49 protein-coding genes, 1 tRNA gene and 2 pseudogenes (2 of these 52 cut by a window edge) are annotated in these 57,671 nt (G+C 59.3%); 21 read left to right on the top strand and 31 right to left on the bottom strand.

Annotated features, from left to right (window positions below; translation table 11 throughout):
- Both ACOYXG_RS08605 and cobA read left to right on the top strand, forming a co-directional pair.
- Positions 1–1,190: the 3' end of a nitrate reductase gene (locus ACOYXG_RS08605; RefSeq protein WP_460357021.1), read on the top strand. The gene continues 1,522 nt to the left of window position 1, outside the view; the window shows 1,190 of its 2,712 coding nt (coding positions 1,523–2,712); its start codon lies beyond the left edge, outside the window; it ends in the stop codon at positions 1,188–1,190.
- 13 nt (positions 1,191–1,203) lie between these two features.
- Complete coding sequence (gene cobA / locus ACOYXG_RS08600) at positions 1,204–1,968, top strand: uroporphyrinogen-III C-methyltransferase (RefSeq protein ID WP_115990332.1); 765 nt, start codon at positions 1,204–1,206, stop codon at positions 1,966–1,968.
- 62 nt (positions 1,969–2,030) lie between these two features.
- Here cobA and ACOYXG_RS08595 read toward each other — a convergent pair whose 3' ends face one another.
- The 8 genes from ACOYXG_RS08595 to ppsA all read right to left on the bottom strand — a co-directional run bounded on the left by ACOYXG_RS08595 (position 2,031) and on the right by ppsA (position 10,293).
- Complete coding sequence (locus ACOYXG_RS08595) at positions 2,031–3,080, bottom strand: OmpA family protein (protein WP_027613290.1); 1,050 nt, start codon at positions 3,078–3,080, stop codon at positions 2,031–2,033.
- Between the two features lie 107 nt (positions 3,081–3,187).
- The gene (gene sigX / locus ACOYXG_RS08590; protein WP_011333251.1) at positions 3,188–3,778 is read right to left on the bottom strand and encodes an RNA polymerase sigma factor SigX; all 591 of its coding nucleotides are present in this window, start codon (positions 3,776–3,778) and stop codon (positions 3,188–3,190) included.
- Between the two features lie 87 nt (positions 3,779–3,865).
- A complete protein-coding gene (locus ACOYXG_RS08585) occupies positions 3,866–4,690 on the bottom strand; it encodes a mechanosensitive ion channel family protein (RefSeq protein ID WP_007916401.1) in 825 nt (274 codons plus the stop codon).
- A 2-nt stretch (positions 4,691–4,692) separates the two neighbouring features.
- Positions 4,693–4,941 carry a hypothetical protein gene (locus ACOYXG_RS08580; RefSeq protein WP_003223293.1) on the bottom strand — a complete coding sequence of 83 codons (249 nt, stop codon included), beginning with the start codon at positions 4,939–4,941 and terminating at the stop codon, positions 4,693–4,695.
- 63 nt (positions 4,942–5,004) lie between these two features.
- Complete coding sequence (locus tag ACOYXG_RS08575) at positions 5,005–6,000, bottom strand: zinc transporter ZntB (RefSeq protein WP_103369344.1); 996 nt, start codon at positions 5,998–6,000, stop codon at positions 5,005–5,007.
- 22 nt (positions 6,001–6,022) lie between these two features.
- Positions 6,023–6,514 carry a ribonuclease E activity regulator RraA gene (gene rraA, locus ACOYXG_RS08570; RefSeq protein ID WP_041067666.1) on the bottom strand — a complete coding sequence of 164 codons (492 nt, stop codon included), beginning with the start codon at positions 6,512–6,514 and terminating at the stop codon, positions 6,023–6,025.
- Positions 6,515–6,740: 226 nt separating this feature from the next.
- Positions 6,741–7,730 (bottom strand): alpha/beta fold hydrolase, encoded by a 990-nt coding sequence (locus ACOYXG_RS08565; protein WP_460357015.1) that lies wholly within the window; start codon positions 7,728–7,730, stop codon positions 6,741–6,743.
- 187 nt (positions 7,731–7,917) lie between these two features.
- Positions 7,918–10,293: a phosphoenolpyruvate synthase gene (gene ppsA, locus ACOYXG_RS08560; RefSeq protein WP_460357013.1), complete on the bottom strand. Its 2,376-nt coding sequence runs from the start codon at positions 10,291–10,293 to the stop codon at positions 7,918–7,920.
- Positions 10,294–10,467: 174 nt separating this feature from the next.
- Here ppsA and ppsR point away from each other — a divergent pair, with 174 nt between their 5' ends.
- Entirely contained in the window at positions 10,468–11,286 is an 819-nt protein-coding gene (gene ppsR / locus ACOYXG_RS08555; protein ID WP_007960912.1) for a posphoenolpyruvate synthetase regulatory kinase/phosphorylase PpsR, read from the top strand.
- 188 nt (positions 11,287–11,474) lie between these two features.
- On the opposite strand, the gene prpD is transcribed toward ppsR, so the two are convergent.
- From prpD to ACOYXG_RS08525, 6 genes are all read right to left on the bottom strand, one after another.
- The gene (prpD, locus tag ACOYXG_RS08550) at positions 11,475–12,959 is read right to left on the bottom strand and encodes a 2-methylcitrate dehydratase (protein ID WP_150369794.1); all 1,485 of its coding nucleotides are present in this window, start codon (positions 12,957–12,959) and stop codon (positions 11,475–11,477) included.
- Between the two features lie 186 nt (positions 12,960–13,145).
- Entirely contained in the window at positions 13,146–14,348 is a 1,203-nt protein-coding gene (gene prpF, locus ACOYXG_RS08545; protein ID WP_460357008.1) for a 2-methylaconitate cis-trans isomerase PrpF, read from the bottom strand.
- A 54-nt stretch (positions 14,349–14,402) separates the two neighbouring features.
- Complete coding sequence (gene acnD / locus ACOYXG_RS08540; RefSeq protein WP_460357005.1) at positions 14,403–16,997, bottom strand: Fe/S-dependent 2-methylisocitrate dehydratase AcnD; 2,595 nt, start codon at positions 16,995–16,997, stop codon at positions 14,403–14,405.
- A 201-nt stretch (positions 16,998–17,198) separates the two neighbouring features.
- Entirely contained in the window at positions 17,199–18,326 is a 1,128-nt protein-coding gene (gene prpC / locus ACOYXG_RS08535) for a bifunctional 2-methylcitrate synthase/citrate synthase (RefSeq protein WP_027613297.1), read from the bottom strand.
- 137 nt (positions 18,327–18,463) lie between these two features.
- On the bottom strand, positions 18,464–19,357 hold the full coding sequence (gene prpB / locus ACOYXG_RS08530; RefSeq protein WP_003223269.1) for a methylisocitrate lyase: 894 nt from the start codon (positions 19,355–19,357) through the stop codon (positions 18,464–18,466).
- Positions 19,354–20,076 (bottom strand): GntR family transcriptional regulator, encoded by a 723-nt coding sequence (locus tag ACOYXG_RS08525; RefSeq protein WP_169432611.1) that lies wholly within the window; start codon positions 20,074–20,076, stop codon positions 19,354–19,356. Before ACOYXG_RS08525 ends, prpB begins: the two co-directional genes overlap by 4 nt.
- Before the next feature lie 404 nt (positions 20,077–20,480).
- Here ACOYXG_RS08525 and rloA point away from each other — a divergent pair, with 404 nt between their 5' ends.
- From rloA to pabB, 4 genes are all read left to right on the top strand, one after another.
- A complete protein-coding gene (gene rloA, locus ACOYXG_RS08520) occupies positions 20,481–21,017 on the top strand; it encodes a retropepsin-like aspartic peptidase RloA (RefSeq protein ID WP_025110318.1) in 537 nt (178 codons plus the stop codon).
- Positions 21,018–21,022: 5 nt separating this feature from the next.
- Entirely contained in the window at positions 21,023–22,558 is a 1,536-nt protein-coding gene (gene rloB / locus ACOYXG_RS08515) for an osmotic stress tolerance membrane protein RloB (RefSeq protein WP_007960894.1), read from the top strand.
- Positions 22,558–23,544: an alpha-L-glutamate ligase-like protein gene (locus ACOYXG_RS08510; RefSeq protein WP_115990341.1), complete on the top strand. Its 987-nt coding sequence runs from the start codon at positions 22,558–22,560 to the stop codon at positions 23,542–23,544. The genes rloB and ACOYXG_RS08510 overlap by 1 nt, the downstream gene beginning before the upstream one ends.
- Positions 23,545–23,759: 215 nt before the next feature.
- Positions 23,760–25,103 (top strand): aminodeoxychorismate synthase component I, encoded by a 1,344-nt coding sequence (gene pabB, locus ACOYXG_RS08505; RefSeq protein WP_460357000.1) that lies wholly within the window; start codon positions 23,760–23,762, stop codon positions 25,101–25,103.
- 102 nt (positions 25,104–25,205) lie between these two features.
- On the opposite strand, the gene thrH is transcribed toward pabB, so the two are convergent.
- Positions 25,206–25,823 (bottom strand): bifunctional phosphoserine phosphatase/homoserine phosphotransferase ThrH, encoded by a 618-nt coding sequence (gene thrH, locus ACOYXG_RS08500; protein WP_096797103.1) that lies wholly within the window; start codon positions 25,821–25,823, stop codon positions 25,206–25,208.
- 163 nt (positions 25,824–25,986) lie between these two features.
- On the opposite strand from thrH, the gene ACOYXG_RS08495 reads away from it, so the two are divergent.
- From ACOYXG_RS08495 to ACOYXG_RS08485, 3 genes are all read left to right on the top strand, one after another.
- Positions 25,987–26,721: a phosphoadenylyl-sulfate reductase gene (locus tag ACOYXG_RS08495; RefSeq protein ID WP_003223260.1), complete on the top strand. Its 735-nt coding sequence runs from the start codon at positions 25,987–25,989 to the stop codon at positions 26,719–26,721.
- Between the two features lie 578 nt (positions 26,722–27,299).
- Positions 27,300–28,838, top strand: a complete 1,539-nt coding sequence (locus ACOYXG_RS08490; protein WP_285374700.1) for an NCS1 family nucleobase:cation symporter-1 — start codon at positions 27,300–27,302, stop codon at positions 28,836–28,838.
- Between the two features lie 53 nt (positions 28,839–28,891).
- On the top strand, positions 28,892–29,620 hold the full coding sequence (locus tag ACOYXG_RS08485) for an aspartate/glutamate racemase family protein (RefSeq protein ID WP_027613303.1): 729 nt from the start codon (positions 28,892–28,894) through the stop codon (positions 29,618–29,620).
- A 131-nt stretch (positions 29,621–29,751) separates the two neighbouring features.
- Here the strand turns inward: ACOYXG_RS08485 and ACOYXG_RS08480 are convergent, their stop codons facing one another.
- Positions 29,752–30,678 carry a LysR family transcriptional regulator gene (locus ACOYXG_RS08480; protein WP_346650951.1) on the bottom strand — a complete coding sequence of 309 codons (927 nt, stop codon included), beginning with the start codon at positions 30,676–30,678 and terminating at the stop codon, positions 29,752–29,754.
- 126 nt (positions 30,679–30,804) lie between these two features.
- On the opposite strand from ACOYXG_RS08480, the gene ACOYXG_RS08475 reads away from it, so the two are divergent.
- Positions 30,805–31,551, top strand: coding sequence for a 3-oxoacyl-ACP reductase family protein (locus tag ACOYXG_RS08475; RefSeq protein ID WP_096797790.1), 747 nt, complete (start codon positions 30,805–30,807; stop codon positions 31,549–31,551).
- Positions 31,552–31,630: 79 nt separating this feature from the next.
- Here ACOYXG_RS08475 and ACOYXG_RS08470 read toward each other — a convergent pair whose 3' ends face one another.
- Positions 31,631–32,326 carry an HAD-IA family hydrolase gene (locus ACOYXG_RS08470; protein WP_027613306.1) on the bottom strand — a complete coding sequence of 232 codons (696 nt, stop codon included), beginning with the start codon at positions 32,324–32,326 and terminating at the stop codon, positions 31,631–31,633.
- Positions 32,327–32,572: 246 nt separating this feature from the next.
- On the opposite strand from ACOYXG_RS08470, the gene ACOYXG_RS08465 reads away from it, so the two are divergent.
- On the top strand, positions 32,573–37,351 hold the full coding sequence (locus ACOYXG_RS08465) for an RHS repeat-associated core domain-containing protein (protein ID WP_460356995.1): 4,779 nt from the start codon (positions 32,573–32,575) through the stop codon (positions 37,349–37,351).
- Positions 37,348–37,779, top strand: a complete 432-nt coding sequence (locus tag ACOYXG_RS08460; protein WP_027613307.1) for a DUF6896 domain-containing protein — start codon at positions 37,348–37,350, stop codon at positions 37,777–37,779. The genes ACOYXG_RS08465 and ACOYXG_RS08460 overlap by 4 nt, the downstream gene beginning before the upstream one ends.
- Before the next feature lie 150 nt (positions 37,780–37,929).
- Here ACOYXG_RS08460 and ACOYXG_RS08455 read toward each other — a convergent pair whose 3' ends face one another.
- The 4 genes from ACOYXG_RS08455 to ACOYXG_RS08440 all read right to left on the bottom strand — a co-directional run bounded on the left by ACOYXG_RS08455 (position 37,930) and on the right by ACOYXG_RS08440 (position 39,666).
- Positions 37,930–38,100 (bottom strand): hypothetical protein, encoded by a 171-nt coding sequence (locus tag ACOYXG_RS08455; protein ID WP_169844085.1) that lies wholly within the window; start codon positions 38,098–38,100, stop codon positions 37,930–37,932.
- 123 nt (positions 38,101–38,223) lie between these two features.
- Entirely contained in the window at positions 38,224–38,649 is a 426-nt protein-coding gene (locus tag ACOYXG_RS08450) for a YMGG-like glycine zipper-containing protein (RefSeq protein WP_027613308.1), read from the bottom strand.
- A gap of 134 nt (positions 38,650–38,783) precedes the next feature.
- Positions 38,784–39,152 (bottom strand): glycine zipper domain-containing protein, encoded by a 369-nt coding sequence (locus ACOYXG_RS08445; RefSeq protein ID WP_097087586.1) that lies wholly within the window; start codon positions 39,150–39,152, stop codon positions 38,784–38,786.
- A gap of 325 nt (positions 39,153–39,477) precedes the next feature.
- Positions 39,478–39,666 (bottom strand): hypothetical protein, encoded by a 189-nt coding sequence (locus tag ACOYXG_RS08440; protein ID WP_007960727.1) that lies wholly within the window; start codon positions 39,664–39,666, stop codon positions 39,478–39,480.
- A 239-nt stretch (positions 39,667–39,905) separates the two neighbouring features.
- On the opposite strand from ACOYXG_RS08440, the gene ACOYXG_RS08435 reads away from it, so the two are divergent.
- Complete coding sequence (locus ACOYXG_RS08435) at positions 39,906–40,184, top strand: hypothetical protein (RefSeq protein WP_097087585.1); 279 nt, start codon at positions 39,906–39,908, stop codon at positions 40,182–40,184.
- Between the two features lie 66 nt (positions 40,185–40,250).
- Here ACOYXG_RS08435 and ACOYXG_RS08430 read toward each other — a convergent pair whose 3' ends face one another.
- On the bottom strand, positions 40,251–40,571 hold the full coding sequence (locus tag ACOYXG_RS08430) for a YbjQ family protein (RefSeq protein WP_027613311.1): 321 nt from the start codon (positions 40,569–40,571) through the stop codon (positions 40,251–40,253).
- Positions 40,572–41,697: 1,126 nt separating this feature from the next.
- Here ACOYXG_RS08430 and ACOYXG_RS08425 point away from each other — a divergent pair.
- From ACOYXG_RS08425 to ACOYXG_RS08415, 3 genes and pseudogenes are all read left to right on the top strand, one after another.
- A pseudogene (locus ACOYXG_RS08425) lies at positions 41,698–42,719 on the top strand (tyrosine-type recombinase/integrase); the annotation flags it as partial.
- A gap of 231 nt (positions 42,720–42,950) precedes the next feature.
- Positions 42,951–43,889 (top strand): hypothetical protein, encoded by a 939-nt coding sequence (locus ACOYXG_RS08420; protein ID WP_247269679.1) that lies wholly within the window; start codon positions 42,951–42,953, stop codon positions 43,887–43,889.
- 53 nt (positions 43,890–43,942) lie between these two features.
- Positions 43,943–44,275: pseudogene (locus tag ACOYXG_RS08415) on the top strand (site-specific integrase); the annotation flags it as partial.
- A gap of 133 nt (positions 44,276–44,408) precedes the next feature.
- On the opposite strand, the gene ACOYXG_RS08410 reads toward ACOYXG_RS08415, so the two are convergent.
- A tRNA-Ser gene (locus ACOYXG_RS08410) sits at positions 44,409–44,498 on the bottom strand.
- 295 nt (positions 44,499–44,793) lie between these two features.
- Between ACOYXG_RS08410 and ACOYXG_RS08405 the strand changes: the two genes are divergently transcribed.
- The 3 genes from ACOYXG_RS08405 to ACOYXG_RS08395 all read left to right on the top strand — a co-directional run bounded on the left by ACOYXG_RS08405 (position 44,794) and on the right by ACOYXG_RS08395 (position 47,525).
- Entirely contained in the window at positions 44,794–45,483 is a 690-nt protein-coding gene (locus ACOYXG_RS08405) for a crotonase/enoyl-CoA hydratase family protein (RefSeq protein ID WP_064586733.1), read from the top strand.
- A gap of 216 nt (positions 45,484–45,699) precedes the next feature.
- On the top strand, positions 45,700–46,422 hold the full coding sequence (locus tag ACOYXG_RS08400; protein ID WP_047292972.1) for a 1-acylglycerol-3-phosphate O-acyltransferase: 723 nt from the start codon (positions 45,700–45,702) through the stop codon (positions 46,420–46,422).
- Between the two features lie 131 nt (positions 46,423–46,553).
- The gene (locus tag ACOYXG_RS08395; protein WP_460356988.1) at positions 46,554–47,525 is read left to right on the top strand and encodes a magnesium and cobalt transport protein CorA; all 972 of its coding nucleotides are present in this window, start codon (positions 46,554–46,556) and stop codon (positions 47,523–47,525) included.
- A 98-nt stretch (positions 47,526–47,623) separates the two neighbouring features.
- Here ACOYXG_RS08395 and ACOYXG_RS08390 read toward each other — a convergent pair whose 3' ends face one another.
- From ACOYXG_RS08390 to ACOYXG_RS08380, 3 genes are all read right to left on the bottom strand, one after another.
- Positions 47,624–48,346: an amidotransferase gene (locus ACOYXG_RS08390; RefSeq protein ID WP_460356985.1), complete on the bottom strand. Its 723-nt coding sequence runs from the start codon at positions 48,344–48,346 to the stop codon at positions 47,624–47,626.
- Between the two features lie 95 nt (positions 48,347–48,441).
- Positions 48,442–50,586, bottom strand: a complete 2,145-nt coding sequence (locus ACOYXG_RS08385) for a 3-hydroxyacyl-CoA dehydrogenase NAD-binding domain-containing protein (RefSeq protein WP_460356982.1) — start codon at positions 50,584–50,586, stop codon at positions 48,442–48,444.
- A gap of 25 nt (positions 50,587–50,611) precedes the next feature.
- Positions 50,612–51,817, bottom strand: a complete 1,206-nt coding sequence (locus ACOYXG_RS08380) for an acetyl-CoA C-acetyltransferase (protein WP_027613317.1) — start codon at positions 51,815–51,817, stop codon at positions 50,612–50,614.
- A 639-nt stretch (positions 51,818–52,456) separates the two neighbouring features.
- Between ACOYXG_RS08380 and ACOYXG_RS08375 the strand changes: the two genes are divergently transcribed.
- A complete protein-coding gene (locus ACOYXG_RS08375) occupies positions 52,457–53,224 on the top strand; it encodes a c-type cytochrome (protein WP_460358416.1) in 768 nt (255 codons plus the stop codon).
- A 120-nt stretch (positions 53,225–53,344) separates the two neighbouring features.
- On the opposite strand, the gene ACOYXG_RS08370 is transcribed toward ACOYXG_RS08375, so the two are convergent.
- The 5 genes from ACOYXG_RS08370 to ACOYXG_RS08350 all read right to left on the bottom strand — a co-directional run.
- Positions 53,345–54,148, bottom strand: a complete 804-nt coding sequence (locus tag ACOYXG_RS08370) for a transglutaminase family protein (RefSeq protein ID WP_027613320.1) — start codon at positions 54,146–54,148, stop codon at positions 53,345–53,347.
- Positions 54,145–55,095, bottom strand: coding sequence for an alpha-E domain-containing protein (locus tag ACOYXG_RS08365; protein WP_027613321.1), 951 nt, complete (start codon positions 55,093–55,095; stop codon positions 54,145–54,147). The genes ACOYXG_RS08370 and ACOYXG_RS08365 overlap by 4 nt, the downstream gene beginning before the upstream one ends.
- A gap of 12 nt (positions 55,096–55,107) precedes the next feature.
- Positions 55,108–56,517 (bottom strand): circularly permuted type 2 ATP-grasp protein, encoded by a 1,410-nt coding sequence (locus tag ACOYXG_RS08360; protein ID WP_027613322.1) that lies wholly within the window; start codon positions 56,515–56,517, stop codon positions 55,108–55,110.
- A gap of 474 nt (positions 56,518–56,991) precedes the next feature.
- Positions 56,992–57,339, bottom strand: coding sequence for a ribonuclease E inhibitor RraB (locus tag ACOYXG_RS08355; RefSeq protein ID WP_007960698.1), 348 nt, complete (start codon positions 57,337–57,339; stop codon positions 56,992–56,994).
- A 212-nt stretch (positions 57,340–57,551) separates the two neighbouring features.
- A protein-coding gene (locus tag ACOYXG_RS08350) for a hypothetical protein (protein ID WP_027613323.1) crosses the window boundary here: on the bottom strand, positions 57,552–57,671 show its 3' portion. It continues 114 nt past the right edge of the window; only the last 120 of its 234 coding nucleotides appear in the window; its start codon lies beyond the right edge, outside the window; its stop codon occupies positions 57,552–57,554.

Raw genomic sequence — 57,671 nt, 5'->3', positions numbered from 1 at the left:
CGCAGTTGTTCGACGAATACAAACAACTGACCCGTGGACGCGATCTGGACCTGTCGGGCATCAGCCACCAATTGATCGATGAACTGGGACCGCAGCAGTGGCCCTTCCCCACCGGCGCCCGACAAGGCACCGCGCGTTTGTATGGCGACGGGATTTTTCCCACGGCCAACGGTCGTGCGCAATTCGTTGCCGATCCTTATCGCGCGGCCAAAGAACAACGCGATGCACGGTTTCCGCTGACCCTGATCACCGGCCGTCTGCGCGATCAATGGCACGGCATGAGCCGCACCGGCACCGCAGCGCAATTGTTCGGGCATGTCAGCGAAGCGCTGTTGAGCCTGCATCCGGACGAAATGCGCCGTCATCGTTTGCAGCCGGGAGATCTGGTCAATCTGAAGAGTCGACGCGGTGCGGTGATTGTGGCTGTCGGCAGCGACGACGGCGTGCGTCCGGGTCAGGCTTTTTTGCCGATGCACTGGGGCGAGCGCTTTCTCAAGGGCGGGGTTAACAGGCTGACCTTGCCGGCTTTCGATCCTTTGTCAAAGCAGCCCGAACTCAAGCACAGCGGCGTGCGTCTGGAACCGGTGAATCTGCCATGGCACTTGTTTGCACTCATCGAGGGCGATGTTCAACGGCATTTCGAGACACTACGACCCCTGTGTGAGGCGTTTTCCTACGTCAGCCTCAGCCTTGCCGGACGTGAACGGCCCGCGCTGCTGATACGCGCTGCCAACGCCACGGCGCCGGAGCCGCAACTGCTGCGCGATATCGATCAGTGTCTGGCGCTGCTCGACGGGCCGGTACTGGCCTACGACGACGCGCGTCGTGCCATCGGCAAACGGGTACGCATCGAAAACGGCCGCATCACCGCGATCCGCCTGGCCGGCGAAACCCTGGCCCGGCATTGGCTGCAGGGGCTATGGCTGGAGGGCCGCGCCGATGAACAACTGCGACGCTGGCTGCTGGCGCCGATGAGTGCGCCGCCGGGCAGTGCCGGTTTGCAGGCCAATCCGGGGAAAACCCTATGCAACTGCCAAAACGTCAGCCACCGCGCGGTGTGTGCCGGGATTCGCCAGGGTCTCGATCTGCAAGGCCTCAAACAACAACTGGGATGCGGCACGCAATGCGGTTCGTGCGTCCCGGAAATCAAACGATTGCTGGCGGCCGATCTGCAGCCGGTATCCAGCTGATAAGGAAAACACCATGAATGCAAAAGTCTGGCTGGTGGGTGCAGGACCCGGTGATCCCGAACTGCTGACGCTCAAAGCGGTGCGCGCATTGCGTGAAGCGCAGGTGGTATTGATTGACGATCTGGTCAATGCCGCGGTGCTGGAGCATTGCCCCACCGCGCGAATCATTGCTGTGGGCAAACGCGGCGGCTGTCGCTCGACACCGCAGGCGTTCATCCATCGGCTGATGTTGCGTTATGCGCGCCAAGGCAACTGCGTGGTGCGGCTCAAGGGCGGTGACCCGTGCATTTTCGGTCGTGGCGGCGAAGAGGCGCAGTGGTTACGCGAACGTGGGATTGAGGTCGAGTTGGTCAACGGTATTACCGCCGGACTCGCCGGCGCGACGCAATGCGATATTCCGCTGACGTTGCGCGGTGTGGCGCGCGGGGTGACGCTGGTGACCGCGCACACCCAGGACGACAGTCAATTGAACTGGCAGGCGTTGGCGCAGGGCGGGACGACGCTGGTGATTTATATGGGAGTGGCGAAACTGGGCGAAATTCGCGAACAGCTATTGGCCGGCGGGATGGCGGCGGATATGCCGGTGGCGATGATCGAGAATGCCTCTCTGCCAGAACAGCGTGAGTGCCGCACTGATCTGATGAGCATGAGTGACGATGCCTGTCGGTTTGAGCTCAAGAGCCCGGCCATACTCGTCATCGGCGCAGTGGCTGCCATTGCAGAGCAAAGGATCGCAGTCTCCGGCAGCTCCCCCATGGGAACTGTGTACGCCCTGTAAAGCCAAATCGCAGGCAAAGAAAAGCCCGGCCTGAGCCGGGCTTTTCTCGTAGCGGCAGCTAATTACTTAGCTTGAGCTTCAACCTGCGCTTCTACGCGACGGTTAACAGCACGGCCAGCTTCAGTTTTGTTGTCAGCAACTGGGCGGGATTCGCCGTAGCCGATCGACTGAACGCGGGACGACTCAACACCGTACTGCTGGGTCAGAACCTGCTTAACGGCGTTTGCACGACGCTCGGACAGTTTCTGGTTGTAAGCGTCAGGACCGACGGAGTCAGTGTGACCTTCAACAGTGGTGTGAGTGGCTGGGTACTGCTTCATGAAGTCAGCCAGGTTCTTGATGTCAGCGTAGCTGTTTGGCTTGACGACCGACTTGTCGAAGTCGAACTTCACGTCCAGCTCTACACGAACAACTTCAGCAACTGCTGGGCAGCCATCAGCGTCAACAGTTACGTTGGCTGGGGTGTCCGGGCACTTGTCAACGTTGTCGCAAACGCCATCGTTGTCGCTGTCGGAGCAGACTTCAGCCGGAGCTGGAACTGGAGCAGCAGCTGGCTTGCCGCCGCCACCGAAGTTCACACCCAGACCAACCGATGGAGCGTAGTCCCAACGGCCGTTGTCCAGCTTGTAGTCAGCTTCTACGCCAGCACGGGCGAAGAAGTTTTCAGCGAAGTAGTACTTAACGCCAGCGCCAGCAGTCAGGAAAGTCGACTGGTCGCGACCGGTGTGGCCGTCAGCAGCTACGTTGGTCAGGTTGCCGTGCTTGACACCACCTTCAACGTAAGGACGCAGAGCGTCGCCAGCGTTGTTGAAGTGGTACTGAGCGGTCAGACCGAAGTTGTCACCGCGCAGTTTCTGGCTACCGGTACCGTCGTTCGAACGGGTGTGGTTGTTACGATCCCAGCCGAAGTTGATCGAGACGTCGTCGGTCAGGAAGTAACCGATTTTGGCGCCTGGGTTGAAGCCGTCTTCGACATGATCAATGCTGTCGTTGTACTGCTTCTTGTAGTTGATCTCGCCTTCAACTGCGCCTTGGCCTTGTGCCAGTGCGCCGAACGAAGTAGCGGCAATAAGAGAACCAATGGCCAAGCCCAAGGTGTTTTTCAGTTTCATCCGTTAAATCCCCATCTGGTGATTGTGAAGCAGTCCCGCAAACCGGGGGACAACTCGGCGGCAAGTCTATCAGAACTTGCCTACACGTAAGAGATATTTGCGCTGAACTAAGTTTCAGCAATGCCTGCAAATTTCTCACGCAATTTGTCTAGAGCACGTTTGTACCGCATTTTTGTCGCACTCAAACCCATGTGCATGATGTCTGCGATCTCCTGAAACTCCAGCTCTGCGACAAATCGTAGCACCAGAATTTCACGGTCAATCGGGTTCACATACACCAGCCAGCGATCGAGTCCGCCCTTCTCCTCGGGTTTCGGCGCCTTTTCTTCCGACGCTTCTTCCAGCGGGTCCAGACTCAAGGCGTCCATCAAGCGACGCTTTCGCCGTTCCTTCCGATACTGCGTGATGCATTCGTTATACGTGATGCTGTAGAGCCAGGTTTTGAACTTCGATTTCCCCTCGAAGTTCTTCAGGCCGTACAACACCTTAAGCATCACTTCCTGACAGACATCGTCTGCGTCGCGATCGTTCCCAAGATATCTCGCACAAACGTTAAATAATGTTCGCTGGTAACGCCGCATCAGCTCTTCATAGGCGCGCGTCACGTGAAACAGCTCGGTATGCGAGCGCGCGACCAACTCCTCATCAGAGAGCTCACGGGGGTCATAGCGCGTGGATAGCGTTTGGGCTTTATTCAAAACAAGTCGTGCCGACAGTCAGGTCAATGTCCGCCGCACCCCTCTCAGGGCATTTTGCGGCGGCATACATTAGCAGGGTTTGCCGGGTTAGCGGCTACTCACATGCTGTTCCAGCAGGATCCGATTGGAGAGTGAGACTAGCTCACCCTCATCGGTCAGCAATGTGGTTTTAACCGTGCCGATCTCTTCGATCTGGCCTTCGACCTCGCCAACACGCACTTGTTGCCCAACCTGATACAACTCACGCACATAGATTCCCGCAAGAATCTGACCGGCAATTTCCCGGCTTCCCAAACCCATGGCCAGCGCAACGGCCAGACCAACGGTAATCAATACGATGACAATCACATGGTTCAGCAGGTCAGTCTTGACCTCGAGCTGGCTGATCGCGACCGAGATACTGATGATGATCACCAGCCCCTGGGCGATTCGGCCCAAACCCGAAGCGTAGTCCAGCCCTACGCCTTCTGCCGCTCCGCGCACCAGGCCGTTGGCCAATTGCGCGAGCAAAACACCCACCAGCAACACCAGCGCGGCGCCGAAAACCTTCGGCAAATACAACGCCAGCATGTCCAGCGTAGCTGAAACTCGCTCAAGTCCAAGGGACTCTGCTGCGGAAACCAGAAAAATCAGCAGAACGAACCAGTAAACAATCTTCCCGATCAAGGTTGAGATCGGCACTTGCAGGCCGGCCCGCGACATCAACTTGGTCAGACCGGTGCCGCCCATCAGGCGATCAAGGCCCAGTTTGGCGAGCAATTTGGACAGCAAGGTATCAAGCAGCTTGGCCACCACGAAACCCAACAGCAGCACCACCAGTGCGCCGAACAGGTTCGGGATGAAGTTGGCGACTTTGGTCCACAACGCAGTCATTGCAGTGACGAGGCTCTGAGTCCAGAGATCAAGTTCCATATTCAATCAGCCTTATCAGCAGTGCGTGCAGTAGTTTTACGAAGACGGGAAACCGGCGAGACGTGGGCCGATCCGTTATTCAGGGCGATCATCAGCGCGGGCAGCCAGCGGCCCAGCAGGCTGAACAGATCACCGGCGCCCACCTGGCGGTTGGCGGTTTTGAGTACGCGACCCAGGCATGCGTCGTCGTCACGGCTGGACGGCGAGGCGTTGAGCATGTCGCGCAAAGACTGTTCAAACGGATCGTGCATACGCACCTCTCGTGATGTCTGTGAAAGACGCGGGCAAATTTGGTCGGGTCACATGTTGCATCTTCACACCCAGCGCAAACGGCGGAATAACCACCATTGACCGAAGGCCATCGCCAGCACCGTCAGACAGGCAATCAGGAAACCATAAGGGCTGCTCGAGAACGGAATGCCGCCCACATTGATGCCCAGCAGGCCGGTGAGAAAACTCATCGGCAAAAAGATGCAGGTGATGATGCCGAAGCGGTACATCGTGCGATTCATGCGCACGTTCAAACGCCGGTCTTCGGCCTCCAGCACAAGCCCCATGCGCTCTCGGGTCAATTCCAGCTCTTCGAGATAGCGCGTCAGGCTGTTGTTCAATTCGTTCCAGTAGTCAGCGTCATCGTCGACAAACCACGGCAGTTTTATCCGGGTCAGTTGTCCGAAAATATCCCGCTGCGGTGCCAGGAAACGCTTCAGTCCAGCTGCCCTGCGCCGAATGTGCAAAATCGAGCCATGCTCGGGGGTATACCGTTCGTCGGCATCCAGTTTTTCTTCCTCTTCATCGACCAGTTCCGACAGGCAGGTGACCAGATCCTGCACCTTGTTGGTGAGGAATTGCGCCAGATACAGGATCAGTTCAGATGAGGTTTTCGGGCCTTCGCCTTCGCTTAGCAGCGCCAGCAGCTCATCGGTGGCACGCAGCGGACGCAAACGCAGCGAGATGACCCGTTGCGCCGACGCGAAAATCCGCACCGAGACCATGTCTTCCGGCTCGGCGCCGGGGTTGAGGTTGACCCCGCGCAGAAACAGCAGAAGTTCGGCATCCGGCAACGGCAACAGGCGTGGCCGGGTGTTCTCTTCCAGCAGCAGGTCGCAGGCAAATTCATTCAGGCCGCTGGATTTGCGCAGCCAGGTCTGGGTTTGCGGATGGCTGCGATCCCAATGCAGCCACAGGCTCTCATGGGCCTGCAGTTGCAGATCGTCGAGCTCAGTCCGGGCAATCGAACGCGCACCGCCTTTACCGTCCAGCACCAGGGCATGCACCAGCCCCCACTGCGCGTTTTCTTCCTCGAACATCCGCATCCCTTTGTCGAAAAACTTATTCAGGCATCTGCAGCGGACTTGGCGAAACGATCACGCCGTTGTTGTCCGCATAGATGTAGTGGCCCGGATGGAACGTCACGCCGGCGAAAGTCACCGCTACGTTGAGATCGCCGATACCGCGCTTTTCGGTTTTCATCGGATGGCTGGCCAACGCCTGAACGCCGAGATCGGTCTGGGCAATAACGTCGACGTCACGGATACAACCGTAGATGACCATCCCTTCCCAGCCGTTTTTCGCGGCTTTCTCGGCGATCATGTCGCCCAGCAGCGCGCGCCGCAGCGAACCGCCGCCATCGACCACCAGCACCTTGCCGTTACCCTTGAGTTCGGCTTGCTCCTTGACCAGCGAGTTATCTTCGAAACATTTGATGGTCACGATTTCGCCGCCGAAGGAATCACGGCCGCCGAAATTGCTGAACATCGGTTCCAGCACCTGCACCAGCTCCGGATAGGCGTCGCACAGGTCAGGCGTGAGGTAATGGTTCATCGAAAAACTCCTGTAAAAAGGAAGACGATCAAGGATGTCGCACTCTTTTGAAACGAGTCCCGGCGGTCGCTGTTTACCTTAGTTCATGCAATGGTCGCTGAACGAACCTGAACAAACGCTGAAACGTAATAGCTAAACACCCACCAAATATGACCAGAACCGCACAATGCGTCATATCTTAGCCGCAAGCCGACCTGAACGAAATGCCCTTTTCAGAGCCTCGGACTCAGACCGCAGCGGCAAGATCCTGCTTGTCGCCGAGCAACGGCGTCTGCTGATCGTTCAACCAGCGTGCCACCAGCGGCCAGACCTCGGCCTGCGCCGCCTTGCTCACCAACATCTCGACATGCCCGAAGTTGTCGCTGAAGCCCTGCTCGCGCCCCAGATTGACGAACTGTTTGTGCTCGGAGCCGATCTGCTCGAACAGTTTGCGACAGGCCCATGCCGGATCCTGATGATCGCCCGCCGCGGTCACTGCCAGCACCGGCACCTGAACCTCGGCCAGGCCGGCCCACCAGTCCTTGTCCTTGTCGCCAAAACGCCCGAACAAGCCGTACCAGCGCATGCTTTCCAGCGCCAGCCCGATCGGCTCGTCTTCCGGGCCGCGCTTGAGGCGTGCGCCGGACAACTGCGCGAAACGCTTGAGAATGAAGCGCCCGCTCCACTCCACTGGTGGAATTTTCAGCGGCCAGTACGTGCGGCTGACCTGCGTGCCGAAAAACGCCGCCGAGGCCACGGCCGGCTCGCCGAGGTATTCGCCACCCAGCGCCGCCGCCAGCGTGATGCCGCCCAGCGAATGGCCGATCCAGTGCGGCACCTGCCCGCTCTGCTCGCGGACGAACGCGGCAATCGCCGGCAGATCGTAACGGGCGTAGTCGGCCACGCGGTTGCGCCGGTAGTCCTCGTTGCGCTGCGACAGGCCGTGACCGCGCATCTCCGGGATCCACACGTCGAAGCCCAGGCGCGTCAGGTACGCGCCCAGCCCCAGGCCTTTGGGGGAAAACCAGAAACGCCGGTTGGAAAAGCTGCCGTGCAGCAAAATCACCGGCACGCCGCGTGGTGTCGTATCGTCGGCCATGCCCAAACGGGTAACGGCGATTTCCACGGACCAGTCGGGACTGTTGCCGGGTTTGAGTCGATACACGTCTTCGCTCAGATCACCGCGACGTTCGGCGCTGATCAGGGCGACAGGAAACAGGTTGCTGCTGCTTTGCATAATGCTCTTGCACAAAAAAGGGCGGCATCTACAGGAGCCCGCCCTACTCAAATCTCAAAGCCCCCGACCTTTGTGGGAGCGGGCTTGCTCGCGAAAGCGGTGTATCAGCCAACATTTGTGGCGGATCTTATTCCGTCTTCGCGAGCAAGCCCGCTCCCACAGGGGAGGATGGCCGTTCACATATGGATCAAGCCTGCGCCTGACCTTCGGCGAGGAAGAACCAGGTTTCCAGCACGGAGTCCGGGTTCAGCGACACGCTTTCGATGCCCTGCTCCATCAGCCACTTGGCCAGATCCGGGTGGTCCGAAGGGCCCTGACCGCAGATGCCGATGTACTTGCCGGCCTTGTTGCACGCAGCAATCGCGTTCGCCAGCAGCTTCTTCACCGCCGGATTACGCTCGTCGAACAGGTGCGCGATGATCCCGGAGTCACGGTCCAGGCCCAGTGTCAGCTGAGTCAGGTCGTTGGAACCGATCGAGAAACCGTCGAAGAATTCGAGGAATTCTTCAGCCAGGATCGCGTTGGATGGCAGTTCGCACATCATGATCACGCGCAGGCCGTTGTCGCCACGGGCCAGGCCGTTTTCGGCGAGCAGATCGACTACCTGACTGGCTTCGCCGAGGGTACGAACGAACGGCACCATGATTTCGACGTTGGTCAGGCCCATCTCGTTGCGCACGCGTTTCAGCGCACGGCACTCGAGTTCGAAGCAGTCACGGAACGATTCGCTGATGTAACGCGAAGCGCCACGGAAGCCGAGCATCGGGTTTTCTTCTTCCGGCTCGTACAGCTTGCCGCCGATCAGGTTGGCGTATTCGTTGGACTTGAAGTCCGACAGACGCACGATGACCTTCTTCGGCCAGAACGCAGCAGCGAGGGTGCTGATGCCTTCCACCAGTTTTTCGACGTAGAAGCCGACCGGATCGTTGTAACCGGCGATGCGCTTGTCGACGCTGTCCTTGATTTCCTGCGGCAGACCGTCGTAGTTCAGCAGCGCTTTCGGGTGCACGCCGATCATGCGGTTGATGATGAATTCCAGACGGGCCAGGCCGACACCGGCGTTCGGCAACTGCGCGAAATCGAAGGCGCGGTCCGGGTTGCCGACGTTCATCATGATCTTGAACGGCAACTCCGGCATGGCGTCGACGGAGTTCTTCTTGACGTCGAAGCCCAGCTCGCCTTCGAAGATGTAACCGGTGTCGCCTTCGGCGCAGGACACGGTTACGCCCTGGCCATCTTTCAACAGTTGGGTGGCGTTGCCGCAGCCCACGACCGCTGGAATCCCCAGTTCACGGGCGATGATCGCCGCGTGGCAGGTACGGCCGCCACGGTTGGTGACGATGGCGCTGGCGCGCTTCATCACCGGCTCCCAGTCCGGGTCGGTCATGTCGGAGACCAGCACGTCACCGGCCTGGACTTTGTCCATTTCCGAGACGTCCTTGATGATCCGCACTTTGCCGGCGCCGATGCGCTGGCCGATGGCACGACCTTCCACCAGCACGGTGCCGGTTTCTTTCAACAGGTAACGTTCCATGACGTTGGCCTGGGTGCGGCTTTTCACGGTTTCCGGACGGGCCTGCACGATGTACAGCTTGCCGTCGTCACCGTCTTTGGCCCACTCGATGTCCATCGGGCAGCCGTAGTGCTTCTCGATGATCATCGCCTGCTTGGCCAGCTCGCTGACTTCAGCATCGGTCAGGCAGAAACGCGCGCGTTCGGCCTTGTCGACATCGACGGTCTTCACCGAACGACCGGCCTTGGCCTCGTCGCCGTAGATCATCTTGATCGCTTTGCTGCCCAGGTTGCGGCGCAGGATTGCCGGACGACCGGTTTCCAGGGTGCCTTTGTGCACATAGAACTCATCCGGGTTCACCGCGCCTTGAACAACGGTTTCGCCCAGACCGTAGGCGCCGGTGATGAACACCACGTCACGGAAACCGGATTCGGTATCGAGGGTGAACATCACGCCGGCGGTGCCGGTTTCCGAACGCACCATGCGCTGCACGCCAGCCGACAGGGCGACCAGTTTGTGGTCGAAGCCCTGGTGCACGCGGTAGGAAATCGCCCGGTCGTTGAACAGCGAAGCGAACACCTCTTTGGCGGCGCGGATAACGTTTTCCACGCCACGGATGTTCAGGAAGGTTTCCTGCTGGCCGGCGAACGAAGCATCCGGCAAGTCTTCGGCGGTGGCGGAAGAACGCACGGCCACGGCCACGTCAGGGTTACCGGCCGACAGCGCGGCGAACGCGGTGCGGATCTCGGTATTGAGTTTTTCAGGGAATTCGGCGTCCATGATCCATTGACGGATCTGCGCACCGGTCTTGGCCAGTGCATTGACGTCATCGACGTCCAGGGCGTCGAGAGCCTTGTGGATCTGGTCGTTGAGGCCGCTCAGTTCGAGAAAGTCGCGATAGGCCTGCGCGGTGGTGGCAAAGCCGCCGGGGACCGACACACCGGCACCCGCCAGGTTGCTGATCATCTCGCCCAGGGATGCGTTCTTGCCCCCCACATGCTCAACATCGTGTTTGCCGAGCTTATCGAGGGAAACTACGTACTCTACCAAGGTGATCTCTCCACTAACTGTGTTGGAAAAGCTCAGAAACCGGCGGCTCGGGGGAGCGTTGGCCGGCTGTATGGCCTGGACCTGGAAAATAAGTGAGAATGCGGGCCAATGGCGGCCGGCAAATCGCGCCTATCATATCCAGAAATACTCTTTAGCTTAAGGCCCAAGGTGCAAATGAAACGATCTGCTTTCTTTATCTCCGATGGCACCGGCATTACCGCCGAAACCCTGGGTCAAAGCCTTCTGGCGCAGTTCGAAAACATTACCTTCACCAAGCTCACGCGGCCGTATATCGACAACGCGGACAAAGCGCGGGCCATGGTACAACAAATCAACAAAGCCGCTGAAACCGACGGCTTCCGTCCGATCATCTTCGACACCATCGTCAATCAGGACATCCGTGAGATTCTCGCAACGTCCAATGGTTTCATGATCGACATTTTCTCGACCTTCCTCGCCCCGCTCGAACAGGAACTGACCGAGCATTCTTCCTACACCGTCGGCAAGTCCCACTCGATCGGGCACAACTCCAATTACATGGAGCGCATCGAGGCGGTGAACTTCGCCCTCGACAACGACGACGGCGCGCGCACCCACTATTACGACAAGGCCGACCTGATACTAGTGGGCGTGTCGCGTTGTGGTAAGACGCCGACGTGTCTGTACATGGCGATGCAGTTCGGTATCCGCGCGGCCAACTACCCGCTGACCGAAGACGACATGGAGCGTCTGACCCTGCCGACCGCCCTGCGCGCCCATCAGCACAAGTTGTTCGGCCTGACCATCGACCCGGACCGCCTCACCGCGATCCGCAACGAGCGCAAGCCCAACAGCCGCTATTCGAGCTACGCCCAGTGCGAATTCGAAGTGCGCGAAGTGGAAAACCTGTTCCGCCGCGAGAACATCCCGCACATCAACTCCACACATTTTTCGGTGGAAGAGATTTCGGCGAAGATTCTGGTGGAGAAAGGCGTGGAGCGGCGGTTCAAATAGATTGGCGGCGTCTGCTTTGGCGCCTTCGCGGGCAAGCCCGCTCCCACAGGGTTTCAGAGTGTTCATGCAACCTTGTGGGAGCGGGCTTGCTCGCGAAGGCGGCGGCACATTCAGCATTGATGTTGCCTGACACACCGCTAGCGTGAGCAGGCTCACGCCCGCAATGGGTCTCTTCAATGCTCGCGTTGTCAGATGACAAACAGGTCGATGAAACGATTCACGGGGGTCGCCTCAAGTTGCGCCTGATCCTTGCACAACGCGAAGATCTCGCCACTGCGCTGCCCGGTGAATCGTGTCAGCAGATTCGCCTTGAATTTGTCCTCCAGCAATGGAATGCCATCGGCGCGGCGGCGACGGTGGCCGATCGGGTATTCCACCACCACGTTCTCGGTGCTCGTTCCGTCCTTGAAAAACACCTGCACCGCGTTGGCAATCGAGCGCTTGTCGGCCTCCAGATACTCGCGGGTGAAACGCGGGTCTTCGACGATGACCATCTTCTCGCGCAGCACATCGATGATCGGGTGCGCGGCGTGGAAAGCGTCCTCGTACTGTTCAGCCAGCAGATTGCCGAACGCCAGCGGCACGGCTGTCATGTACTGAATGCAGTGGTCGCGGTCCGCCGCATTGGCAAGCGGTCCGACTTTGGAAATGATGCGAATCGCCGACTCGTGGGTGGTGATGACGATGCGGTCGATTTCATGCAAGCGGTTGCGCACCAGCGGATGCAAGGTCACCGCCGCTTCGCAGGCCGTTTGCGCATGGAATTCGGCGGGGAAGCTGATCTTGAACAGCACGTTTTCCATGACGTAACTGCCGTAGGGCCGCGAGAAACTGAAGACGCGTTTGCCTTCGGGCTTGAGCGCCAGATCGTTGTTGGTGTGGCTGAACGATACGTCGTAGAAGCCCCACTGTTTGGCCGTCAACACCCCGGGAATGCCCATCTCGCCGCGTAGCGCGATGTCGGCCAGACGCACGCCGCGGCTGGTCGCATCCCCCGCCGCCCAGGACTTGCGCGACCCGGCGTTCGGCGCATGACGATAAGTGCGCAGCGCCTGACCATCGGCGAAGGCATGGGACAACGCCGACAGCAGTTGCTCGCGATTGGCCCCCATCAGTTTGGCGGTGACGGCGGTCGAAGCGACTTTCACCAGCAGCACGTGGTCGAGGCCGACGCGGTTGAACGAGTTTTCCAGAGCGATAACGCCTTGGATCTCGTGGGCCATGATCATCGCTTCAAGCACATCGCGCACTGTCAGTGGCGCTTCGCCGTTGGCGACACGCTTCTGCGAGAGATGATCAGCCACCGCGAGAATCCCGCCGAGGTTGTCCGACGGATGCCCCCACTCGGCGGCGAGCCAGGTGTCGTTGTAGTCGAGCCAACGCACGATGCAGCCGATGTCCCACGCGGCTTTCACCGGGTCGAGGCGATAGGAAGTGCCCGGCACCCGCGCCCCGAACGGCACGACGGTGCCCTCGACGATGGGGCCAAGGTGCTTGGTGCATTCGGGAAAACGCAACGCCAGCAGGCCACAGCCGAGGGTATCCATCAGGCAGTTGCGGGCGGTGTTGAGTGCTTCGGCAGATTCGACGTTGAAGGTGAGGACGTAATCGGCGATGTCCTGCAGGACACGGTCGTAGTCGGGACGGTTGTTCTGGTCGACGTTGGCGCTCATGTTCGATTCACTCTGGCAGTGGTTCGTTGAGGGGACCTCGGTTCAGGCTGATTTCTTATATTTGAAATGCAATTCCCTGTGGGAGCGGGCTTGCTCGCGAAGACGGTGTGTCAGCCAGCGAAAATGTCGACTGACACTACGCCTTCGCGAGCAAGCCCGCTCCCACAGTTTTTGTTCGGTGTAGTGTCAGAAGGAGTCGCCTGGGATGCGTACGTAGCCTTCCATGAGGACGCGGGCACTGCGGCTCATGATGGCTTTTTTCACCACCCACTCACCGTTTTCCAGACTGGCCTCGGCTCCGACACGCAAGGTCCCGGACGGATGGCCGAAGCGCACTGCCGTGCGTTCAACGCCACCGGCGGCGAGGTTCACCAGGGTGCCGGTGATCGCTGCAGCGGTGCCGATGGCCACGGCGGCAGTACCCATCATCGCGTGGTGCAACTTGCCCATCGACAACGCACGCACCAGCAGATCGATATCAGCGGCGGCAATCGCCTTGCCGCTGGACGCGATGTAATCCGCAGGCTTGGCGACAAACGCGACTTTCGGCGTGTGCTGTCGCTTGGCCGCTTCATCCAGACTGGAAATCAGGCCCATGCGCAATGCACCGTAGGCGCGGATGGTTTCGAACATCTGCAGGGCTTTCGGGTCGCTGTTGATCGCGCTTTGCAGTTCGGTGCCGGTGTAGCCGATGTCTGCGGCGTTGACGAAAATCGTCGGGATCCCGGCGTTGATCATGGTCGCCTGGAACGTGCCGACACCCGGCACCTCAAGCTGATCGATCAGGTTGCCGGTGGGGAACATCGAACCGCCGCCACCCTCTTCTTCCGCCGCCGGGTCCATGAACTCGACCTGCACTTCGGCGGCCGGAAAGGTCACGCCGTCGAGCTCGAAATCACCGGTTTCCTGCACTTCGCCGTTGCTGATCGGCACGTGGGCGATGATGGTTTTGCCGATGTTGGCCTGCCACACGCGCACCACCGCCACACCGTTGTGCGGAATGCGGCTGGCCTCCACCAGACCGTTGCTGATGGCGAACGAACCGACCGCTGCCGAGAGGTTGCCACAGTTGCCGCTCCAGTCCACGAACGGCTTGTCGATGGAGACCTGACCGAACAGGTAATCGACGTCGTGATCGGCCTTGCTGCTTTTCGACAGGATCACGGTTTTGCTGGTACTTGAGGTGGCACCGCCCATGCCGTCGATCTGTTTGTCGTACGGGTCGGGGCTGCCGATCACCCGCAGCAGCAAGGCATCGCGGGCCGGGCCGGGGATCTGCGCGGCTTCGGGCAGATCCTTGAGGCTGAAGAACACGCCTTTGCTGGTACCGCCGCGCATGTAGGTGGCGGGGATTTTGATCTGCGGTGCGAAATGAGCTGCGTGAGCCATGGTGCTCCTTATCCGCAAACGCGGGTCAACCGACCCGCGCTCGCACTACGTGATTTAAACGGCAACCGCCGACTCTTCGAGGAAGTCCTGGGCAAAGCGCTGCAACACGCCGCCGGCCTCGTAGATCGACACTTCTTCAGCGGTATCCAGACGGCAGGTCACCGGCACCTCAACACGCTCGCCGGACTTGCGATGGATCACCAGCGTCAGGTCGGCGCGCGGGGTGCGGGCGCCGATCACGTCGTAGGTTTCGCTGCCGTCGATGGCCAGCGTGTGACGGTCGGTGCCCGGTTTGAACTCCAGCGGCAACACGCCCATGCCCACCAGGTTGGTGCGGTGGATGCGCTCGAAACCTTCGGCGACGATCGCTTCGACACCCGCCAGACGCACGCCCTTCGCCGCCCAGTCGCGGGACGAACCCTGACCGTAGTCGGCGCCGGCAATGATGATCAGCGGCTGCTTGCGCTCCATGTAGGTTTCGATGGCTTCCCACATGCGCATGACCTTGCCTTCCGGCTCGACGCGGGCCAGCGAACCCTGTTTGACCTTGCCGTTTTCCTGAACCATTTCGTTGAACAGTTTCGGGTTGGCGAAGGTCGCGCGTTGCGCGGTCAAGTGGTCGCCACGGTGCGTGGCGTACGAGTTGAAGTCTTCTTCCGGCAGGCCCATTTTCGCCAGGTATTCGCCGGCGGCGCTGTCGAGCATGATCGCGTTCGAGGGCGACAGGTGATCGGTGGTGATGTTGTCCGGGAGCACCGCCAGCGGGCGCATGCCCTTCAGCGGCCGCGCGCCGGCCAGCGCACCTTCCCAGTACGGCGGACGGCGGATGTAAGTGCTCATCTCGCGCCAGTCGTACAGGGGCGTGACTTTCGGGCCGGTGTCTTCGTGGACGGCGAACATCGGAATGTAGACCTGACGGAACTGCTCCGGCTTGACCGACGACTTCACCACGGCGTCGATTTCTTCGTCGCTCGGCCAGATGTCTTTCAGGCGGATTTCCTTGCCGTCGACCACGCCCAGCACATCTTTCTCGATGTCGAAACGGATGGTTCCGGCGATGGCGTACGCGACCACCAGCGGCGGCGACGCGAGGAACGCCTGTTTGGCGTACGGGTGAATGCGGCCGTCGAAGTTGCGGTTGCCGGAGAGCACGGCCGTCGCATACAGATCGCGGTCAATGATCTCTTGTTGAATCACCGGATCGAGTGCGCCGGACATGCCGTTGCAAGTGGTGCAGGCAAACGCGACGACGCCGAAACCGAGTTGCTCCAGCTCCGTGGTCAGCCCCGCCTCATCGAGATACAGCGCCACGGTTTTCGACCCCGGTGCCAGCGAGGATTTGACCCACGGCTTGCGGGTCAGGCCGAGCTTGTTGGCGTTGCGCGCCAGCAGACCGGCGGCGATCACGTTGCGCGGGTTGCTGGTGTTGGTGCAGCTGGTGATGGCAGCGATGATCACCGCGCCGTCGGGCATTTGCCCCGGCACGTCATCCCACTGCCCGGAGATGCCTTTGGCCGCCAGATCCGCTACCGCCACACGGGCGTGCGGATTGCTCGGGCCGGCCATGTTGCGCACCACCGACGACAGATCGAAGGTCAGGCCACGCTCGTATTGCGCGCCTTTCAGGCTGTCGGCCCACAGGCCGTTGAGCCTGGCGTACTGCTCGACGAGCTGCACTTGCTGGTCTTCGCGGCCAGTGAGTTTCAGGTAGTCGATGGTCTGCTGGTCGATGTAAAACATCGCTGCGGTGGCACCGTATTCCGGGGCCATGTTGGAGATGGTCGCGCGGTCGCCGAGGGTCAGCGCGGACGCGCCTTCGCCGAAGAACTCCAGCCAGGCGCCGACGACTTTCTGTTTGCGCAGGTATTCGGTCAGCGCCAGCACCATGTCGGTGGCGGTGATGCCGGGTTGCAGCTTGCCGGTCAGTTCGACGCCGACGCTCTCCGGCAGGCGCATCCACGAGGCGCGGCCGAGCATCACGCTCTCGGCTTCGAGGCCACCGACGCCGATGGCGATCACGCCCAGCGCATCGACGTGCGGGGTGTGGCTGTCGGTGCCGACGCAGGTGTCGGGGAACGCCACGCCGTCGCGCACCTGAATCACCGGGGACATTTTCTCCAGGTTGATCTGGTGCATGATGCCGTTGCCCGGCGGGATCACGTCGACGTTTTTGAAGGCCTTTTTGGTCCAGTTGATGAAGTGGAAACGGTCTTCGTTGCGCCGGTCTTCGATGGCACGGTTCTTCTCGAACGCCTGCTTGTCGAAACCGCCCGCTTCCACCGCCAGCGAGTGGTCGACGATCAGTTGCGTCGGCACCACTGGGTTGACCTGCGCCGGGTCACCGCCCTGCAGGGCGATCGCGTCACGCAGGCCGGCGAGGTCGACCAGTGCGGTCTGGCCGAGAATGTCGTGGCACACCACACGCGCCGGGAACCACGGGAAGTCGAGGTCGCGTTTGCGTTCGATCAGTTGTTTCAGGGAATCGGTGAGCGTGGCCGGATCGCAGCGACGCACGAGGTTTTCCGCCAGCACGCGGGAGGTGTACGGCAAGGTGTCGTAGCTGCCGGGCTGAATCGCTTCGACCGCCGCGCGGACGTCGAAATAATCCAGGGAACTGCCGGGCAGGTTTTTGCGGAATTCTGTGTTCATCGGGTCAGGACTCGGGTCACGGTAGTTTCAAAGGGTGGGCAGACGCCCGACTCAAGATTCACACCGTCCCTTGTAGGAGTGAGCCTGCTCGCGATAGCGGTAGATCAGTCGACATCAATGGTGAATGTCAGTCCGTCATCGCGAGCAGGCTCACTCCTACAGGGATTTGTGGTGGCTTCAAGGATCGGGTCAGCCCACCATTCAGCGACGTTCGATTGGCACGAACTTGCGCTGTTCGACGCCGATGTACTCGGCGCTTGGACGGATGATGCGGTTGTTGGCGCGCTGTTCGAACACGTGCGCGGCCCAGCCGGTCAGGCGCGAGCAAACGAAGATCGGCGTGAACAGCTTGGTCGGGATGCCCATGAAGTGGTACGCCGAGGCATGGTAGAAGTCGGCGTTGGGGAACAGTTTTTTCTGCTCCCACATGGTCTTGTCGATGGCTTCGGAGACCGGGAACAGCACCTTGTCACCGACTTCGTCGGCGAGTTTTTTCGACCAGCCCTTGATCACCTCGTTACGCGGATCGCTGTCCTTATAGATCGCGTGGCCGAAGCCCATGATCTTGTCCTTGCGCTCGAGCATGCCGAGGGTGCCTTTGATCGCCTCTTCCGGCGACGAGAAGCGCTCGATCATTTCCATTGCCGCCTCGTTGGCGCCGCCATGCAGCGGGCCACGCAGCGAACCGATAGCCGCCGTGACGCAGGAATACAGGTCGGACAGGGTCGATGCGCAAACGCGAGCGGTAAACGTCGAGGCGTTGAATTCGTGCTCGGCGTAAAGGATCAGCGACACGTTCATCACTTTGACGTGCAGTTCGCTCGGCTTCTTGTCGTGCAACAAGTGCAGGAAGTGGCCGCCGATAGTCGGCTCGTCGCTAACGCAGTTGATGCGTTTGCCGTCGTGACTGAAGCGATACCAGTAGCACATTATCGCCGGGAATGCGGCGAGCAGACGGTCAGTCTTGTCGCGCTGTTCGGAGAAGTCTTTCTCCGGCTCGAGGTTGCCGAGGAACGAGCAACCGGTGCGCATCACGTCCATCGGGTGGGCGTCGGCGGGGATGCGCTCCAGCACTTCTTTCAGTGCTTGCGGCAGGTCGCGCAGCTTGCTCAGCTTTTGCTGGTAGGCATCGAGTTGTGCACGGGTCGGCAGTTCGCCGTACAGCAGCAGGTAAGCCACTTCTTCGAACTGCGCGTCGGCTGCCAGTTCACGCACGTCGTAGCCGCGATAGGTCAGCCCGGCACCGGCCTGGCCCACGGTGGACAATGCGGTTTGCCCGGCAACCTGGCCCCGGAGCCCGGCGCCACTGAGTACTTTTGCTTCGGCCATTGCTGTCTCCAATCTTCTTGAATTTGTAGGGGAAACGTGTGGGAGCGAGCCTGCTCGCGAAAGCGTCGTGTCAGTCACTTTGTTATTGCCTGACTCACCGCTTTCGCGAGCAGGCTCGCTCCCACAGGGGATCTTGTTCAGCCTTTCTTTTGTGCAAACAACGCATCGAGCTTCTGCTCGAAGGTGTGATAGTCGATACGATCGTAAAGCTCCATGCGCGTCTGCATGGTGTCGATGACATTCTGCTGGGTGCCGTCGCGGCGGATCGCGGTGTAGACATTTTCCGCTGCCTTGTTCATCGCGCGGAACGCCGACAGCGGGTACAGCACCAGCGACACATCGGCGCCAGCCAGTTGCTCGGTGGTGTACAGCGGCGTCGAGCCAAACTCGGTGATGTTGGCGAGGATCGGCGCCTTCACCCGGTTGGCGAACAGCTTGTACATCTCCAGTTCGGTGATGGCTTCCGGGAAGATCATGTCGGCGCCGGCCTCGATGCACGCGGCGGCGCGATCCAGTGCCGACTCCAGACCTTCCACCGCCAGCGCATCGGTGCGCGCCATGATCACGAAGCTGTCATCGGTACGGGCATCGACCGCTGCCTTGATGCGGTCGACCATTTCCTGCTGGGTGACGATTTCCTTGTTCGGACGGTGGCCGCAGCGCTTGGCGCCAACCTGGTCTTCGATGTGAATCGCCGCCGCGCCGAACTTGATCATCGACTTCACGGTGCGCGCCACGTTGAACGCCGAGGCGCCGAAACCGGTGTCGACGTCCACCAGCAGCGGCAAGTCGCAGACGTCGGTAATGCGCCGCACGTCGGTCAGCACATCATCCAGGCCGGTGATGCCCAGGTCCGGCACGCCGAGCGAGCCTGCGGCCACCCCGCCACCGGACAGGTAGATCGCCTTGAAACCGGCGCGCTTGGCCAGCAGCGCGTGGTTGGCGTTGATCGCGCCGACCACCTGCAATGGGTGCTCGCTGGCGACCGCATCGCGGAAACGCTGGCCTGGAGTGTTCTGCTTGGAACTCATGACTCACCTCGTTCAGTGGCTGTCTTATTGTCGGCGCCGTCCTGGTAATGACGGGCGATGTTGCGTTTCGAGGCGCCGATGTGGCGGCGCATCAACAATTCCGCGAGTTCGCCGTCACGGTCGGCGATGGCATCGAGAATCCGGTGGTGTTCGGCGAAGGCCTGACGCGGGCGGTTGGGCGTGGTGGAAAACTGGATGCGGTACATGCGCACCAGTTGATAGAGCTCGCCGCAAAGCATTTGCGTCAGCGTGCGGTTGCCGCTGCCCTGGATGATCCGGTAGTGAAAGTCGAAATCGCCTTCCTGCTGGTAATAGCCGACCCCGGCCTGGAACGCCGCGTCGCGCTCGTGGGTTTCCAGCACCCGGCGCAGTTCGTCGATTTCTTCGACGCTCATGCGTTCGGCCGCCAGCCGACAGGCCATGCCTTCAAGGGATTCGCGGATTTCGTAGAGTTCGAGCAATTCGGCGTGGCTGAGCGACACCACCCGCGCGCCGACATGCGGTACGCGCACCAGCAGACGCTGGCCTTCGAGCCGATGGATGGCCTCGCGCAGCGGCCCGCGACTGATGCCGTAGGTGCGCGCCAGCTCGGGTTCGGAGATCTTGCTGCCTGGGGCGATCTCGCCTTTGACGATGGCCGCCTGGATGCGCCGGAAGACGTTTTCCGAGAGCGTCTCGGAATCGTCGCCGCTGATGACCGGGGGATCAAGTTGATCCAGCATGATTGTCGACACCTTAAAATCCAATGCGGCAAAAACTAGCCAATTAGCCGGCATCAGTCAAAGGATAAATGGATATTGTCGACAATCGTCTAATAGCCCTAGGCAATCTCCCGCTGATCACTTAATCCCTGTGGGAGCGAGCCTGCTCGCGAAAGCGTAGTGTCAGCCAGCATCTGCCTGGATGAAGCACCGCCTTCGCGAGCAGGCTCGCTCCCACAGGATTACCCAAGGGGTATAGACCGGCGCGAGCGCTGGCGCCATAAAACCACCGTGCTAGAATGCCGCCCGCATTTGCTGGCCATTTGTACGGCTTGTCATAAAAAGCTGATAGGCACACGAAGGAGCTTGCGCAGTATTGCCAGGAACCTGAACCGAAAACGGAACGCTGCGCACCAGGATTTATGAGACTCAAGCCCTTCCCCACATTTTTTGCGCTGTTTTGCCTGCCCGGCCTCGCCGCGGCGGGGGAAAAAACCGTGTACGGCCTCAACGAATACGCATCGCTTGACGGCATCAATCTGCAAGTCGCGGCCAAACTCGACACTGGCGCCAAGACCGCCTCACTGAGTGCCCGCGACATCAAACGCTTCAAACGCAACGGCGAGTCCTGGGTGCGTTTCTACCTGGCGATCGACGCGGCGCATTCGCACCCGATCGAGCGGCCGCTGGCCCGGGTCAGCAAGATCAAGCGCCGCGCCGGCGACTACGACCCGGAAGAAGGTAAAAAGTACACCGCGCGCCCGGTGATCGAGCTGGATATCTGCATGGGCACGGCGTTGCGCAGCATCGAAGTGAACCTGACCGACCGAAGTGCGTTCCAATATCCGCTTTTGATCGGCTCCGAAGCCTTGAAACGCTTCGACGCGCTGGTCGACCCCAGTCTTAAATACGCTGCCGGCAAACCTGCCTGCACCATCGCCGCTCATACCGCCGAGTAATTTCCATGCGTTCTCTAACCTTCCACCTGAAAATCCTGATCACCATTCTGGTGCTCCTGGGCGTTTCGGTTACGGCCTATCAGATTTTCGTGCTCGGCATCCCGGTGACCGAAGATGCCACCGACGACTTGTGGAACATCGACGCCAAAGTCGAGTTCGTCGCCAGCACCAAGGACCCGGTGAAGGTCCAGATGTTCGTGCCACCGCTGAGCCGCGATTACGTCAGCCTCAACGAAAGCTTTATCTCCAATAACTACGGCGTGGCAGTCAACCGCGTCGACGGCAACCGCAAGGTCACCTGGTCGGCGCGCCGGGCCAAGGGCAACCAGACCCTTTATTACCGTCTGGTGCTGACCAAGCGCTACACCGCGGAAAAATCCAAGATCAAAGGCCCGACCTTCCGCGACAGCATCGCCATCGAAGGCCCGGAAAAAATCGCCGCCGAAGCCTTGCTCGCGCCGATCCGCCAGCACTCGGCCGACGTCGAAACCTTCATCGGCGAAGCGATCAAACGCGTCAACAACGCCAACGATGACAACGTCAAACTGCTGCTGGCAGGCGACCCGTCGACACCGCACAAGGCGAAGATCGTCGAACTGCTGCTGTCGATCGCTCACGTGCCGGTGGAAAAAGTCCACACCATCCGCCTCGTCGCCGATCAGCCGCAAACCCCGGAACTGTGGCTGCGCAGTTTCAACGGCAACGACTGGCTGTACTTCAACCCGGAAACCGGCGAGCAAGGCCTGCCGACCGACCGCCTGCTGTGGTGGACCGGTGATGAAAACCTGATCACCATCGAGGGCGCGAAGAAAGCCAACGTGACCTTCAGCCTGAACAACAGCGAGATGAACGCGATTCGTCTGGCCAAGCTGACCGACGAAAACACCGACGCCAACTTCCTCGAATACTCGCTGTACGGCCTGCCGCTGCAGACCCAGCAGACGTTCATGATCATGGTGATGATCCCGATCGGCGTGCTGGTGATCCTGATCCTGCGCAACCTGATCGGCCTGCAGACCCTCGGCACCTTTACCCCGGTGCTGATCGCCCTGGCCTTCCGCGAAACGCAACTGGGCTTCGGCATCCTGCTGTTTACCGTGATCACCGCGCTGGGCCTGTCCTTGCGGTCGTACCTGGAACACCTGAAGCTGCAGATGCTGCCGCGCCTGTCGGTGGTGTTGACCTTCGTGGTGGTGCTGATTGCCGCCATCAGCCTGTTCAGCCACAAGCTGGGGCTGGAGCGTGGCTTGTCGGTGGCGCTGTTCCCGATGGTGATTCTGACCATGACCATCGAACGCCTGTCGATCACCTGGGAAGAACGCGGCGCCAGCCATGCCATGAAAGTGGCGATCGGCACCCTGTTCGCCGCCTCGCTGGCCCACCTGATCATGACCGTGCCGGAGTTGGTGTACTTCGTGTTTACCTTCCCGGCGATCCTGCTGATTCTGGTCGGTTTCATGCTGGCGATGGGTCGCTATCGCGGTTACCGCCTGACCGAACTGGTGCGCTTCAAGGCTTTCCTGAAGAAGGCTGACGCCTGATGTTCGGTTTCTGGAAGACCTGGAAGGCTCTGGAGGCGCGGGGCATCATGGGCATCAATCGGCGTAACGCCGACTACGTGCTCAAGTACAACAAGCGCAGCCTGTACCCGATCGTCGATGACAAGATCATCACCAAGGAGCGCGCGATCGAGGCCGGCATTCATGTGCCGGAGCTGTATGGCGTGATCTCCACGGAGAAGGAAATCGACAAGCTCGACGCGATCATCGGCGGGCGCAACGATTTCGTGATCAAGCCGGCTCAAGGTGCGGGCGGTGACGGCATCATCGTCATCGCCGACCGCTTCGAAGGCCGCTATCGCACGGTCTCGGGCAAGATCCTTGCCCACGAAGAGCTCGAGCACCACATCTCGAGCATTCTCACCGGCCTGTATTCGCTGGGCGGTCACCGCGACCGTGCACTGATCGAATACCGGGTGACCCCGGATCAGATCTTCAAGAGCATCAGCTACGAAGGCGTGCCGGACATCCGCATCATCGTGTTGATGGGCTATCCAGTGATGGCCATGCTGCGTTTGCCGACCCGTCAGTCCGGCGGCAAGGCCAACCTGCACCAGGGCGCCATCGGCGTCGGTGTCGACCTCGCCACCGGCCTGACCCTGCGCGGCACCTGGCTGAACAACATCATCAACAAACACCCCGACACCACCAACGCGGTGGACGGCGTGCAACTGCCCTACTGGGATGGTTTCATGAAACTCGCCGCCGGCTGTTATGAGCTGTGCGGCCTGGGCTACATCGGTGTGGACATGGTGCTGGATCAGGAGAAAGGCCCGCTGATTCTCGAGCTGAATGCGCGGCCAGGTCTGAATATCCAGATTGCCAATGATTGCGGGCTGACCCAGCGTACGCATGCGGTCGAGGCGCATCTGGAAGACCTGAAGGCACGCGGGGTGACGGAGTCGGTCGAGGAACGGGTGGCGTTTACTCAGGAGATGTTTGGGCATATTCCGGCGGTCGAGGGCTGATCCAGCACTGAGGCGCGGCTATCGCGAGCAGGCTCACTCCTACAGGGGAACGCATTCCAAATTGTAGGAGTGAGCCTGCTCGCGATAGCGGACTTACCGCCACTACAAGACTCAACCCTGCCCCCAATCTGCTCATCCCCGACATCCCCTCTAGGAGCAACTCCCGCAGAGGACTACAATCCCCACCCCGCCTCGATGGCTGATCTGCCCCGCCCATGTTGACCTGTTCCGTACACCCGCTGCCCTACCGCGCCAACCCCGCCGATTACTTCGCGGCCATCCGCCATGCGCCCGGCGCCGTGCTGCTCGACAGCGGTCGGCCGAGTGCTGACCGTGGCCGTTATGACCTGCTCAGCGCCTGGCCGCTGGAACAACTGGTGGTGTTGCCCGACGAAAGCGGCAGCGTTTTCCTGCAACGCCTGCGCAATAACCTGACCCGCCTGGGCGAAGCGCAGCTGCCTGGCGAATATGACCTGCCCTTCGCTGGCGGCCTGATCGGCTATCTGAGCTACGACTTCGGCCGACATCTCGAGAATCTGCCGAGCCAGGCCAAGGACGATCTGCAATTGCCCGACGCGCGGTTCGGTCTGTACGACTGGGCGCTGATCAGTGATCACCAGACCGCCACCAGTCAATTGGTGTTTCACCCGTCGCTGGCCGACAGCGAGCGGCAACGGCTGATCACGCTATTCAGCCAACCGACCTCGGCGCCGCTGACCCCATTCAAGCTGGACACGCCGATGACCGCCGATCTGTCGGCCGATGACTATCGCCAGGCGCTGGAACGCATTCATCAATACATCCAGGCCGGCGACTGCTATCAGGTCAACTTCGCCCAGCGTTTCCGCGCGACCTGTCAGGGCGATCCGTGGCTGGCCTATTGCGCGTTGCGCGAGGCCTGCCCGACGCCGTTTTCCGGTTTCCAGAGCCTGCCCGACGGTGACGCGGTGCTGAGCCTGTCGCCGGAGCGCTTCGTAAAAGTCAGCCAGCGTCAGGTGGAAACCCGCCCGATCAAAGGCACCCGCCCGCGCGGCCTGACACCTGCCGAAGACGCCGCCAACGCCGCCGAACTGCTGGCCAGCCCAAAGGATCGCGCGGAAAACCTGATGATCGTCGACCTGCTGCGCAACGACCTCGGCCGCACCTGCCGGATTGGTTCGGTGCGAGTGCCAGAGCTGTTCAGCCTGGAAAGCTATCCCAACGTGCATCACCTGGTCAGCAGCGTGACCGGCGAACTGGCCGAGGATCGCGACGCACTGGACCTGATTGCTGGCAGCTTCCCCGGTGGCTCGATCACCGGCGCGCCGAAGATTCGTGCGATGCAGATCATCGATGAACTGGAACCGACCCGGCGCGGTTTGTATTGCGGTTCGTTACTGTACCTGGACGTACGCGGCGAGATGGACAGCTCCATCGCGATTCGCAGTCTGTTGGTCAAGGATGGGCAAGTGTGTTGCTGGGGTGGCGGCGGGATCGTGGCCGATTCGGACTGGCAGGCGGAGTATCAGGAGTCGATTACCAAAGTCAGAATCCTCCTCGAAACCCTGCAAAACCTTTAAAAGCTTAAAAGCTTAAAAGCTTCGCGAGCAGGCTCGCTCCCACATTAGGAATGCATTTCCCTGTGGGAGCGAGCCTGCTCGCGAAAGCGTCCTTCCAGACGACTACAAACTCAACGCTCTGTTAGAGGCTTTGAGGAATTCCTGCTTCAACTCGACAAACGTATGCACCGCCGGAAACTGCGGGAACTCGCGAATCACGTTGTCCGGCGCATGGAACAGAATTCCCGCATCCGCCTCACCCAGCATGCTCGTGTCGTTATACGAATCCCCCGCCGCAATTACCCGGTAGTACAGGCTCTTGAATGCCAGCACCGACTGACGCTTGGGATCTTTCTGACGCAATTGATAGCCGGTCACCCGCCCGCTGTCGTCAGTGATCAGGCGATGGCAGAGCAAGGTCGGGAAGCCCAGTTGCCGCATCAGCGGCTGGGAGAATTCGTAGAAAGTGTCCGAGAGAATCACCACCTGAAAGCGCTCGCGCAGCCAGTCAACGAACTCCACCGCGCCATCCAACGGCTTGAGGGTGGCGATCACTTCTTGAATGTCCGAGAGTTTCAGGCCGTGCTCGTCGAGGATGCGCAGACGCTGCTGCATCAGCACGTCGTAATCGGGAATGTCCCGGGTGGTGGCCTTGAGGGATTCGATTCCGGTTTTTTCGGCGAAGGCGATCCAGATTTCCGGCACCAGTACCCCTTCAAGATCCAGGCAAGCAATTTCCACAAGACACTCCCGTTTGTAGTGATTATTGAGTCGAGCGAGCCCGAACTCTAGCGACTCCCCCGCCACCGCGCAACGCAGCGGGCACACCCTACTCCGCCGCTTTTTGTTACCATCGCCGCCATATAGAGCGCCCAGCGCCACCGACCTGTAGGAAGCCGCCCTGATGAGCCCAACGTTCGATGTCGTGGAACTCGCCACGACCTATGCCAACAAATCCGCCCAAGACATCCTGAAACTCGCGTTCGCCGAGTTCGGTGACGAGCTGTGGATATCTTTCAGTGGTGCCGAGGATGTGGTGCTGGTGGACATGGCCTGGAAGCTGAACAAGAACGTCAAGGTGTTCAGCCTCGACACCGGCCGCCTGCATCCGGAAACCTATCGCTTCATCGATCAGGTGCGCGAGCACTACAAGATCGATATCGAACTGGTGTCACCGGACTACACGAAGCTGGAACCGTTCGTGAAGGAAAAAGGCCTGTTCAGTTTCTACAAGGACGGCCATGGCGAATGCTGCGGCATCCGCAAGATTGAACCGCTGCGGCGCAAACTGTCCGGCGTCAAAGCCTGGGCCACCGGCCAGCGCCGCGATCAGAGCCCGGGCACCCGCAGCGCCGTGGCGGTGCTGGAGATCGACACCGCGTTCTCCACGCCCGAGCGCACGCTGTACAAGTTCAACCCGCTGGCGCAGATGACCAGCGAAGAGATCTGGGGCTACATCCGCATGCTCGAACTGCCGTACAACAGCCTGCATGAACGCGGCTTCATCAGCATCGGCTGCGAACCGTGCACCCGCCCTGTGCTGCCGAACCAGCACGAGCGCGAAGGTCGCTGGTGGTGGGAAGAAGCGACGCAGAAAGAATGCGGGCTGCATGCGGGGAATATCATCAGCAAGGCGTAAACCCCTGCCACGATGATTTCCCCTTGTAGGAGTGAGCCTGCTCGCGATAGCGGTGTATCAGGCAAAAAATTCATCGACTTATACGCCGCTATCGCGAGCAGGCTCACTCCTACACTGGCCTCTAGCGACTCAAAAAATGTGTACACACGAATGTCACCATCGGTGCCATTTATGTGTGCACTTTTTGCTTTCACGCCCTGAAAAGTTACATCCCTGCTGAATTCCCCTGCGCTCTGCCGCCTCCGCAAAATCCCTCGCAAAAAATAAATACCTGTTCAATCGGTCAATTTATAACCAATTATTTTCAAACACTTAGCGCTCATCGATAACTTTTAGAAATGAGCACAGCGCTGCATAGATCGCTAACTGGCACAGATTTGGCTTTGGTGCATACATGTTTTGTATACAAAACTGCAAAACATCAATCCACACTTTCGATCCGCAAGCCTGAAGCGCCCTATCCCGTACAGGCTGCAGATGCCCCGTAACCAGTGATGTCTGCTGGCCGCGACGAAGATTTGTCGAGCCCTGAGCTCATGCACAGTCATCGCGGCCCCGCCCATCAGGAGCCTGCCGGAATGCGTACAAGTCTCTCCAACAACATCGCGCTGAATCTGCCCGCCTCTGCCCTCGACCAGCCATTGCCCGACGCGGGTCTGGCTCAACCGTTACAACTCAGCCCGCGCCTGCACAACAGCGACCTGGCACCGACCCGCGCCGAAGGTCGGCGCTGGGGCAAATACAGCATCTTCGCCCTGTGGACCAACGATGTGCACAACATCGCCAACTACTCGTTCGCCATCGGGCTGTACGCCCTGGGCCTGGGCGGCTGGCAGATTCTGCTGTCGCTGGGGATCGGCGCGGCGCTGGTGTACTTTTTCATGAACCTGTCCGGCTACATGGGGCAGAAAACCGGGGTGCCGTTTCCGGTGATCAGCCGGATCAGTTTCGGCATCCATGGCGCGCAGATTCCGGCGTTGATTCGCGCGGTGATCGCCATCGCCTGGTTCGGCATTCAGACGTATCTGGCGTCGGTGGTATTTCGTGTGCTGCTGACGGCGATTCACCCCGGGTTCGCCGATTACGACCACAACTCGATTCTCGGTCTGTCGACCCTGGGCTGGGTGTGTTTCGTGGCGATCTGGTTCGTGCAACTGGCGATCCTCGCTTACGGCATGGAAATGGTCCGTCGCTACGAAGCGTTTGCCGGCCCGGTGATTCTGCTGACCGTCGCCGCCCTCGCCGCGTGGATGTACACCCAGGCCAACGCCACGATTGCCTGGTCGATCCGCGAACCGCTGAGCGGTGGCGAGATGTGGCGCAACATTTTTGCCGGCGGCGCGCTGTGGCTGGCGATCTACGGCACGCTGATCCTCAATTTCTGCGACTTCGCCCGTTCTTCGCCGTGCCGCAAGACCATCAAGGTCGGCAATTTCTGGGGCCTGCCGGTGAACATTCTGGTGTTCGCCGCCATCACCGTCCTGCTCTGCGGTGCGCAATTTCAGATCAACGGACGGATCATCGAAAGCCCGACCGAAATCATCGCCTCGATCCCCAACACGTTCTTTCTGGTGCTCGGTTGCCTGGCGTTCCTGATCGTCACCGTGGCGGTGAACATCATGGCCAACTTCGTCGCCCCGGCCTTCGTCCTCAGCAACCTGGCGCCGAAGTACCTGACCTTCCGCCGCGCCGGGCTGATCAGCGCGACCATCGCCGTGCTGATCCTGCCGTGGAACCTCTACAACAGCCCGCTGGTGATCGTGTATTTCCTCTCAGGTCTCGGCGCCCTGCTCGGCCCGCTGTACGGGGTGATCATGGTCGATTACTGGCTGATCCGCAAAGGCCGGATCAACGTCCCGCAGTTGTACAGCGAAGACCCCAACGGCGCTTATTACTACAGCCGTGGGGTGAATTTCCGCGCGGTGGCGGCGTTCATTCCGGCAGCGTTGATCGCCATCGTCCTGGCGCTGGTGCCGGGCTTCCACAGCATCTCGCCGTTCTCCTGGCTGGTGGGCGCCGGCATCGCCGCGATGCTTTACCTGATCATTGCCAAACGTCAGCCGCACTACGCCGACGTCAGCGGCGAATCGATCGCCGTCGACAACGTCAGCCATTAACTTCCTCGCGGCCCGGATTTGGGCCGCTGAACTGCCCGCAATAAGGACTTCCCATGCGTATTCTTGTGGTCAACGTCAACACCACCGAATCCATCACCCAGGCCATCGCCCGCTCGGCGCAGGCCGTCGCGTCTCCCGGTACTGAGATCGTCGGCCTGACACCGTTCTTCGGCGCCGACTCGGTGGAAGGCAATTTCGAAAGTTACCTGGCAGCCATCGCCGTGATGGACCGGGTGATGTCCTACGACCAACCATTCGACGCGGTGATTCAGGCCGGTTACGGCGAACACGGTCGCGAAGGTCTGCAGGAACTGCTCAACGTGCCGGTAGTGGACATCACCGACGCGGCTGCCAGTACCGCGATGTTCCTCGGCCACGCCTATTCGGTGGTGACCACGCTGGACCGCACCGTGCCGCTGATCGAGGACCGGCTGAAACTCTCGGGCCTGTGGGATCGCTGTGCCTCGGTGCGGGCCAGCGGCCTGGCGGTGCTGGAGCTGGAACACGAACCACAGCGCGCGCTGGAAGCCATCGTGCAACAAGCTGAACTGGCGGTGACTCAGGACAAGGCCGAGGTGATTTGCCTGGGTTGCGGCGGCATGGCCGGGCTGGATGAACAGATTCGTCGCCGCACCGGGGTGCCGGTGGTGGACGGCGTGACGGCGGCGGTGACCATTGCTGAATCGCTGGTGCGGCTGGGGTTGTCGACGTCCAAAGTGCGGACTTACGCGACGCCACGGCCAAAGCAGATCATTGGCTGGGCGGAGCGGTTTGCCCGGTAGACCGGGTTATCGCTCTTCGCGAGCAGGCTCGCTCCTACAGTGATCGGTGTTGCCCACAGATTTCGGGCACAACACTGTTCCTGTAGGAGTGAGCCTGCTCGCGATGGCCGCAACTCGGTCAAAAGCCAAACTCAGACAGCACTGAACCGCCGAGCCAACCCCCGCTCGGCAAACTGCTCAATCACAAAATCGACAAACGCCCGAGTCTTGCCCGGCAACAATTTATGCTCGGCGTAGTAGATCGAAATGTTGCCGTCATCGATGTACCAGTCCGGCAGCACGCGTTGCAATGTGCCCGCGTCGAGGTAACCCACGGCAAACGGCATGCTGACCAGCGCGATGCCCAGCCCTTGTGCTGCAGTAGCGCAGGCGGCTTCGGAGTCGCTCATGGTCATTCGCGTCTTGAGGGTCAAGGGCTGACAGAGCTGACTGCCGCCACTGATCAACTGCCAGGAGCGCACTCGACCGGTCTGCGGCGAACGAATCAGGATGCCATCGTGACGTTGCAGGTCATCCGGTTCGGCGATGGCTTCGTGCCTTTGCAGATACTCAGCAGATGCGACCAACACACGATGCGCGGGTGCCAATCTGCGTGCGACCACGCCTTGGGGCAATTCAAAGCCGCCGCCAATCGCCGCATCGAAACCCTGCCCAATCAAATCGACCTGACGGTTATCAAAATGCCAGTCAGGGTTGATCGCCGGAAACCGACGTAAAAATTCTTGCAGCAATGGCACGATGTACAAGCGCCCGAATACCGTGCCCATGCTGACTTTCAACGTCCCCGCCGGCAGTCCTTCCACACTCGACAGATTGGCCACCGCATTCTGAATCGTCGTCAGACTGCCACTGACCTGACTCAAAAACAGCTTGCCGGCCTCGGTCAGGGTCAGGCTGCGTGTACTACGCTGGAACAGCCGTACACCGAGCCGCACCTCGAGCTTCGCCACACTCTTGCCGACAGCGGCCGGGGTCAGGCTCAAGCGCCGGGCGGCCTCGGCAAAGCTGCCGACTTCGGCGCTGCGCACGAAGCATTCGATACTGCTGAAAGTTTCCATGATCGCCACTATAAACTTCTGGTTTACACAGACTATAGCAATCATGGTCTACACGGTTGTCGATGCGAGGCCGATACTCGGCTCCAACTACAAGGCACCCCGCCTTGAATTCTCTGGAGATCGAACATGACCACTCAACACCTCAGCGGCAAAGTCGCTCTGATTCAAGGCGGTTCTCGTGGTATCGGCGCCGCCATCGTCAAACGTCTGGCCGCCGAAGGCGCCGCTGTCGCATTCACCTACGTCAGCTCTACCGCCAAGGCCGAAGAGTTGCAGAACAGCATCACCGCCAACGGTGGAAAAGCCCTGGCGATCAAGGCCGACAGCGCCGATGAAAAAGCCATCCGCAATGCCGTCAGCGCCACGGTCGAGGCCTTTGGCCGCCTGGATATTCTGGTGAACAACGCCGGCGTCCTGGCCATCGCGCCGCTGGAAGACTTCAAACTGGAAGACTTCGACCAGACCCTGGCGATCAACGTACGCAGCGTGTTCATCGCGTCTCAGGAAGCCGCTAAACACATGGGCGAAGGCTCGCGCATCGTCAACATCGGCAGCACCAACGCCGACCGCATGCCCTTTGGCGGTGGCGGGGTGTACGCGATGAGCAAATCGGCGCTGGTCGGCCTGACCAAAGGCCTGGCCCGTGATCTCGGCCCGCGCGGCATCACCATCAACAACGTGCAACCCGGCCCGGTCGACACTGACATGAACCCGGCCCATGGCGATTTCGCCGAGAGCCTGATCCCGCTGATGGCGGTGGGCCGTTACGGCACTGCTGATGAAATCGCCGGTTTCGTCGCTTATCTGGTCGGCCCGGAAGCCGGTTACATCACCGGTGCCAGCCTGACCATCGACGGTGGTTTTGGCGCCTGATTGCGCTGAATCCCGGATACAAAAAACGCCGCACCTCTTTGCAGAGGGCGGCGTTTTTTTATCGGCGCTTATCGGCAGATCAAGCCCACTCCAGCGCCGGCAAACCGCAGGCACTCGGGGTGAACGCCTTGAGCGTGCGCAGAATCCCGTCGGCATGCGCGTATTTTTCATCGGCCATGGCCGCGTCGGGAATCGCAATGGCAGTCATTCCCGCCGCTTTCGCGGCGGTGACGCCAAACGGCGAATCCTCGAACACCAGACAGTCTTCAGGCGCTACACCCAGACGCCGGGCGGCGGTGAGAAAGATGTCCGGCGCCGGTTTTGCTGCGCCAACTTCGGGGTCGTCGGCGGTGACGATGAAATCGAACAGGGCAAACCAGTCGCGGTGCAAGGTGGTTTTCTGGCCGAACGACTGCCGCGACGAACTGGTGCCCACGGCGATCGGAATGTTGTGCGCCTTGAGGTGGCGAATCAGCTCCTCCGCGCCGGGCATCGCCTGGGCCTTGGGAAAGCGTTCACGCATCAGCGGCTCGCGGATCAGCAGAAACTCTTCGGCGCTGATCGGCAGATCCAGCGCCTGCACCACGTAGTTCGCCAGGTCATTGGCGCCACGACCGATGATGTTCTGTTTAACACTCCAGTCGAAGGTCCGCCCGTAACGCTCGGCAATGAGCGAGGTGACCTCGGTGTAGATACCTTCGGTGTCCAGCAGCAAACCGTCCATGTCGAAAATCACGGCCTTGATCGGGCCAAACGTCTTCATCGGTGCATTCATCATCGGATCCGTTATCAAAAACATCCCGGGCGGCCCAGCCGGCGCCGCTACGCGGATCTGATTAATGGGTTCAGCAGCATAGCGAGGCCAGCGGACATTGAGCAACGGGCAATGTTTACGGGCGGTGGAAAGACTCGCTGATATTTAGCGAAATGCCCTACAGATAACGCCTACTTTCCCGACTTCTTTCCATGTTGATCCCCCGCAAAGTCCGCGCACCTCTTTCATGTGCGCGAGTGCTTGCGAATGTTCCAAACCGATCGGCTCCTGGCCCTGAACAACAGCATCGGCCTGCTGGTGGTTGCCGCCCTGAACCCGCAACACCCGGACTTCGAAACGCTGATCCGCGAGTTCCGCCTGTGCCTGAACGACTACGAGGCCTGGGCCGAGCAGTTCTGGACGGGAACCGCGCTGGATATCGAGCAGGTGTTCAAGGTCGGCGACGACGTGCACCTCAGCGCTCCGGTCAAATCCCGCCAGCCGATCCAGACCTCGGTGGTCATGTGCCCCGCCAGCGGCCCGTTGACTCTGGTGCACCTGTTCGAGGCAGTGCGCTTCGTACCGATCGGCAATACCCCGGTGATGCTGGAACCGGTGATCGGCGAAGTCGACGGGGTATTGAGTTTCGGTGAACCGCTGCGCCATACCATCGGCCCGAGCGGCATTCTGGAAGTCAGCGACTGCGACCGGGGCCAGCGTTATCGCATCACCTTCTTTCCTGATGTTTCCACCGACCATATCCAAGCGCTGTACGCCTCCTATGAAGAGATTCTGGACGGGCTGGAGGTCTGGCTTCGCCAGGAGTGGGACGGGTTTCAGCCGCTGTGGGCGGAGTTTTCCGGCGCCGGTTTGGCTGATCGTTACCAGCAGTTGCAACAGGCCGACTGGCGCGGTTTCGAGAAAGCCCTGCACGACATCTGGGATGACGTTAAACAGCTGTTTGCCCTGCTCGCCGACCTGCAGGCCAACAGTGAAAAACTCCTGCAGTACTTGAGCGATGTCGAGTTGCAAGCGCTGCTCGACGCCTCCGGCGAGGCCATCGCCAATGGCTTGCTGATCCTCAGTGACGAGCCGTTGCTGTTTATCCATCTGGCAGCCTTCACCAGTTGGTTGAAGATGCTGCCGCCGCAGTACCTGGCGGAAGTGGTGGCAGAAGTCCGGGTCGAGTTGTTGATCAGCTTTTTGCTGATGCGCGTTTGCGGCGGCGTTGGCGTGCCCGTGCGACTGAGCAGCAAGGTGCTGAGCAAGATCAAGTCGCCCCGGGCGCGGCAATGGCTGGCCGCATCGGCCTTGCGCCTGAGCGAACTGACCTCCACTGCGGATCTGAGCAAGCACGCGGGCGCGCTGAAGCCGTTGATGGTGCATGCGCGCGACATCCCGTTGAAGCCGACGCCGGCGATCCCGCTGAACATTCGACAAGCGGACGCCGTGGTTTTAAGCGTGCCAAATCCGGCACCGATGGCCCGGGACAAGTCCCGTGGCACGACGCGGATGGAGCGACACGAACCCCACGACGACAATCCCGATCAAGCGAAAAACCCCAACGGCGACAGCGCCGACTGCGCCCCGTTGACCTGCACCAACGGCTGTCCGGTGTCGATGGTTACCGGCGAAGAACTGCTGACCCTGACCGACGGCACGCTCGATGGGGTGTTGCCGTTCGAGTTCACCCGGTTGTACCGCACCAGCGCGGTGGAGGTTGATGTCGGGCTGGGGTTTGGCTGGAGCCATTCGCTGGCGCATCGGCTGGAGTTCGATGGCGAGGCGGTGATCTGGGTCGATCACGAGAATCGCCGTACGCGGTTTCCGTTGCCCAGTGTGGAGCGGCCGCAGATTCACAACAGCCTGTCGCGGGCGGCGATTTTTCTCGGGGATGAACCGGAGGAACTGATCCTCGCGCTGGCCGGGGACACAGCGCGGTTTTATCACTTTCGTGCCGGGCGGCTGGTGGCGTTCAGTGATGCGTATGGCAATCGTCTGACGGTGCATCGCGATTTTTCCGAGCGTGTGCAGCGCCTGGATAACGGGGCCGGGCGGTCGTTGTTGTTGCGCTACGACCGGGCGCATCTGGTGGCGGTTGATTACCAGGTGCTTGGGGCTGATGGCTGGCGCACCGAGCAAACGCTGGTCAGTTATTGCTACGACGCCCGTCAGCGTTTGTTGGCTGCGACCAACGCGGTCGGTGACAGCGAGCGTTACGACTACGACGATCAGCACGTCATCCTGCAGCGGCAACTGACCGGCGGCGCGAGCTTTTTCTGGGAGTGGGAGCGCTCGGGCAAGGCGGCGCGCTGCGTGCGGCACTGGGCGTCGTTCGCGCAGATGGACACGCGTTACGTCTGGGCCGATGACGGCAGCGTCGCGGTGCACTACGTCGATGGCAGCGAAGAAACCTACGTCCACGATGACAGCGCACGGCTGGTGCGCAAGGTCGCGGCCGATGGTGGTGAGCACCTCAAGGCCTATGACGATCAGGGCCGGCTGATCGCCGAGCAGGATCCGCAGGGCGCGGTCACCGAATACCGCTACGACGACGTCGGACGGCTGATCGCGCTGCTTCCGCCGGACGATGAGCCAACGTCCTACGAGTACCGCAACGGTTTCCTGCACAGCCGTTCTCGCGGCGAGGCGGTGTGGACGTTTCGGCGCAACGCCGAGGGCGATGTCACCGAGACGGTCGATCCCGACGGACAGGTCACCCATTACTACTACGACACGCGCGGGCAGTTGCTGTCGATCCGCTATCCGGACAGCAGCCGGCACAAGTTGTCGTGGAACGACCTCGGGCAACTGATCGAGGAAACCCTGCCCGACGGTGGTGTGCGGCGCTTTTCCTACGACGAGCGGGGGCGACGGACGACCACTTGCGACGAATACGGCGCGATCACCCGTCAGCAGTGGGATGCGGTTGGCCGACTGGTTCAAACGACATTTCCTACAGGCGCCACTCGCGCCTACAGCTATGGCGCTTACGGCCAAGTCACTGCCGAACGCGACGAACTCGGGCGCATCACCCGCTACGAGTATGACGACGACCTGCATCTGGTCTCGCGCAAGATCAACCCCGACGGCACGCGGGTGCAGTACCGCTACGACCATGCGCAGTTGTTGCTCACGGAAATCGAGAACGAATCCGGGGAAAAGTACCGGCTGGACTACACGCCAACCGGATTGATCCGACAGGAAACCGGCGTCGATGGTCGGCGCACCGCTTACGCCTACGACCGCAACGGGCACCTGCTGGAAAAAACCGAGTTCGGCGATGACGGCTCGACGCTGGTCACCGCCTACGCGCGTGATGCGGCCGGGCGCTTGCTGCTGAAAACCCTGCCCGACGGGGTTGAGGTGGCTTACACCTACGACCGCCTGGGTCGTTTGACCGGGGTTGATGACGGCCAGCAACATCCACTGGCCTTCGAATACGACCTGCAGGATCGGCTGATCACCGAGCATCAGGGCTGGGGCACCCTGCGTTACACCTACGACGCCTGCGGCCAGCTCAAGCGCCAGCGTCTGCCGGACAACAGCAAGCTCGACTATCACTACGCCAAGGGCGGCGCGCTGACCGCCATCGACCTCAATGGCACGCGGCTGACCAGCCATCAGTTTGAATGCGGTCGTGAGCAACAACGCCAGCAAGGCCTGCTGCTCAGCGATTATGCCTACGACGATCAGGGCCGTTTACTCGCCCACGCTGTAGGCCATCAGCACGACTCGCTGTATCGCCGGGATTATGCCTACAGCGCCAACGGCAACCTCGAGCACATCGCCGACAGCCGCCATGGCCAGCGCACCTACGGCTACGACGCCCTCGACCGCTTGATCCGCGTGCGCCACTCGCGCGACGAACTACCCGAATCCTTCGCCCACGATCCCGCCGGCAACCTGCTGATGCAAGATCGCCCCGGCCCGACCCGGATCAAGGGCAATCGCCTGCTGATGCAGGGCGACCGGCATTACGACTACGACGCCTTCGGCAACCTGATCCGCGAACGCCGTGGCCGTGACCAACAACTCGTCACCGAATACCGCTACGACTGCCAGCACCGCCTGATCGGCCTGACCCGCGCCGATGGCCAAACCGCGTCCTACCAGTACGACGCCTTCGGCCGACGCATCCGCAAAACCGTCGACGGCCAGACCACCGAATTCTTCTGGCAAGGCGACCACCTCGTCGCCGAAAGCAGCAAAACCCACCACCGCAGCTACGTCTACGAACCCGGCACCTTCCGCCCCCTGGCGCTGCTCGACGGCAAAGGCCCGAAAAAGGCCTGCCCGTTCTACTACCAACTCGACCACCTCGGCACCCCGCAGGAACTCACCGACTACAGCGGCGAAATCGTCTGGTCGGCGCAATACGACGCCTACGGCAAGGTGTCGGCGATCACCCTCGCGGGCGAGGACTACCTGGACCAGCCGCTGCGGTTTCAGGGGCAGTATTTCGATGCGGAAAGTGGCCTGCATTACAACCGGCATCGGTATTACGACCCGAGGTTGGGCAGGTATCTGACGCCGGATCCGGTGAAGTTGGCTGGAGGACTAAACCAATACCAGTACGTGCCGAATCCGACGGGTTGGGTGGATCCGTTGGGGTTGAATTCCAATTGTCCGCCGCCGAATAAGCCTGGGTGTGAAGTACCGGGTGGGATTGTTGGGGCTAAGGTTGATGAGGGTGAACCGCAGGTACCAAATCTAACTCATGGCGTAGACCCAAAAACATTGAAACGAACACATGCGCTCATGGGGAAAACCTCAACTAGACTAGTCGAGAAAATGAGGATAGAAATGGGAGATATTGGGTTTAACCGCGAGTTTCCTATAGATGTCGCTGAGCACCACGGAAACCTTTACATTTTAGATGGCCATCATAGAGCTTCGGCTGCACGACAAACCTCTACCGAAGTAACGATCCAGCTAATAACCAACATCGAAGATCACCACGGCAACCTAAACACTATTGAAGAAGTGCTAGAGTCAGCGGCTAACGTCGGTAATGACAGATTGGAGCATCGCAGAAGAAGATGAATAAAAAAGACAAAAACCTTGAAGACCTCATTAACGACTTTCTTTCTAAGGTTGATAGTGCGACGTTGCTGCTCGAGAAAAGATTTGGTACCAGAAATATCCTGAGGCTTTGGCGCAGCAATCAAATACAACGGTGCGGTAACATAACTGACAACACCCAATACGAGCTTCATGGAGTTGGATGCATCGTTCACTTCACTACAGAATCAGTGAATTTCGATTACGGTTCAAACAGTAGAATCGACGGTTTTGATGTTTGGCGCCTTTACATTTATGCCAGTGACAGGCCATCCAAATATAAAAAATACTGCGACAAAAAAACAGTTGAAAAGGAGTTTAAAGAGTACATCGCATCAGGCCGAATAAAAAAAATGTCGGCATCAGATAATCTTTACATACTCATCAACCCTGATTTAACTGCCAAATAACAAAATATTTTGTCGGTTTGCTTTCGTCCGCCTTGACGATTGTTTAACAAGCTTGACCTCGAGAACAAACCAATCCGAATCAAAGGGCCTGAAGTACAGGCCCCGGATATTTAAATTCAGTGCGCCGCCACGCTCGACTTTCAAGACAACTTATTGCTCATCCTCATCCTCTTCATACTCCTCATCCAAAGCCTCATCCGCATCATTCAACGGCACCGTCGCATCATCCATCAGCGACCCCGGATCCTCGTTCCCCGGATCATTGATAAACGGCAGACCACTCGGGCCTTTTTCTTCCTTGCCTTCGGTTTCGGGCGTCATGGCAAACCTCTACGTCTGGTGGGTTGTATAACGTTCGAAAAGCCTTACAGCCAATCGTTCCAGTGTCCGACCGCCAGAAACGAAAAACCCGGCGCCAGGCCGGGTTTGTTTTCGAATACTCAATCAGTGATGGCGGTTTTTGTGTTTGTACTTGTTGTGCTTGTGACCACCACCGGAATGAGCTCTACCACCGTCGTCACCCAGGTTGTTGCCCACCGCACCACCCGCTGCGCCGCCCAAACCGGCACCAATGGCCGAACCGGTGGAGCCGCCCAGGCTGTTGCCGACCACCGAGCCGCCGGCAGCGCCGAGGCCACCACCAATGGCGGCTTCGGTGCGATTGTGTTTATTCGCCCCAACCGCGCTGCCCGCCGCGCCACCGACACCTGCGCCAACCGCGGCACCGGTGCTGCCACCTAGCTGGCCACCGACCACGTTACCGAGGACACCGCCCAAACCGCCACCTACGGCGGCGCTGCCATCTCCGGCGGCCATCGCACCTTGAGCGATGAATAATCCGAAAAACAGTGCAGACAATGACAAGCGCATTTGAACCTCACAGTTCCCGAATCGGGAGGGTATGCCCATAGGGCCTATGTCAGATTGGAGACATTTTTCGAGAAAACGTTCAGCCATGAAAAAACCCGACATCGAGCCGGGCTTTTTCTGACAAACGTTCGCTATCAGTGACGCTTGTGACCTTTGGACAGGTTAGCGCCGACGGCACCACCCGCAGCGCCACCAAGACCGGCGCCAATGGTTGCACCATTCCGGCCGCCCAGGCTGTTGCCGATCACCGAACCACCGGCCGCGCCAACACCACCACCAATAGCCGCTTTGGTGCGGCTGCCCTTGCCGGCAGCCATCGCACTGCCCGCCGCGCCTGCAACACCGGCACCAATCGCTGCGCCCGTGCTGCCGCCCATCTTCTGGCCAACCACGTTACCCAGCGCGCCACCCAGACCGCCGCCGAGTGCTGCAGTACCCTCACCGGCGACCGCACCTTGAGCAGCCAGAAGCCCCAGAACCAGAGCAGGCAATGTTAGACGCATGACGAAAACCTCAAAAATAGGGAGATCAAAAGGGGCCGAGATTGAAAGCTGCCGACGCGCTGAAGTCCAGACAAATCAGCTGCCGCCGCGCACTTGGCGCCGATTGGACAGCGATTTCGCCAAAGGTTTTATCGCAGGCAAAAAAAAGCCCGCTGGGGAGACGGGCTGGAGACTTGCTTTCTAACGGATGGCTTCACCCTACGACCGTGGACGTGAAAAGTTTGTGAAAAACACCAAACCGGGCCAAGAGTTTGTAGGAGATTTCCTTTTCATAAACAGCAGGCATAAAAAACCCCGTTCATAGACGGGGTCGTTCGGTCTCACTTTATTTTCTTGAGCGGGCCGAGACCTTTGGAAGGAATTTGGCTTTCGGCCCCTTGGGTGCCGTGGACTTGATCTTGCCGGTCTGCACCGGATCCTCGCCAAAGCCCGATTGGTACTCCGTCTGGCCGCAACGGACACAGTTGTTGAATGAAAATTCGGCTCCATCGTCTTCGATATACGGATCAGTCATAGCCTCTCCCCTTTGCGATAGATCGACACCGGCAAAGCCCTTTTGCCTGAAAAAATATCGACCTCCAAGGCTTTTGAGACTAGCCGGTCATTACCGGACTTGTGGTTCAGTTCGACCGATGCCCGACGAATGGCCTACACCTGCTCAACATCCGAACCAACCGTTGATCTCACAACGCTAAAGATTCCCGCCCACAGGCCGTTGCCCTTTTTCATACAAATGAATCTCAAGGAGAGAACATGAAAATCAACGGATTCCCGGAAATGCCGGTCGTAAAACTCACGGACGAACAAATCGCTGCCGGCAAAGCCGCCGGTGAAAAATTCAAGGAAAAGCTCGCATCAGGCGACATCACCATCACCTACCCGGACAAACCGGTTCTGACTCCCGGCGTTATCTACCACCCGAGTCAGCCGGCCGATCCGACGCCCTCCACCGGCACCCCGCCGATGGTCGCAGTCGATACGCCCCTGACCTATGACGCCCACGGGCTTGTCATCCTCAAGCCACAGGGCTGATCGAAAGCAGAAAAGCAAAAAGCCCATTCATCATCTGAATGGGCTCGCTTGAACACCGCGACTGCATCAACGCAACTTGACCGCCGTACCCGTCGCGAACACCACAACCATGCCACCCTTGCCCGCCGGCATGCTGATCTCGAAATCCAGCCCGACCACCGCATCCGCCTGCAACGCCCGCGCCCGTTCCTTGATCTCGTCCGTCGCCTGAACCCGCGCCTCTTTCAACGCACGCTCCAGCGTCTGCGAGCGCCCACCGAAAAAATCGCGCATGCCGGCAAACATGTCACGGATCACGTTGACGCCCTGCACCGACTCCGCGCTGACAATGTCCAGGTACGCGGTGATCTGTCGGCCTTCGATGGCGTGGGTGGTGGAGATGATCATGGGAACAGTCCTTTTTTCTACTGATAAAACGGCGATTGTAATGCGCTATGGGAAATCAGACCGAACCCTTCCTGTGTAACCTGTACGTCGAATTACTCTAAAGGCAGGACGAAGGCGGAGCGTGCAAGTGCAAAAGCCCGACTCGCCCCTTTGTAGCACGCCAGTCCCCAACTCGTTCTATCGCCCTCCGCGTCCCTCAGTCAGCTCGGTCACACCAATCCTGGTGTCAGCACAAGTCCTACAATGTGCAACTCATAGGGCGAGATGTCACTTTTCTAAGTAGGAATTTTAAAATATTACACATTAAAATTTAGCTAGTAAAAAGCCGCCTCATAGGCGGCTCAGCACTTGGGCAATACTTGAGATTAGAGGTAGCGAACACTCAACTCATTCATCGTACAGTTCGTTTATTTGCAACCTCACGCAGTCAGTTTTTATAGCAATCGTGAACTCAACTGCACAGATTATATTTTCTTTAGCATCCCTGTAAGCTCTCTTCCCGATGGACCATCCATTACGAGATAACGAACTTTGTCTCCAACGGAAAGGTATTGCTTTCCGGTATTCCTATCAAAATTTTCTCCTATAGCGATGGCAACATCCTTACTCCCATCATCCGGACTGATAATGGCAAATTTTGCGCTGGACTTCCCCAAACGATGCCAATCTCCGAAAATGATTTAACAACCCCCTTGACATTTCTCTCTGACATATCGATCTCCTTACAAGTGATATAAAAGCTTAATTACGCCGTCCCCGCAGATAAGGCGCTGCACGGAGAAATTTGTATACTGTAAAACTTGACAGGTATTACGATTCAGCTCCGTAGAAAACAAACCGTTCGTCGCCTCATTCATGCTCTAGAAATTCATAACTCAAACAACATATTTAGTGTGTTCAAACGAGCTGGTGCTCTCCTGCGAATCATGGTCCTCTCTGGTGCCAGATCTACCTTACGTAAATGAAAAAGACTGGCTGGCTAAAAATCCTCTTCATCCTTTCGCGAACTTGGTTGCATGGTCAGTGCCCGCATACCTATACCAGCCAATTGCATACCCAAGTGCGGTGCTTCGATTGACTTGATTGCTAAGCAGATTGGGAATAACAACTGGAACTCGTCCGGCAGCACCGCCGGCATTTTCCCGAGTCGACCAAGCTCGCTGTGAACAGTTTCGGGGCACTAACTAGGAGTTGGGCTGACCATCTAAAACAACAGCGTGGCCGCGACTTCTTTCGGGTACAAAAACAAGGCAAAGGTCCACGGGCGGCCGCGTTGGGATAACATTCAAATCGATCAGATTTACCACCTGGACCTGCAAGACTGCATTCAGGGGCCGCTGTCGAAGCGCCCGAAGAAAAGACCATCCGCGACATCATCAGCAATGTGCGCCAGGTGTTCAGACTCTACCGCACACGGCAGAAGGTCGCGCACGATCCGACTGAGGGTTATTCGTGCGTCTGCCCGATCCAGAAGCACCGGATCCATTCACCAGTGCGGAGATAGAGCAGATTCTCGAAACACGCACCAACCGCACCCAGGAACTGCTGATGGTTCAGTTCATGATTTGGGCAGGCCCACGGGTGTCGGAGACCATCGCGCTGGCGTGGGAGGACGTCGATCTGAAACAAGGAACGGTGACTTTCCGCAGATCAAAGGTGCGGGGGGCCTATCGCGTGACGAAGACTCGGCGCTCTACGCGCAAGGTGCGTCTGCTGGAACCCGCGTGGGATGCCCTTCGCAAGTTGAACGCGATCAACCAGCTCAAGACCGTGGATACGGTCGAAGTCGTCGAGCGGGACAACAAGACAGTCCGCAAGCATAAGCTGCACTTTGTATTCCTCAATACCAAGAGCGGCCTGCCGCACATCAGCGACTTCGTCGTGAGGGACAGATTCTTCAAAGCGCACTTGAAAGCGGCCGGCGTTCGCTATCGCGGTCCTGGCCAGTGCCGCCACACCTACGCCAGCCAGTTGCTGACCACCGGGGTTGCCTCGGTCGACTGGATCGCGGAGCAGATGGGGCACACCAGCGCGAACATGATCCGACAGCACTACGGCAAGTGGATCAACGAGGACGGCCCGGATGTCATCGGTATGCTGCAACATGCCATGGGCATACAGCCACCAAATGGTGAAGAATCCCTGTAAACCGAGGTTAAAGCACAGGTCATTCAGCCGCCGGTGTTCCAAAGGATGTCCGCATATAACCGAATGGTGCCCCCACGAAAACTTTAACGTATCCAGGGGGCTAGTAATTTAATTTGACGTTGAAGATCAGATCTGAAATCACAAAGTTAGTTTTGTACTTGTGAGAAGGAGTGAAGAAATCTATGATGGCCGCAAGCCACTATTTTCTACAGCCAAAAAGAACCAATACATATGCTAGACGATATAACAACCACTATAAAAGCCCAACTATATGAGCGTGTAACCAGCCCACTCTTAGGATCATTTCTTATCTCATGGTGCTTGATAAACTACAAACTAATATTAATACTATTCTCATCTCTTTCAGCACCAGAAAAGATAACTTATATAGAGTTCAATCTTTTCTCCTCAGTTCAGGACTACATGCTGAAAGGGGTATTTTTCCCTCTTATAGCGACCCTTGCGATAATTTTAGTTTACCCCTATCCAGCAGCTAAAATTTACGAAATATCCCGAAACAATAGAAAAAAACTAAAAGAAATCCAACAAAAGATTGACGATGAAACACCAATCACCCGAGATGAAGCAAGAAAGATCAGAAAAGCCGCTGTCCAAATACAAATCGACTTTGAAGAGCAAACAAAAAGAAAAGATAGCGAAATAGAATTTTTGAAATCATCCGTCCTTCAGCTGACAGAAGAATCGAAAACAGTTATACCCCGCGAAAAAGACTTAACAGCAAGAATACTTGAGCTCGAGACCATGAGTGCGCTTCAGCGCAGTGATATCACACAGCTAACTAGCGCAAACGAAAAATATAAGGAGTACATCGACACAACACTCCGCTTTACCCCCCAAAATAACTACGGCTCACCCGACAAAAAAACACATGCTAGTTCAGAAAGCACGAACACCAAAAACAATAAAACCAACAGCGCCCCACATGAAACATTAATTCTAAAAATAAAAGAATACCTAAAAGATACAAACATATTCCAAAACCAAGATACCAAAATTAAAGCGATTAATAATCAGATAATTCTAGAGTATCCGCACCAAGGAATGATTGAATCTTATAAACTCGGAGAAATGGACCCCGCAAACTTCGCAAAGTCCTTGATGGAGATGATGGATAATGCGAAGTCAGTTTGGAACAATCGGGTTCGATAAACGCTTTGCAGCCATAACTTACACCTACAGTACCTAATACACATGCGAGATGCCTGCGGAAGTTTGACGAATTGAGCAGGCGTAAGCTCGTGGAAACAATAGATATAGTCGACCTAAACAGAGAGACAGTCTGCAAGCACAAGCTGCACTCCGTATTTCTGAACACCAAGAGCGGCCAGCCATACGTCAGCAAATTTGTCGTGGGAGATAGGCTTTTCAAAGCACACTTGAAAGCTAATGGCGTTCGGGAGTAGATGGGCCACACCAGCGCGAACATGATCCGACAGCACTACGGCATGTGGATCAACGAGGACGGCCCGGACGTCATCGGTATGCTGCAGCACGCCTTGGGCATTCAGCCTCCAGGTGGAGACGACGCTCCGTAAACAGGGCTTCGGAAGCGGGCAACCCAGCAGCCCATATTCCCATGGATGTTCCCATGTGGGCCTTTTTTGCCCCCCTAAAAACACAAAACCCCTGAAAACTTTAACGTTTTCAGGGGTTTAGTCGTTTCAAATTTGGCGGTGAAGGAGAGATTCGAACTCTCGATACAGTTTCCTGTATACACACTTTCCAGGCGTGCTCCTTAAGCCACTCGGACACTTCACCGTATCTCTTCAAACATGTTCTGTCTGTCGAGGCGCGCTAATGTAGTCGAAAGCTTTTCTGATGGCAAACTTTTTTTCAGAATTTTCATGCGGTTAAGACAAAAAGGTGTTTCGCCCCACCTTGGGCAATGGCAAACCGGCCAATCTCTGGTGACGGCCGCCCTTCTATATAGAAGCAGAACGGTGTGCTACGCCGGGCGCAGCCGGAAACGGTGACCGGCGAGTCAGTCACAGTGCTTTACCTGGCCTACGGCGGTGGGTAACGTCTGTCCATCTTTCTTACAAGGAATAGCGTCATGAGTGAGTTGATTGCCTACCACCTCGAAGACGGTATCGCGACCCTGACCTTGAACAACGGCAAGGTCAATGCCATTTCCCCGGACGTGATTGCGGCGTTCAACGCGGCGCTGGATCAGGCGAAGACTGATCGTGCCATCGTGATCATTACCGGTCAGCCGGGGATTCTGTCGGGCGGCTATGACTTGAAGGTGATGACCGCCGGGCCTAAAGAAGCCGTGGCGCTGGTGACTGCGGGTTCGACACTCGCCCGCCGCCTGCTGTCCCACCCGTTTCCGGTGATCGTTGCCTGCCCAGGCCACGCAGTGGCCAAAGGTGCATTCCTGCTGCTGTCCGCCGACTACCGCATCGGTGTCGACGGCCCGTTCAGCATCGGTCTGAACGAAGTGCAAATCGGCATGACCATGCACCACGCCGGCATCGAGCTGGCGCGTGATCGTCTGCGTCGTTCGGCGTTCCACCGTTCGGTGATCAACGGCGAGATGTTTGATCCGAAAAGCGCGGTGGATGCCGGTTTCCTCGACAAGGTGGTGGCTGCCGAAGAGCTGCAAGGCGCAGCCCTGGCAGCGGCGCGTCAGTTGAAGAAGATCAACATGAACGCGCACAAGAACACCAAGCTCAAAGTGCGCAAGGCGCTGCTCGAAGCCCTCGACAACGCGATCATCCAGGATCAGGAACATCTGGGCTAAGCCCGCGCTCCCGAGCCGAAGAAAAGCTCGACCGTCGTGTCGGGCTTTTTCTTGCGCGTTCGGTTGATCATCCGCCGACAGCTCTAGGACGCGTCTGACGATCAACTTGGAAACATGCGCTTAAACATCGCCTATCTCCTGACTCTATAGCAGCAATTGCCGAAAACAGTGCACATCCGTACACTGCGCCACCTTTTGTCCCGGTGGGGCCTGAAAATGCTGTTTGTGTTTCGTATGTTATTGATGGGCCTGCACTTTATTCTGGCCGGCGTGTTGGGGGTGATCCTCGGGCTGTGCCGGCCGTTCAATCCGGACAACAGCCGACTGTGCGCCCGCCTCTACGCGCTTCCGGCCATGTGCATTCTGCGCTTGCGGGTAAAAGCCGACGTCGGCCCGTTGATGAACAAGCCAGACAGTTGCGTGATTGTCGCCAACCATCAGTCCAACTACGACCTGTTCGTGTTCGGCAACGTGGTGCCCCGGCGGACCGTGTGCATCGGCAAGAAAAGCCTGAAATGGGTGCCGCTGTTCGGGCAACTGTTCTGGCTCGCGGGCAACGTGTTGATCGATCGCGGGAACGCGCACAAGGCGCGCAAGTCGATGCTCACCACCACCCACACCTTGCAGCACGAAGACACGTCGATCTGGGTATTCCCGGAAGGCACGCGCAACCTCGGTGAAGAACTGCTGCCGTTCAAGAAAGGCGCGTTCCAGATGGCGATCGCCGCCGGTGTGCCGATCGTGCCGGTGTGCGTCAGCAGCTACATCAAGCACATGCGCCTGAACCGCTGGCGCAGCGGGAAAATTCTCATACGCTCGCTGCCGGCGATTCCTACAGCCGGGCTGACCATGGATGACATGCCCATGCTCATGTCCCAATGCCGCGAGCAGATGCGCGAATGCATCGCCGCGATGGATCAGCAGCTGCAGGCTGCGTAAAAAAACCCGCCTTGTGCGGGTTTTCTTTTGCCGGGTGAACTGTACAGATTTCACTGACTCTCAAGCAGCGACACAGCTAAGCTGAAGCCTTGTATTCCCTGCCATCTGCCAAGAAGAAGTGAACCACTACCATGGGTCGAGTTGTTGCTGCTGCGGTTTACAGCGCCGATAAGAAAGTCACCAATATCACGCTTGACGAAGGTGCCGCCTGGGCCGCAAAAACCGGACATTTTGTCTGGATCGGCCTGGAAGAGCCGGACGCTCAGGAGCTGGCCAATCTGCAGCGCCAGTTCAACCTGCACGAACTGGCCATTGAAGACGCCCTGGAAAAACACAGCCGGCCGAAGCTGGAAACCTTTGGTGACGCCTTGTTTATCGTCACCTACTCGCCGATCCGCGAACATGGGATCTTGCAGTTCATCGAAACACACATCTTCGCCGGCAAGGGCTACATCATCACCGCCCGCAACGGCCACTCGGCGTCCTACGCGCATGTCCGCCAACGTTGTGAGGCGCGGCCGCTGTTGCTGGAGCACGGCGAAGATTTCGTCCTGTATGCGCTGCTGGATTTCGTCATCGAAAACTACCAGCCGGTGGGCGAAGCGATTCATGCCGAGATCGATGAACTGGAGCGCAACGTGCTGTGCAGTGCGTTGAACGAGCATGACATTCAGAAACTTCACGGTCTGCGCCGCGACGTGTTGCGCCTGCGCCGCTATGCAGCGCCGATGGTGGAGATTGGCGAGGAGCTGCAGAAGCTGAGCTTCCCGTTCATCGACAAGAACATGCGCCCGTACTTCCGCGATGTGCAGATCCATGTCACGCGGCAGATGGAAGACCTGACCACCCTGGCCGACATCGCCAGCCAGACCATCGAAATCGGTGTGCTGCTCGAGGCGTCACGGCAGAGCGTGGTGCAACGCAAGTTTGCCGCGTGGGCGGCGATTCTGGCGTTCCCGACGGCGGTGGCGGGGATTTACGGGATGAACTTCCAGAACATGCCGGAGCTGAGCTGGCACTACGGCTATTTCGCCGTGTTGGGGTTTATTACGGTGGGGTGTGTGAGTTTGTGGGCGAGTTTCAAGAGGTCGGGGTGGTTGTAGGGAAGCAAAAGCAAAAGATCGCAGCCTGCGGCAGCTCCTACAGGGTGTAACCACCCCGATGTAGGAACTGCCGCAGGCTGCGATCTTTTGATCTGCTATCAAGCAGCCTCAGGCTTGTGCGCCACAAAGCGCATCATCCACTCTGCCACCGTGGTGCCATGGTGCTCCTGCTCGAGGCTGGCCACGCCTTTCGAGTAGATCTGCGAACCCAGCGCTTCCTGGCGCAGATCCAGCAGCGCCCGCGAATAGTCGTGAATGAATTCCGGGTGCCCCTGGAAGCACAGCACCTGATCGTTGATGTGGTACGCGGCAAACGGGCAGAAATCGCTGGAAGCGATGACCGTGGCGTTTTCCGGCAGCGCAGTGACCTGATCCTGGTGGCTGATCAGCAGCGTCAGCTCTTCTCGCACCGGGCTCATCCACGGCGCCTTGGCCGCCAGTTTGTAGTTGTGGGTGCCGACGCCCCAGCCTTGGCTGGCGCGCTCGCTCTTGCCACCTAGCAGCAGCGCCAGCAATTGATGGCCGAAGCACACGCCGAGCAGCTTGTCGCCACGCTCGTAGCGGGTCAGCAGGTATTGCTTGAGGGTCTGGATCCACGGGTCGGTGCCGAACGAATCGGCCTTGCTGCCGGTGATCAGGTACGCATCGAAGGTCAGGTCGTCGCTGGGGTATTCGCCCTGCATCACGTTGTACACGGTGAACTCGACGGCAATCGGTTGCTGCGAGAACAGGCGCTGAAACATCTGCCCGTAACCCTGATATTGATCGACCAATTCCGGACGCAGGATGTCGGTTTCCAGAATGCAGATGCGTAGCGACATAAAAAATACCTGACACGTGATGGGAATAATGAACACTCCAGAGCCTGCCTTGAAACACCCCGGCAAGGCAAGCCCCGCAGCGTTCAGCCGATCACTTAAAACAGCTCGCCTTTCGCGGTTTTCTCCAGCAGCAGCGCCGGTGGCGCAAAGCGCTCGCCGTACTGGTCGGCCAGATACTGCGCGCGTGCGACAAAGTCCTGCACCCCGTATTGATTGATGAACTGCAACGCGCCGCCGGTCCACGGCGCAAATCCGATGCCGAAGATCGAGCCGACGTTGGCATCCGCCGTCGAAGTCAGCACGCCCTCCTCCACGCAGCGCACGGTTTCCAGGGCCTGCACGAACAGCAGACGATCACGCACATCCTTCGGCGAAATCTGCCCGTCGGCCTTCTCGAAGCGCGTCTTCAACTCCGGCCACAGATGTTTCTGACCACCCGCCGGGTAATCGTAGAAACCACCGCCAGCGGCTTTGCCCGGGCGCTTGTATTCGTTGAGCAGCAAGTCAATCACGGCGAAGGCCGGGTGTTCTATCAGCGGTTTCCCTTCCGCTTGCAGGTCTTTGGCCGTTTGCTGACGGATATGGCTCATCAGGCTGAGGGAAACTTCGTCGGAGATCGCCAGCGGCCCGACCGGCATCCCGGCCTTGCGCGCTTCGGTCTCGATCATCGGCGCGCTCACGCCCTCGCCGAGCATGGCGATGCCTTCATTGGTGAAGGTGCCAAACACCCGCGAGGTAAAGAAGCCGCGACTGTCATTGACCACGATCGGGGTTTTCTTGATTTGCAGGACGAAGTCGAAACCGCGCGCCAGGGTTTCAGCACTGGTCTGCGCACCCTTGATGATTTCCACCAACGGCATTTTGTCCACCGGGCTGAAGAAGTGCAGACCGATGAACTTACTCTGATCGGGTACTGCGGTCGCCAGCCCGGTGATCGGCAAGGTCGAAGTGTTGGAGGCAATCACCGCGTCAGCACCGACAATCTTTTGCGCTGCCGACGAGACATTGGCCTTGAGTTCGCGATCCTCGAACACCGCCTCGATGATCAGATCACAACCCGCCAGATCCGCATCATTTTCAGTGATGTGAATCCGCGCCAGCACCGCTTCGCGCTTTTCGGCCGTCATCTGGCCACGGGCGACTTTCTTGTCCAGCAGCGCCGCCGAATGGGCCCTGCCCTTCTCGGCCGCCGCCAGGTTGATGTCCTTGAGCACCACATCGATGCCAGCCGAGGCACTGACGAAGGCGATCCCGGCGCCCATCATGCCCGCACCGAGCACACCGACCTTGCGCGTGACATACGGCGCAAACCCTTGCGGACGCGAGCCACCGGCATTGATCTCGTTGAGCTGGAACCAGAAGGTGCCGATCAGGTTTTTCGAGATCTGCCCGGTGGTCAGTTCGGTGAAATAGCGGGTTTCGATCAGGTGCGCAGTGTCGAAATCGACCTGTGCGCCCTCCACCGCCGCACACAGAATCTTCTCTGGCGCCGGCAGCGTGCCCTGAGTCTTGCTGCGCAGGATCGACGGCGCTATCGCCAGCATCTGCGCGACTTTCGGATTCGACGGTGTGCCGCCGGGGATCTGATAACCCTTCACGTCCCAACGCTGCACCGCACTCGGGTTGGCGACAATCCAGGCGCGCGCCTTGGCCAGCAACTCGTCACGATCCGCCGCCAGTTCATCGATCAGACCGGCCTGCAATGCCTGTTGCGGGCGCACCTTTTTGCCTTCGAGCAAGTACGGCAAGGCTTTTTCGATGCCGAGCATACGCACCATGCGCACCACCCCGCCGCCGCCCGGCAGCAGGCCCAGCGTCACTTCAGGCAGACCGAGTTGCACCATCGCATCGTCCAGCGCCACCCGGTGATGGCAGGCCAGACAGATTTCCCAGCCACCGCCAAGCGCGGCGCCGTTGATCGCCGCGACCACCGGTTTGCCGAGGGTTTCCAGGGTGCGCAACTGCCCCTTGAGGCTCAGCACCATGTCATAGAACGCTTTGGCCTCGGGTTTGCCGACCTTGATCAGCTCATTGAGGTCGCCGCCGGCAAAGAAGGTTTTCTTCGCCGAGGTGATGATCACCCCGGCGATGCTGTCTTTTTCCGCCACCAGCCGCGCAACGCAGGCGCCCATGGCATCGCGGTACACGGCGTTCATGGTGTTGGCGCTCTGGCCCGGCATGTCGATGGTCAACACGACGATGGCGTCCTGGCCTTTTTCGTAACGAATGGCTTCGCTCATAACAAGGTTTCCTTGAATTCGGGGCTCAGAGGCGTTCGATGATGGTGGCAATGCCCATGCCGCCGCCGACGCACAGCGTCGCCAGGCCGTAGCGCAGGCGCCGGGTTTCCAGTTCATCGAGCAAGGTGCCGAGGATCGCGCAACCGGTCGCGCCCAGCGGGTGGCCCATGGCGATCGAGCCGCCGTTGACGTTGACTTTGTCCGGGTCCACCGCCATGTCCTTGATGAACTTGAGCACCACCGAGGCAAATGCCTCATTGACCTCGAACAGGTCGATGTCTTCCACGCGCAAACCCGCCTTGGCCAAGGCCTTGCGGGTGGCCGGTGCCGGGCCGGTGAGCATGATGGTCGGGTCAGTACTGGTCACCGCCGTGGCGACGATCCGGGCCCGCGGCTGCAGGCCGAGCGCACGGCCCTTGGCTTCGGAGCCGATCAACATCAGCGCCGCACCGTCAACGATCCCGGAGCTGTTGCCCGGCGTATGCACGTGGTTGATCCGCTCGACGTGGCTGTAAACCCGCAGCGCGGTGGCATCAAACCCCATCTGGCCGATCATTTCGAAACTTGGCTTGAGTTTGCCGAGGCCTTCCATCGTCGACTCGGCGCGAATGAATTCGTCGTGATCGAGCAGGATGATGCCGTTCTGATCCTGCACCGGCACCAGCGACTTGTTGAACGAACCGTCAGCCCGCGCCCGTGCGGCTTTTTGCTGCGAGTGCAACGCGTAGGCATCGACATCCTCACGGCTGAAGCCCTCAAGGGTGGCGATCAGGTCCGCACCAACGCCCTGTGGGGTGAAGTGGCTGTGCAGATTGGTTTGCGGATCCAGTGCCCAGGCGCCGCCGTCACTGCCCATCGGCACCCGCGACATCGACTCGACGCCACCGACCACTACCAGATCCTCGAAGCCCGAGCGCACTTTCATCGCGCCGAGGTTGACCGCTTCCAGACCCGAGGCGCAAAAACGGTTGATCTGCACGCCGGCCACGCTAACGTCCCAATCCGCCACCTGCACCGCAGTCTTGGCAATGTCCGAGCCCTGATCGCCAATCGGCGTGACGCAGCCGAGCACGACGTCATCGACCTGGCTGGTGTCCAGCGCAGTGCGGCTTTGCAGCGCGGTCAACAACCCGGCGACCAGATTCACCGGTTTGACGCTGTGCAGCGCGCCATCGGCCTTGCCTTTGCCGCGGGGCGTGCGTAACGCATCGAAAATCAAAGCTTGGGTCATGACGTCCTCGAACCTGTGCGGTGAGTGAATTTCGTAGTGTCACTGTTGTCCCGAGCGCGCATGGATTCAATGACCACAGCGCTCAATGACGTTGACGTGCACGCTCAGACGGACGGTCATCCACCCTCAGGTGAACCGGTTCAGGTCAGCGAGTTGTCTAGCAAGCGGGCGGCGAAGAAGCTGGCAATAAGCCTCATGCCGTTTTTATCGCAAACGGCAGCAAATACATATGAAATGGATCTAAGCCAAGCGTGACGCGGGCTCTAAGGTAGTAAATGTACGTCAAGGGTCGTCGGGTTTTGCCGGGGCCGACGTTCTTCAACAGGAAGTGCAGCGTTTGCCGTCATGGATATGCAGGCAGACATCAGGAAATAACAATAAAGGCGGTCAAGCCATGTTCAAACAACCGAAAGTTCGTCAAGCAGGACTCATTCTTTTCGCCACCACGCTGCTGTTGATTTTGCCCAATCTGACCAAGGTGATTGGCTGACTCAAGCGGCAGGCGTCCGTTATCGCCAGACAAAATGTGACTGGCCCGCTACCCGGGCCAGCGTGGCTGTGCGAACCTTTGCGCACTTCCACGACAGGGACGGCGATCATTTGAAAACGCTCATTGTGTTCTGGGCCTTGCTGCTGAGCATGCCCTTGTCTGCGGCGCAGCTCACGCTGGAGCTGGGCGCGAACAGTCGCACCTGGCAGACCGAAGAGTTGCTCAAGCATCCGCAAGCACAAACTCTGACCATCAAGAACGATGTGTCCTACAAGAAAGACATGACGTATCGAGCCGTGCCCGTGGCGGCGCTGCTCACCGGGATCAAACCGGCCGATCACCTGCAAGCGGTGGCACTGGACGGGTTTGCCGCCGAACTGAACGCTGTACCGCTGCTCAACAGCAAAGGCGCGCAGGCCTGGCTGGCGATCGAGGACCCGGCGCAGCCGTGGCCGCCGCTGTCCGAGGGCAAACACAGCGCCGGGCCGTTCTATCTGGTATGGACCGACCCGCAGGCCGGCAACATCAGCCCTGAGCAATGGCCGTTCCAAGTGGCGAGCATCAAGCGCATGGCGCCGGTGGCCGAGCGCTTCCCGGCGCTGTTACCGGATCCCAAGCTGAAAGCGGATGACCCGGTGAATCAGGGTTTTGCGCTGTTCCAGAAGAACTGCCTGGCCTGCCACCGGTTGAACGGTGCGGGGGATGCGCAGTTCGGGCCGGATCTGAATATTCCGTACAACCCGACTGAGTACTTCGGCGCGGATTTTCTCAAGCGCTACATTCGCGATCCGCAGAGTTTGCGCCAGTGGCCGCAGGCGAAGATGCCGGGGTTTTCGGCAGAGGTGTTGCCGGAGAGGGATTTGCAGTTGTTGATCGGCTATTTGCAACACATGGCTGGGCGCAAGGTTAAGCCCTGATGCAACTCCCCATGTGGGAGCGAGCCTGCTCGCGAAAGCGGAGTTTCAGACACCACATTGCTGACTGATAAACCGCTTTCGCGAGCAGGCTCGCTCCTACAGGGTTTTGTGTGAAGCAAATTACTGTTGTTGCACGGAAATAACCGGCGTCGGCGACACGAACACCTTCGCATGCATCTGCTCACAACCACCGCCCCGTCGCATGCCGCGCACCGGGCAGGCATCCAGATAATCCAGGCCCACCGCCAGTTTCAGATGGCGCTCCGGGCGGGCCAATTGGTTGGTCACATCAAAGCTGTACCAGGCGTCATCCAGCCACGCTTCGGCCCAGGCGTGACTGGCCAGGTGCTCGGCGTCCTCGCTGTACAGATAACCCGACACATAACGCGACGGAATCCCCAGGCTGCGTGCACAAGCGAGAAACGCATGGGTGTGATCCTGACAAACCCCGGCGCGCCCGGCAAAGGCTTCGGCGGCGCTGGTGTCGACTTCAGTCGAACCCGGCGTGTAGCTGATGTGCTGGTTCAAACCATGCATCAGGTCGATCAGCGCAGTGCGATCGCGCCGCTGTTTGCAGGATTTGTCGGCAAACGCCCGTAGCGCTTCGTCGGCCTCGGTCAGCCGGGTGAAACGCAGGAACGGCAGCGCCGACTGGCTCTCATGCTCAGCCTCGCGCAATTCGTCGATATCGACCTGGCCACGGGCGCCGATAATGATCGCTTCGTGCGGCTCGTCCATGGTCAGCACATGCAGGATGTTGCCGAACGGATCGAGCTGGGCGCGCACCGGACGCGGCAGGTCGAGCTGCCAGCTCAACACGTGCTGACGCTCGCTGTCGTGCGGGGTCAGGCGCAGATACTGGATGCTCGCCCGCACCTGATCTTCATAGTGATAGGTGGTCTCGTGGCTAATGGAAAGTCTCATGCAGCCTCCAGGTATGAACTGTGAATCGCGTTGCCCAGCTGGCGCACCAGCGGGATGAATTCGGTGAGCCAGGCGTGCAGGCCTTCGGCGAGAATTTCGTTGATGCCGGTGTAGCGCAGACGCGCGTCCATTTCGGCAGCAAGGCGTTGTGCCGGACGGCCATTGGCGCCGGGCAACTGGGCGAGGATCTGGTCGATTTCCTCGGTGCAGGCGCGCAGCGAGCGCGGCACATCGGCGCGCAACAGCAGCAGCTCGGCGACATGCCGGGCGCCGGGGGCGTCGCGGTAGATCTCGGTGTAGGCCTCGAACGATGACAGCGCTCGCAACAGTGCACTCCACTGGTAATAGGCGTGCGCCGTACCGTCACTGACGGCCTCGGCCTGATCGCCGGCCATTTCATAGCGCGCATCGAGCAGGCGCAGCGTGTTGTCCGCACGCTCGATGAACGTCCCCAGACGAATGAAGCGGAACGCATCGTTGCGCATGATCGTGCCGTAGGACGCGCCACGGAACAGGTGCGAGCGCTCCTTGATCCACTCGCAGAAACGGCTCATGCCGTAACGACTGAGGCCCTGTTCGGCAATGCCGCGAATCTCCAGCCAGGTAGCGTTGATGTTCTCCCACATGTCCGCGGTGATACGCCCGCGCACCGCATGCGCACTGGCTCGCGCTGCGCCGAGGCAGCTGTAGATGCTCGCCGGGTTGGCCGCGTCCAGGGCGAAGAAATGCAACAGGCGTTCGGCATGCAGTTCGCCGTGACGCTCCAGGTAATCGTCGAGGGTGCCGGTGATCAACAGCGGCATCGCCAGTTCGTGCAAACCGTCGCCGCGACCGTCCTGCGGCATCAGCGACAGCGAATAGCTGATATCGAGCATCCGTGCGAGGTTTTCCGCCCGCTCCAGGTAACGCGACATCCAGTACAGATCCGAGGCAGTTCTACTTAACATGGCAAGCTTCCTTCAATCCTCGACCACCCAGGTGTCCTTGGTGCCGCCGCCCTGGGAGGAGTTCACCACCAGGGAGCCTTCACGCAGGGCGACACGGGTCAAACCGCCGGGCACGACTCGGGTTTCGCGGCCAGACAATACAAACGGACGCAAGTCGATATGACGCGGCGCAATGCCGTTTTCGACAAAGGTCGGACAGGTCGACAGCGACAATGTCGGCTGCGCAATGTACGCGTGGGGCTTGGCCTTGATCCGCTCACGGAACGCATCGATCTGCGCCGTGGTTGACGCCGGCCCCACCAGCATTCCGTAACCGCCGGAGCCCTGGGTCTCCTTGACCACCAGATCCGGAAGATTGGCCAGCACGTGGGAAAGTTCCGAGGGGTTGCGGCACTGCCAGGTCGGCACGTTCTTCAGGATCGGTTCTTCATCGAGGTAGAAACGGATCATCTCGGTGACAAACGGGTACACCGATTTGTCATCCGCCACCCCAGTGCCGATGGCATTGGCCAGCACTACATTGCCCGAGCGATAGGACGACAGCAGCCCCGGTACACCGAGCATCGAGTCGGGGTTGAATGCCAGCGGATCGAGGAACGCGTCGTCGAGACGGCGGTAGATCACGTCCACCGCTTTCGGCCCGTCGGTGGTGCGCATGTACACCTTGTCGTCACGCACGAACAGGTCGGCGCCCTCCACCAGTTCAACGCCCATTTCTCGCGCCAGGAAAGCGTGTTCGAAGAACGCACTGTTGAAGCGCCCCGGCGTCAGCACCACCACACTCGGGTCGTCGATCGGGCTGGAGCTCTTCAGGGTGTCGAGCAACAGATTCGGGTAGTGGTCGATGGGCGCGATGCGCTGGGCGGCGAACAGCTCCGGGAACAGGCGCATCATCATTTTGCGGTCTTCGAGCATGTAGCTGACGCCGCTCGGCGTGCGCAGGTTATCTTCGAGCACGTAATAAGTACCGTCGCCATCGCGCACCAGATCGACGCCGGAGATGTGCGAATAGATGTCGCGGTGCAGATCCAGGCCCTGCATCGCCAACTGGTACTGCTCGTTGGCCAGCACCTGTTCGGCGGGGATGATCCCGGCCTTGATGATGCGCTGCTCGTGATAGAGGTCGGCGAGGAACATGTTCAACGCCTTGACCCGCTGGATGCAGCCACGCTCGACGATCCGCCACTCGCTGGCGGGAATGCTGCGCGGAATGGTGTCGAACGGAATCAGGCGCTCGGTACCCTGCTCGTCGCCATAGAGCGTGAACGTGATCCCGGCCCGGTGGAACAGCAGATCGGCCTCGCGTCGCCGTTGTGCCAGCAACTCGTCAGGCGTGTCGGCCAGCCAGCGGGCGAACTCCCGGTAATGCGGGCGGACCTGGCCGCCGGCATCGTACATTTCATCAAAATAGGTGCGGATCATGCCGTACTCCTTGTCACCCGGACCTACAGGCCTTCGCAAGGCCCGTGCCATCGGCATAAACGCTTTGATTTCAATCGGTTGGATAATCACGCCGCAAGCACCGCACCATTCCTGTGCGGCAATGGCCCCAACCGGATTGCCCCCGCTTCATTGCGACGCATTGCATCGCCTATCACCAGCATAGTCAGAGTTGATTTCACCGCTCGCACCGAGCTGCGGATAATCGGCGCATTCGCTGAAAACTTCCCCGGTGAAGGTTTCAGCTCCACTGATCCGGACTGCCCGCGCAGTCCCCGCAGGCCGTAACCCTGACCGGTTTCCTCTCCTTATCGGTCTTCCCTTTAGCCACCCTCTCCGGTGGCTTTTTTTTGCCCGGGATTCTTGTTTCAGGGTTTTGCCACGGACTATTCGGCGGCCAGAAACGACAACGGCCAACCCGAAGGTCAGCCGTTGCTCAATACCTGAAACCAGAGATCAGTTCAGACGATGGCGGTTACGCACCTCCTGCTTGACGCCCCAGCCCTCGATGATGCCGCCCAGCGGCTCGACCACGGCAGAGAAGCCCTGCTCGAAATCGCCAATGTCGTCATAGGTTGCGTACATCACTTTGCTCAGTTCCAGCGACCAGGCGCCATCGTCGCGCGCACTGACCTGGGCATTGATGGATTCACCACGAAATTTGCCTGCCGCCCTGCGCGCCCGCTCCTCGTCCGGGAAAATGGCGTAGAACTCGATGGGATGGAACCGGGAAAAGTCGAAACCGCCTTCTTTCATGCGGCGCAGAACATTGCTGCTGATGTCTTCTTGATAGGCTGTGCTCATGAATCGTCCCCCTCGGATAGATGGATAGACTTTCCGTATTCCCGCCCCGGGCCTTACAGGCCAAAGTACTTCGGCAACGTGGTTGCACGCGGGAAACAAGCATGTAGCTGACAAGACCAGACCTTAGCGATTGTTTCGCTGATCTCGCTTGCAGAGTAGCCCCAAGATAGAGCTGCTGCCAAGGCCTGGTGCTTCAAGTGACAGGAAGAATTTCAGATTGGCGTGATACTGCGGATTTCGATGCTGTTCTGGGTTTTCAGGCTTTTCACGCCAGCATCGGTGGTGCGCCCTTCAAGATCGTTCATATCCAGTTCGGCGGCCACCGGCAGGAG

Source organism: Pseudomonas sp. G3-39 (assembly GCF_054790485.1).
The sequence above is the reverse complement of the archived record's forward strand: the minus strand, read 5'-3'. Positions and strand labels throughout refer to the sequence as shown.

Coding starts and splice junctions, on each gene's coding strand:
- cobA (WP_115990332.1), top strand. CDS start 1,204: ATGAATGCAAAAGTCTGGCTGGTGGGTGCAGGACCCGGTGATCCCGAA.
- ACOYXG_RS08595 (WP_027613290.1), bottom strand. CDS start 3,080: ATGAAACTGAAAAACACCTTGGGCTTGGCCATTGGTTCTCTTATTGCC.
- ACOYXG_RS08585 (WP_007916401.1), bottom strand. CDS start 4,690: ATGGAACTTGATCTCTGGACTCAGAGCCTCGTCACTGCAATGACTGCG.
- ACOYXG_RS08580 (WP_003223293.1), bottom strand. CDS start 4,941: ATGCACGATCCGTTTGAACAGTCTTTGCGCGACATGCTCAACGCCTCG.
- ACOYXG_RS08575 (WP_103369344.1), bottom strand. CDS start 6,000: ATGTTCGAGGAAGAAAACGCGCAGTGGGGGCTGGTGCATGCCCTGGTG.
- rraA (WP_041067666.1), bottom strand. CDS start 6,514: ATGAACCATTACCTCACGCCTGACCTGTGCGACGCCTATCCGGAGCTG.
- ACOYXG_RS08565 (WP_460357015.1), bottom strand. CDS start 7,730: ATGCAAAGCAGCAGCAACCTGTTTCCTGTCGCCCTGATCAGCGCCGAA.
- ppsR (WP_007960912.1), top strand. CDS start 10,468: ATGAAACGATCTGCTTTCTTTATCTCCGATGGCACCGGCATTACCGCC.
- prpD (WP_150369794.1), bottom strand. CDS start 12,959: ATGAGCGCCAACGTCGACCAGAACAACCGTCCCGACTACGACCGTGTC.
- prpF (WP_460357008.1), bottom strand. CDS start 14,348: ATGGCTCACGCAGCTCATTTCGCACCGCAGATCAAAATCCCCGCCACC.
- acnD (WP_460357005.1), bottom strand. CDS start 16,997: ATGAACACAGAATTCCGCAAAAACCTGCCCGGCAGTTCCCTGGATTAT.
- prpC (WP_027613297.1), bottom strand. CDS start 18,326: ATGGCCGAAGCAAAAGTACTCAGTGGCGCCGGGCTCCGGGGCCAGGTT.
- prpB (WP_003223269.1), bottom strand. CDS start 19,357: ATGAGTTCCAAGCAGAACACTCCAGGCCAGCGTTTCCGCGATGCGGTC.
- rloA (WP_025110318.1), top strand. CDS start 20,481: ATGAGACTCAAGCCCTTCCCCACATTTTTTGCGCTGTTTTGCCTGCCC.
- rloB (WP_007960894.1), top strand. CDS start 21,023: ATGCGTTCTCTAACCTTCCACCTGAAAATCCTGATCACCATTCTGGTG.
- ACOYXG_RS08510 (WP_115990341.1), top strand. CDS start 22,558: ATGTTCGGTTTCTGGAAGACCTGGAAGGCTCTGGAGGCGCGGGGCATC.
- pabB (WP_460357000.1), top strand. CDS start 23,760: ATGTTGACCTGTTCCGTACACCCGCTGCCCTACCGCGCCAACCCCGCC.
- ACOYXG_RS08495 (WP_003223260.1), top strand. CDS start 25,987: ATGAGCCCAACGTTCGATGTCGTGGAACTCGCCACGACCTATGCCAAC.
- ACOYXG_RS08490 (WP_285374700.1), top strand. CDS start 27,300: ATGCGTACAAGTCTCTCCAACAACATCGCGCTGAATCTGCCCGCCTCT.
- ACOYXG_RS08485 (WP_027613303.1), top strand. CDS start 28,892: ATGCGTATTCTTGTGGTCAACGTCAACACCACCGAATCCATCACCCAG.
- ACOYXG_RS08480 (WP_346650951.1), bottom strand. CDS start 30,678: ATGGAAACTTTCAGCAGTATCGAATGCTTCGTGCGCAGCGCCGAAGTC.
- ACOYXG_RS08475 (WP_096797790.1), top strand. CDS start 30,805: ATGACCACTCAACACCTCAGCGGCAAAGTCGCTCTGATTCAAGGCGGT.
- ACOYXG_RS08470 (WP_027613306.1), bottom strand. CDS start 32,326: ATGAATGCACCGATGAAGACGTTTGGCCCGATCAAGGCCGTGATTTTC.
- ACOYXG_RS08465 (WP_460356995.1), top strand. CDS start 32,573: ATGTTCCAAACCGATCGGCTCCTGGCCCTGAACAACAGCATCGGCCTG.
- ACOYXG_RS08460 (WP_027613307.1), top strand. CDS start 37,348: ATGAATAAAAAAGACAAAAACCTTGAAGACCTCATTAACGACTTTCTT.
- ACOYXG_RS08455 (WP_169844085.1), bottom strand. CDS start 38,100: ATGACGCCCGAAACCGAAGGCAAGGAAGAAAAAGGCCCGAGTGGTCTG.
- ACOYXG_RS08450 (WP_027613308.1), bottom strand. CDS start 38,649: ATGCGCTTGTCATTGTCTGCACTGTTTTTCGGATTATTCATCGCTCAA.
- ACOYXG_RS08445 (WP_097087586.1), bottom strand. CDS start 39,152: ATGCGTCTAACATTGCCTGCTCTGGTTCTGGGGCTTCTGGCTGCTCAA.
- ACOYXG_RS08440 (WP_007960727.1), bottom strand. CDS start 39,666: ATGACTGATCCGTATATCGAAGACGATGGAGCCGAATTTTCATTCAAC.
- ACOYXG_RS08435 (WP_097087585.1), top strand. CDS start 39,906: ATGAAAATCAACGGATTCCCGGAAATGCCGGTCGTAAAACTCACGGAC.
- ACOYXG_RS08430 (WP_027613311.1), bottom strand. CDS start 40,571: ATGATCATCTCCACCACCCACGCCATCGAAGGCCGACAGATCACCGCG.
- ACOYXG_RS08420 (WP_247269679.1), top strand. CDS start 42,951: ATGCTAGACGATATAACAACCACTATAAAAGCCCAACTATATGAGCGT.
- ACOYXG_RS08405 (WP_064586733.1), top strand. CDS start 44,794: ATGAGTGAGTTGATTGCCTACCACCTCGAAGACGGTATCGCGACCCTG.
- ACOYXG_RS08400 (WP_047292972.1), top strand. CDS start 45,700: ATGCTGTTTGTGTTTCGTATGTTATTGATGGGCCTGCACTTTATTCTG.
- ACOYXG_RS08395 (WP_460356988.1), top strand. CDS start 46,554: ATGGGTCGAGTTGTTGCTGCTGCGGTTTACAGCGCCGATAAGAAAGTC.
- ACOYXG_RS08390 (WP_460356985.1), bottom strand. CDS start 48,346: ATGTCGCTACGCATCTGCATTCTGGAAACCGACATCCTGCGTCCGGAA.
- ACOYXG_RS08385 (WP_460356982.1), bottom strand. CDS start 50,586: ATGAGCGAAGCCATTCGTTACGAAAAAGGCCAGGACGCCATCGTCGTG.
- ACOYXG_RS08380 (WP_027613317.1), bottom strand. CDS start 51,817: ATGACCCAAGCTTTGATTTTCGATGCGTTACGCACGCCCCGCGGCAAA.
- ACOYXG_RS08375 (WP_460358416.1), top strand. CDS start 52,457: ATGCCCTTGTCTGCGGCGCAGCTCACGCTGGAGCTGGGCGCGAACAGT.
- ACOYXG_RS08370 (WP_027613320.1), bottom strand. CDS start 54,148: ATGAGACTTTCCATTAGCCACGAGACCACCTATCACTATGAAGATCAG.
- ACOYXG_RS08365 (WP_027613321.1), bottom strand. CDS start 55,095: ATGTTAAGTAGAACTGCCTCGGATCTGTACTGGATGTCGCGTTACCTG.
- ACOYXG_RS08360 (WP_027613322.1), bottom strand. CDS start 56,517: ATGATCCGCACCTATTTTGATGAAATGTACGATGCCGGCGGCCAGGTC.
- ACOYXG_RS08355 (WP_007960698.1), bottom strand. CDS start 57,339: ATGAGCACAGCCTATCAAGAAGACATCAGCAGCAATGTTCTGCGCCGC.